The sequence below is a fragment of the Larkinella arboricola genome (assembly GCF_003259745.1).
Lineage (GTDB): Bacteria > Bacteroidota > Bacteroidia > Cytophagales > Spirosomataceae > Larkinella > Larkinella arboricola.
On the sequence record NZ_QLMC01000003.1, the window covers coordinates 402,900 to 460,570 of the forward strand.

General features: G+C 51.6%; 48 protein-coding genes and 1 tRNA gene (2 of these 49 cut by a window edge). 20 read left to right on the plus strand and 29 right to left on the minus strand.

The features are described from left to right. The 19 genes from LX87_RS13040 to LX87_RS13135 all read right to left on the minus strand — a co-directional run. On the minus strand, positions 1–278 hold the 5' end (the start) of the coding sequence (locus LX87_RS13040; protein ID WP_111628681.1) for an NADH-quinone oxidoreductase subunit G. 808 nt of this gene lie to the left of the window's left edge; the window shows 278 of its 1,086 coding nt (coding positions 1–278); the start codon lies at positions 276–278; the stop codon falls past the left edge of the window. A gap of 29 nt (positions 279–307) precedes the next feature. Beyond that, positions 308–1,648, minus strand: a complete 1,341-nt coding sequence (gene nuoF, locus LX87_RS13045; RefSeq protein WP_111628682.1) for an NADH-quinone oxidoreductase subunit NuoF — start codon at positions 1,646–1,648, stop codon at positions 308–310. A gap of 111 nt (positions 1,649–1,759) precedes the next feature. After that, on the minus strand, positions 1,760–2,257 hold the full coding sequence (nuoE, locus tag LX87_RS13050; RefSeq protein WP_111628683.1) for an NADH-quinone oxidoreductase subunit NuoE: 498 nt from the start codon (positions 2,255–2,257) through the stop codon (positions 1,760–1,762). 160 nt (positions 2,258–2,417) lie between these two features. Then, positions 2,418–3,665: an NADH dehydrogenase (quinone) subunit D gene (gene nuoD / locus LX87_RS13055; protein WP_111628684.1), complete on the minus strand. Its 1,248-nt coding sequence runs from the start codon at positions 3,663–3,665 to the stop codon at positions 2,418–2,420. A gap of 89 nt (positions 3,666–3,754) precedes the next feature. After that, the gene (locus tag LX87_RS13060; RefSeq protein ID WP_111628685.1) at positions 3,755–4,258 is read right to left on the minus strand and encodes an NADH-quinone oxidoreductase subunit C; all 504 of its coding nucleotides are present in this window, start codon (positions 4,256–4,258) and stop codon (positions 3,755–3,757) included. A gap of 113 nt (positions 4,259–4,371) precedes the next feature. Then, positions 4,372–4,917, minus strand: coding sequence for an NADH-quinone oxidoreductase subunit B (locus tag LX87_RS13065; protein ID WP_111628686.1), 546 nt, complete (start codon positions 4,915–4,917; stop codon positions 4,372–4,374). A 55-nt stretch (positions 4,918–4,972) separates the two neighbouring features. Next, positions 4,973–5,344: an NADH-quinone oxidoreductase subunit A gene (locus LX87_RS13070; protein WP_111628687.1), complete on the minus strand. Its 372-nt coding sequence runs from the start codon at positions 5,342–5,344 to the stop codon at positions 4,973–4,975. Between the two features lie 141 nt (positions 5,345–5,485). Then, positions 5,486–7,624, minus strand: a complete 2,139-nt coding sequence (locus tag LX87_RS13075) for a sialate O-acetylesterase (RefSeq protein WP_111628688.1) — start codon at positions 7,622–7,624, stop codon at positions 5,486–5,488. A gap of 195 nt (positions 7,625–7,819) precedes the next feature. Next, positions 7,820–10,471 (minus strand): T9SS type A sorting domain-containing protein, encoded by a 2,652-nt coding sequence (locus LX87_RS13080; protein ID WP_170139363.1) that lies wholly within the window; start codon positions 10,469–10,471, stop codon positions 7,820–7,822. Positions 10,472–10,586: 115 nt separating this feature from the next. Continuing rightward, the gene (gene obgE, locus LX87_RS13085; protein ID WP_111628690.1) at positions 10,587–11,588 is read right to left on the minus strand and encodes a GTPase ObgE; all 1,002 of its coding nucleotides are present in this window, start codon (positions 11,586–11,588) and stop codon (positions 10,587–10,589) included. A 45-nt stretch (positions 11,589–11,633) separates the two neighbouring features. Continuing rightward, entirely contained in the window at positions 11,634–12,206 is a 573-nt protein-coding gene (locus LX87_RS13090; RefSeq protein ID WP_111628691.1) for an adenylate kinase, read from the minus strand. A gap of 157 nt (positions 12,207–12,363) precedes the next feature. After that, the gene (locus LX87_RS13095) at positions 12,364–14,139 is read right to left on the minus strand and encodes a tetratricopeptide repeat protein (protein ID WP_111628692.1); all 1,776 of its coding nucleotides are present in this window, start codon (positions 14,137–14,139) and stop codon (positions 12,364–12,366) included. 93 nt (positions 14,140–14,232) lie between these two features. Continuing rightward, positions 14,233–15,162: a PstS family phosphate ABC transporter substrate-binding protein gene (locus LX87_RS13100; RefSeq protein ID WP_111628693.1), complete on the minus strand. Its 930-nt coding sequence runs from the start codon at positions 15,160–15,162 to the stop codon at positions 14,233–14,235. A gap of 214 nt (positions 15,163–15,376) precedes the next feature. Continuing rightward, positions 15,377–16,207 (minus strand): energy transducer TonB, encoded by an 831-nt coding sequence (locus LX87_RS13110; protein WP_111628695.1) that lies wholly within the window; start codon positions 16,205–16,207, stop codon positions 15,377–15,379. Positions 16,208–16,245: 38 nt separating this feature from the next. Then, positions 16,246–16,773 (minus strand): ExbD/TolR family protein, encoded by a 528-nt coding sequence (locus LX87_RS13115; protein ID WP_111628696.1) that lies wholly within the window; start codon positions 16,771–16,773, stop codon positions 16,246–16,248. Positions 16,774–16,825: 52 nt separating this feature from the next. Beyond that, positions 16,826–17,452 (minus strand): ExbD/TolR family protein, encoded by a 627-nt coding sequence (locus LX87_RS13120; protein WP_111628697.1) that lies wholly within the window; start codon positions 17,450–17,452, stop codon positions 16,826–16,828. Positions 17,453–17,496: 44 nt separating this feature from the next. Beyond that, entirely contained in the window at positions 17,497–18,330 is an 834-nt protein-coding gene (locus LX87_RS13125) for a MotA/TolQ/ExbB proton channel family protein (RefSeq protein ID WP_111628698.1), read from the minus strand. Positions 18,331–18,874: 544 nt separating this feature from the next. Further along, complete coding sequence (locus tag LX87_RS13130; protein WP_111628699.1) at positions 18,875–20,047, minus strand: MFS transporter; 1,173 nt, start codon at positions 20,045–20,047, stop codon at positions 18,875–18,877. A gap of 95 nt (positions 20,048–20,142) precedes the next feature. Then, positions 20,143–20,514, minus strand: a complete 372-nt coding sequence (locus tag LX87_RS13135) for a hypothetical protein (protein WP_111628700.1) — start codon at positions 20,512–20,514, stop codon at positions 20,143–20,145. Between the two features lie 290 nt (positions 20,515–20,804). On the opposite strand from LX87_RS13135, the gene LX87_RS13140 reads away from it, so the two are divergent. The 10 genes from LX87_RS13140 to LX87_RS13185 all read left to right on the plus strand — a co-directional run bounded on the left by LX87_RS13140 (position 20,805) and on the right by LX87_RS13185 (position 32,297). Continuing rightward, on the plus strand, positions 20,805–21,755 hold the full coding sequence (locus LX87_RS13140; RefSeq protein WP_111629188.1) for an RraA family protein: 951 nt from the start codon (positions 20,805–20,807) through the stop codon (positions 21,753–21,755). A 114-nt stretch (positions 21,756–21,869) separates the two neighbouring features. Beyond that, positions 21,870–23,138, plus strand: a complete 1,269-nt coding sequence (locus LX87_RS13145) for a mandelate racemase/muconate lactonizing enzyme family protein (protein ID WP_111628701.1) — start codon at positions 21,870–21,872, stop codon at positions 23,136–23,138. 3 nt (positions 23,139–23,141) lie between these two features. Further along, complete coding sequence (locus tag LX87_RS13150) at positions 23,142–24,578, plus strand: alpha/beta hydrolase family protein (RefSeq protein ID WP_111628702.1); 1,437 nt, start codon at positions 23,142–23,144, stop codon at positions 24,576–24,578. 8 nt (positions 24,579–24,586) lie between these two features. Next, complete coding sequence (gene uxuA, locus LX87_RS13155; RefSeq protein WP_111628703.1) at positions 24,587–25,825, plus strand: mannonate dehydratase; 1,239 nt, start codon at positions 24,587–24,589, stop codon at positions 25,823–25,825. 71 nt (positions 25,826–25,896) lie between these two features. Continuing rightward, on the plus strand, positions 25,897–28,002 hold the full coding sequence (locus tag LX87_RS13160) for an alpha-glucuronidase family glycosyl hydrolase (RefSeq protein ID WP_111628704.1): 2,106 nt from the start codon (positions 25,897–25,899) through the stop codon (positions 28,000–28,002). A gap of 22 nt (positions 28,003–28,024) precedes the next feature. Continuing rightward, positions 28,025–28,801 carry an SDR family NAD(P)-dependent oxidoreductase gene (locus LX87_RS13165; protein WP_211325306.1) on the plus strand — a complete coding sequence of 259 codons (777 nt, stop codon included), beginning with the start codon at positions 28,025–28,027 and terminating at the stop codon, positions 28,799–28,801. Positions 28,802–28,825: 24 nt separating this feature from the next. After that, the gene (locus LX87_RS13170; RefSeq protein ID WP_111628705.1) at positions 28,826–29,707 is read left to right on the plus strand and encodes a sugar phosphate isomerase/epimerase family protein; all 882 of its coding nucleotides are present in this window, start codon (positions 28,826–28,828) and stop codon (positions 29,705–29,707) included. A gap of 15 nt (positions 29,708–29,722) precedes the next feature. Further along, positions 29,723–31,111 carry an enolase C-terminal domain-like protein gene (locus LX87_RS13175; protein ID WP_111628706.1) on the plus strand — a complete coding sequence of 463 codons (1,389 nt, stop codon included), beginning with the start codon at positions 29,723–29,725 and terminating at the stop codon, positions 31,109–31,111. Positions 31,112–31,173: 62 nt separating this feature from the next. Beyond that, positions 31,174–31,653: a response regulator transcription factor gene (locus tag LX87_RS29330; RefSeq protein WP_111628707.1), complete on the plus strand. Its 480-nt coding sequence runs from the start codon at positions 31,174–31,176 to the stop codon at positions 31,651–31,653. A 113-nt stretch (positions 31,654–31,766) separates the two neighbouring features. Then, positions 31,767–32,297, plus strand: coding sequence for a DUF4199 domain-containing protein (locus tag LX87_RS13185; protein WP_111628708.1), 531 nt, complete (start codon positions 31,767–31,769; stop codon positions 32,295–32,297). Positions 32,298–32,411: 114 nt separating this feature from the next. Here the strand turns inward: LX87_RS13185 and LX87_RS13190 are convergent. From LX87_RS13190 to LX87_RS13200, 3 genes are all read right to left on the minus strand, one after another. Continuing rightward, positions 32,412–32,485: transfer RNA gene (locus LX87_RS13190), tRNA-Pro, on the minus strand. A gap of 101 nt (positions 32,486–32,586) precedes the next feature. Beyond that, positions 32,587–34,980, minus strand: a complete 2,394-nt coding sequence (locus LX87_RS13195; RefSeq protein ID WP_111628709.1) for a M1 family metallopeptidase — start codon at positions 34,978–34,980, stop codon at positions 32,587–32,589. A gap of 211 nt (positions 34,981–35,191) precedes the next feature. Continuing rightward, a complete protein-coding gene (locus LX87_RS13200; protein ID WP_111628710.1) occupies positions 35,192–35,800 on the minus strand; it encodes a HupE/UreJ family protein in 609 nt (202 codons plus the stop codon). A 167-nt stretch (positions 35,801–35,967) separates the two neighbouring features. Between LX87_RS13200 and LX87_RS13205 the strand changes: the two genes are divergently transcribed. From LX87_RS13205 to LX87_RS13215, 3 genes are all read left to right on the plus strand, one after another. Continuing rightward, entirely contained in the window at positions 35,968–36,939 is a 972-nt protein-coding gene (locus tag LX87_RS13205) for a zinc-dependent alcohol dehydrogenase family protein (RefSeq protein ID WP_111628711.1), read from the plus strand. A gap of 153 nt (positions 36,940–37,092) precedes the next feature. Beyond that, positions 37,093–37,797 carry a MotA/TolQ/ExbB proton channel family protein gene (locus LX87_RS13210; RefSeq protein WP_111628712.1) on the plus strand — a complete coding sequence of 235 codons (705 nt, stop codon included), beginning with the start codon at positions 37,093–37,095 and terminating at the stop codon, positions 37,795–37,797. A gap of 91 nt (positions 37,798–37,888) precedes the next feature. After that, a complete protein-coding gene (locus LX87_RS13215) occupies positions 37,889–38,281 on the plus strand; it encodes an ExbD/TolR family protein (protein ID WP_111628713.1) in 393 nt (130 codons plus the stop codon). 38 nt (positions 38,282–38,319) lie between these two features. On the opposite strand, the gene LX87_RS13220 is transcribed toward LX87_RS13215, so the two are convergent. The 3 genes from LX87_RS13220 to LX87_RS13230 form a co-directional block, all read right to left on the minus strand. Continuing rightward, positions 38,320–39,348: an FAD:protein FMN transferase gene (locus LX87_RS13220; RefSeq protein ID WP_229310650.1), complete on the minus strand. Its 1,029-nt coding sequence runs from the start codon at positions 39,346–39,348 to the stop codon at positions 38,320–38,322. An 8-nt stretch (positions 39,349–39,356) separates the two neighbouring features. Then, complete coding sequence (gene aroC / locus LX87_RS13225; protein WP_111628714.1) at positions 39,357–40,439, minus strand: chorismate synthase; 1,083 nt, start codon at positions 40,437–40,439, stop codon at positions 39,357–39,359. A gap of 96 nt (positions 40,440–40,535) precedes the next feature. Next, on the minus strand, positions 40,536–41,945 hold the full coding sequence (locus tag LX87_RS13230) for a BatD family protein (protein ID WP_111628715.1): 1,410 nt from the start codon (positions 41,943–41,945) through the stop codon (positions 40,536–40,538). A 140-nt stretch (positions 41,946–42,085) separates the two neighbouring features. Between LX87_RS13230 and LX87_RS29115 the strand changes: the two genes are divergently transcribed. Further along, positions 42,086–42,289, plus strand: a complete 204-nt coding sequence (locus LX87_RS29115; RefSeq protein ID WP_111628716.1) for a hypothetical protein — start codon at positions 42,086–42,088, stop codon at positions 42,287–42,289. Between the two features lie 47 nt (positions 42,290–42,336). On the opposite strand, the gene LX87_RS13240 is transcribed toward LX87_RS29115, so the two are convergent. From LX87_RS13240 to LX87_RS13255, 4 genes are all read right to left on the minus strand, one after another. Continuing rightward, on the minus strand, positions 42,337–43,671 hold the full coding sequence (locus LX87_RS13240; RefSeq protein ID WP_111628717.1) for a dihydroorotase: 1,335 nt from the start codon (positions 43,669–43,671) through the stop codon (positions 42,337–42,339). A 54-nt stretch (positions 43,672–43,725) separates the two neighbouring features. Beyond that, positions 43,726–44,715 carry a porphobilinogen synthase gene (gene hemB, locus LX87_RS13245; protein ID WP_111628718.1) on the minus strand — a complete coding sequence of 330 codons (990 nt, stop codon included), beginning with the start codon at positions 44,713–44,715 and terminating at the stop codon, positions 43,726–43,728. Positions 44,716–44,836: 121 nt separating this feature from the next. Continuing rightward, positions 44,837–45,532 (minus strand): response regulator transcription factor, encoded by a 696-nt coding sequence (locus tag LX87_RS13250; RefSeq protein ID WP_111628719.1) that lies wholly within the window; start codon positions 45,530–45,532, stop codon positions 44,837–44,839. 107 nt (positions 45,533–45,639) lie between these two features. Beyond that, positions 45,640–47,526 (minus strand): sensor histidine kinase, encoded by a 1,887-nt coding sequence (locus tag LX87_RS13255; RefSeq protein WP_111628720.1) that lies wholly within the window; start codon positions 47,524–47,526, stop codon positions 45,640–45,642. A 186-nt stretch (positions 47,527–47,712) separates the two neighbouring features. Here LX87_RS13255 and LX87_RS13260 point away from each other — a divergent pair, with 186 nt between their 5' ends. The 6 genes from LX87_RS13260 to LX87_RS13285 all read left to right on the plus strand — a co-directional run. Then, positions 47,713–48,561, plus strand: coding sequence for a T9SS type A sorting domain-containing protein (locus LX87_RS13260; RefSeq protein WP_111628721.1), 849 nt, complete (start codon positions 47,713–47,715; stop codon positions 48,559–48,561). 317 nt (positions 48,562–48,878) lie between these two features. Next, positions 48,879–49,106 (plus strand): hypothetical protein, encoded by a 228-nt coding sequence (locus tag LX87_RS13265; protein WP_111628722.1) that lies wholly within the window; start codon positions 48,879–48,881, stop codon positions 49,104–49,106. Positions 49,107–49,455: 349 nt separating this feature from the next. Next, positions 49,456–52,470, plus strand: a complete 3,015-nt coding sequence (locus LX87_RS13270; RefSeq protein ID WP_310587911.1) for a serine hydrolase domain-containing protein — start codon at positions 49,456–49,458, stop codon at positions 52,468–52,470. Positions 52,471–52,547: 77 nt separating this feature from the next. Further along, positions 52,548–56,861 (plus strand): Ig-like domain-containing protein, encoded by a 4,314-nt coding sequence (locus LX87_RS13275; RefSeq protein WP_111628724.1) that lies wholly within the window; start codon positions 52,548–52,550, stop codon positions 56,859–56,861. A gap of 53 nt (positions 56,862–56,914) precedes the next feature. Beyond that, on the plus strand, positions 56,915–57,349 hold the full coding sequence (locus LX87_RS13280; RefSeq protein WP_111629191.1) for a nucleoside deaminase: 435 nt from the start codon (positions 56,915–56,917) through the stop codon (positions 57,347–57,349). A gap of 65 nt (positions 57,350–57,414) precedes the next feature. After that, positions 57,415–57,671: the beginning of a superoxide dismutase gene (locus tag LX87_RS13285; RefSeq protein WP_111628725.1), read on the plus strand. Its footprint extends 352 nt past the window's final position; 257 of the gene's 609 nt are visible here — the first part of the coding sequence; its start codon is at positions 57,415–57,417; its stop codon lies beyond the right edge, outside the window.

A 57,671-nucleotide genomic window follows, 5' to 3' on the forward strand; every position in this document is an offset into this window, starting at 1 on the left:
GAGTTTTCAACGACCATACCGTCCTGAACCGGTGTGATGCAGGAAGCCACCAGCTTGGGCATCGGCCGCGGGTCTTTGGCAGAACCAGCCGCCACCCGAACCAGACAGGCCCGGCACTTTCCACCGCTGCCCTTCAGGGGTTGGTAATAACACATGGCCGGTGGAGCCATATCGCCACCAATTTTCCGGGCTGCCTGCAAAATGGTCGTTCCCGGTTCCACTTCGACTTCGATACCGTCGATGGTGACTTTGAATAATTGCGGTTGTGTATTTTCCATTTAGCTATAGCGTCCAATAAATAATTAAACTACACCAGTGCCATATCTCCTTTGAAAACCGCGCCCGGTTGGGTGGCTTCGGAAGGGTTGGTGATATGCCACTCAAATTCATCGCGGAAGTGGCGGATGGCGCTGGCTACCGGCCAGGCCGCAGCGTCGCCGAGCGGACAAATGGTGTTTCCTTCGATCTTTTTGGCCACATCGACCAGCAGATCAATATCATGTTGATTACCGTGACCGTACTCGATCCGGTGTAAAACCCGTTCCATCCAGCCGGTTCCTTCGCGGCAGGGGCTACACTGCCCGCAGGACTCGTGGTGGTAGAACCGGGCGAAATTCCAGGTATTGCGAACAATGCAGGAAGTTTCGTCAAAGACAATGAAACCGCCCGAACCCAGCATGGTTCCGGTCTGGAAACCGCCATCCGACAACGACTCGTACGTCATCAGGCGCGGGTCGCCGTTGGCCAGTTTCAGAATCAGGTTGGCGGGCAAAATGGGTACGGAAGAACCACCGGCTACCACGGCTTTCAGGTGGTGACCATCGCGAATACCGCCACACCATTCATCGGAGTAAATAAACTCTTCGACCGGAACGCCCAGCTCTATTTCGTAGACCCCCGGCTTTTTGATATGTCCCGAAGCAGAAATTAATTTGGTACCGGCACTTCGGCCAATACCGATGGCCGCATACGCTTCCCCGCCATTGTTGATGATCCAGGATGTGGTAGCAATAGACTCCACGTTATTTACTACCGTCGGACTCTGATAAAGCCCTTTCACAGCCGGGAATGGCGGTTTGTTGCGCGGATTACCCCGTTTGCCTTCGAGTGACTCCAGCAGGGCGGTTTCTTCGCCACAGATGTAAGCTCCACCACCGGGCTGCACCACCAGCTCCAGATCATAGCCCGTTCCCAGGATATTTTTCCCCAGAAAACCGGCCGCTTTGGCTTCGGCAATGGCTTTTTCAAGAATACGAACGACGTACATCAACTCACCCCGTACGTAAATAAAGGACTTGTTAGCCCCCAGCGCGTAGCTGGAGATAATCATCCCCTCGATGAGAACATGCGGGAGATTCTTCATCAGATAGTGGTCCTTGAACGTACCGGGCTCCGATTCGTCGGCGTTGCAGACCAGATAACGGGGTACGCCCTCGGGTTTAGCCAGGAAGCTCCATTTCATTCCCATCGGGAAACCTGCACCACCCCGGCCCCGTACGCCAGACTTCTTCACTTCTTCGACCACCTCATCGGGTGTCATGGTTTTGAGCGCCTTTTCAACAGCGGTATAACCACCCTGTTTCCGGTATACATCGTATGTTTCGATGCCGGGAACGTTAATATGTTCGAGCAGAATCTTTTTGCCCATAGTGAGTAGGAACTGGGTTTAAATCAAAGTGGGTTGAAGCGTAGAACGAGTTCGTCGGTCGCTTCTGCCCTTACCGGAGCTGTTTTCCTGTATTAGAAGAACCGTAAAGCATTATTTACTCAATTCTTCGATAATCTCATCGACGCGCTCCTTCGTCAGATGCATGTAATATTGTTCCCGAATCTGGAAAACGGGGCCCATACCGCAGGCTGCCAGACACTCCACTTCTTTCAGCGTAAATTTCTGATCGGGAGTTGTTTCGCCCGCCTGGATGCCCAGTTTCTGTTTCAGGTAATCGTAAACCTCTTCGCCCCCCATCAGGCAGCACGGGCCCGTCCGGCAATATTCAATTACGTGTTTACCAACGGGGTCCAGGTGGAACATAGTATAAAATGTGGCCACTTCGTAGACCTCAATGGCCTGAATGTCCAGCATCCGGGCTACGTAGTCCATCACTTCCGGGCTCAGCCAGCCCCATTGCTCCTGAGCCAGGTGTAGCAACGGTAAGAGAGCCGACTTTTGACGACCTTCCGGATAACGGGCTATAATTTCCTGTGCTTTGGTGAGCCGTTCGGGGGTAAATTCTACGGTATTTTGCGTTTCCGTCATATCGGTTTACAGCGGGTATTCTTCAAAATTTCCTGCCACGTCAACGGTGCAGGTTCAAACTTATCGTTAGCCAACAGGTCCAGATGGGCGGCTTCAAAACCTTCTCAAAATCTGCCTGTCAGTTGGAATGAATTCCTTTTTGACGTTCTCCCTCGCCGGATTATCCGTCCAGTTCGCCCGCAATTACGTTCATGCTACTCATAATGACAATGGCATCCGAAAGGGTCAGCCCTTTGCACATTTCAGGGTAAGCCTGGTAATAGATGAAACAGGGCCGCCGGAAATGCAGCCGGTAGGGCGTCCGGCCACCGTCGCTAATGAGGTAAAAGCCCAGCTCTCCGTTTCCGCCTTCAACGGCATGATACACCTCGCCCACCGGAGCATCGATCTCGCCCATCACAATCTTGAAGTGATAAATCAGGGCTTCCATGTTCCGGTATACTTCTTTTTTCGGCGGCAGGTAATATTCCGGCGCATCGGCAAAGTAGGGGCCTTCCGGCAGGTTTTCAAGGGCTTGCTCGATAATCCGCAGACTCTGCCAGATTTCTTCGTTCCGCACCATAAACCGGTCGTAGGTATCGCCACTTTTGCCCACCGGAATTTCAAATTCGAAATCCTGGTAGGACGAATACGGATTCATCACCCGTACATCGTAATCGACACCGGCAGCCCGCAGGTTCGGGCCGGTAAAACCGTAATTCAGAGCCCGTTCTGCCGTAATACCGCCTACGTCAATGATGCGGTCCATGAAGATCCGGTTGCGGTTGAACAGCTTCTCAAACTCGCGCATAATGGGCGGAAAACGCTTGAGAAACGCCCGAATTTTCCGAATGGCTTCTGGTGACAAATCGCGCTCCATGCCACCAATGCGGCCCATGTTGGTAGTCAGACGCGCTCCGCAGACTTCCTCGTAAATTTCATAGATGTTCTCCCGTTCCTCGAACAGGTAGAGGAAGCCCGTAAAGGCGCCCGTATCCACCCCAAGAATACCGTTACAAATCAGGTGGTCGGCAATCCGGGCCAGCTCCATCATGATGACACGGATGTATTCCGCCCGCTTCGGTACCTTGATATCCAGCAGCTTTTCGACCGTCATGTGCCAGCCAAAATTGTTGATCGGCGACGAACAATAGTTCATCCGGTCGGTCAGCGTGGTAATCTGGTAAAAGGGACGCTGTTCGGCAATTTTCTCGAAAGCCCGGTGAATGTAGCCAATGGTCTGTTCACCCGAAACGATTTTCTCCCCATCCATTTGCAGAATGTTCTGGAAAATACCGTGCGTAGCCGGGTGCGTGGGACCAAGGTTGAGGGTCGTTAACTCATTAACGTACTGAACCGATTCTTCAGACTTTGCCGGCAAATCGCTGCCGGGAATATTTTTATTCGATATATCGAGTACGGTATTCATGTAGCTTGAAAGTAATAAGGGTTCGATGGTTAAACAGTATCATGCGTTAAACAGCCATTCTGCCATTTAACCATCCAGCCATCCAAACCCTATCGGCCAAATAATGCGTCAATTTTATCTTCCCGCGTCGGGTCTTCAAGCGGATACTGTTTCCGCATCGGGAAGTAGTCCATGTCCTCCATGTTCAGGATCCGGATCAGTTTTGGATGGCCGTCGAAGATAATACCGAAAAAATCGTAGGTTTCGCGCTCCATCCAGTTCGCACTCTGGTAGATATTCGTCAAGGTTGGCATGTGCAGATCGTTTTCTGCCAGAAAAACCTTGATGCGAATCCGAAAATTATTAACCAGACTATGAAGTTGATAAACAACGCAGAATTTTCGGGCCGGCTCCGGATCGTCGGGATAATGAATACCGCAGAGCGTTGTCAGAAAATTGATCTGGTATAGAGGATGATCTCTCAAATATTCAATCATCGAAATGATTTGTTCCCTCCGGGTTGACAGGGTCAGCATGCCGTACGGTTCGTCAAAATCGTAGACATTTTCACCAAACTGGCGGATCAAATCTTTAGCAACTTCTTCGTTGGTCATGAAAAGAGTTCGAATTGCTGGATAATGTAATGGTTAGATGGTCAAATTCGTCAACGGCGGTCTGTGTATCAAAGCCATTTACTAGTCGGCCATCCAACCATTTCCCAATCCAATTATTGAATATTATACGATTCCAGCAGATGCTGATATTCGGGTGAATTCCGACGGCGCAGGGATTCGTTTATAGCCAGTTCCTGAACCTGCATCAGGCCGTCCAGAATCTGCTCCGGACGCGGTGGACAACCCGGTACGTACACATCGACCGGGATGATGCGGTCGATGCCTTGCAGAACGCTGTAGGTATCAAAAATACCGCCACTCGATGCACAGGCACCAATGGCAATTACCCAACGCGGTTCGGCCATTTGCAGATAGACCTGTTTAACAACCGGGGCCATTTTCTTGGCGATCGTTCCGGCTACGAGCAGGACATCGGCCTGACGGGGTGAAAAGCTCGGACGCTCGGCACCAAAACGGGCGATGTCATACCGGGATGCCATAGTCGACATGAACTCGATGCCGCAGCAGGACGTTGCAAAAGGAAGCGGCCACAGCGAGTTCGCCCGGGCCAATCCAATGATTTTATCGAATGAAGTCGCCTGAAAGCCGGCCCCGCTATAGTTATCGGGTGCCTCGACAATTTTAATATCACTTGCCATAGTGTTCGGTTATTTGTTGATGACAACAGATAAACATTTAATCCTGAGTTTCAGTTTACTCCCACTTCAAAACTCCCTTTTTCAGGATGTAATAAAATCCGGACAGCAGCAAGCCCATGAACAACACCATTTGCAGGAATCCCTCCATGCCCAGACTTTTGAAGTTCACGGCCCAGGGATACATGAAAATTACTTCAACATCGAACAGAACAAAGAGAATGGCAATCAAAAAGTATTTGATTGAAATCGGTGCCCGGGCGTCACCCTGTACCGGAATACCGCACTCAAACGGGTCATCTTTCTTTATGCTGTTTCGTTTCGGTCCAATATTGTGCGTGACAATCATCGTTGTCACAATAAATCCCAGCGCCAATCCCAATTGGATGAGAATAGGCAGATAATCAGAAGGCAAATAGGTTGTGTTCATACTAGGTCGCAGAAAGCACGCAAGTTAATGATATTTTAAACACAAATATATTGTTCAAATTTACCAAATAACCCTGGATTTATCAACATAAAAGGGGCTTGCCAATCCATTGGCAAGCCCCTTTTATTACCTATTTGGCCCTTACTTTATCCAAACCCGCCGGGTAGCCTCATAACCGTCGGCCTTAATCCGGATAACGTAGTTGCCTACGGAGAGGGCGGACAGGTTGATGGCCACCTGATTATCAAAAACCGGCACCAACGTCTTGTAAACGACCTGACCGCTTAAGGTTGAGACGGTTATGTCCGCATTTTTAATGTTTTCTTTAATTTCAAGCCGTACAATACCGTCGGCGGAAGGGTTCGGAAAAGCAATGATTTCGTTTCCGGCCTTTTCATTACCGATGTACGGAACCTCCTTCGAATACGGCGAGTAACAAACGATGGACGTATTACCCAGCGTAAATGTTGTTTTGGAGCGAGCCGAATAGAATCCGTTCTGGGTTACCTTAATTACGTCCGCATTTCCGCCAACCCGTTTTCCGTCCGTCTGCCAGTCGTATTGCCGTTTGGCGGCTGGTGCGCCAGCGGGCGGAAGGGCCTGCAAAGAGAAAGGTCCACGTTGTTCGATAGTGGGAGCCGCCTGCCGGGGCTGGATAACCAGGCTGGCCGGAGCCGAAACCGCCGAAGTACAACCGTACAGATTGACCGCCCGCGCGGTATACGTACCCGCTGTTCCGACGGTAAGCTGCCGGGACGTGGCATTCGTGCTCCAGATAATATTATTGGCTACCGGTGCATCGGTGGTAAACGTAAAGGTCGAATCGGCACAAGCCTGCTGCTGCCCCGACTGCGTGATCTTTGGCGTCACCGGAACCAGCGGAGCCGCTATCGTAACCGACGGTGAAATAAACGTTGTGCCGGTCGCATCTTTTGCAATGGCGTAGTAGGTACCGGGCGTCGTAACATTCAGGGTACTGCCTTTCTGGCCGTTGCTCCACGTAATGTTGGTGAACTGAAAGGCCGTATTGTCCCGGTCCCGCACTTCCGTCTGCAAACTCAGACTGACGCTCTGGTTGGTCGTTGCACAGGCAACCGACAAAGCCGGTGTTGGCAAAGGCAGCAGTGGAACAGCTCCGCTAAAAAACCGTTCATTCATGCTGGCAAACCAGGCTTCGGCGTACTGCCGCAGGCCGTCGCCCCCGAAGTGGGTTCCACCGTCGTTGTTTTCGGCGTCGTAACGCGGTATCTGAATGTTGTCGGTTTCGGGTCCGGCAAAGACGTTGTTGTTAAATGTACCGATTACCTGATTCTGAGCCGCGATAATACCGGGATCAAAGCGCCCCAGGTTGTAGGAAGAGCGGGCCAGCATCCAGGACGGATACCGACGCGTATCGGCCCGGGTTTTGTTAATCAGCAGTTGCATGGAGTTACGGTATTGCTCCTGCGGAAGCCGTAAGTGATTATCGGTTTCGCCCTGCTGCCATAATACCGCCCGCAAGCCCTGAAGTGAACTAAAATACCGCAACGAAACCAGCAGGTTCCCATAGGGCATTCCGGCTGGCAAATTTTGTTCAATAAAAACGTTTTTGGTCGTTCCGCCGTCGAAGCTTTCTATCCAGTTATGAATGGCGGTTCCGGCCCAGGCGGTATTGATAAACAAAACCGGAACGTTATACCGGCGGGTAATCATGTCGCCCAATAACCCCCAGCACCAGGCGCTCTGGCCCCGCGGCCCCACGAGCGCATCGGCCCCGAGTTGCCGGAAACTGAGCGAAGGCGGATTTTCGAGCGAATTAGCCACGGTATTATCGTAGGTGATGCAATTAACCCGATCGTCGGTAGCTCCCTCGGCTCCGCGCTGCTGAAAGCCCTGGGCATTTGATTGGCCGGTGATAATAAAAACTTCGCCAATCCCGATTCGAGGCACGTTATCCTGCCCAACGAGGGTGTTGCCCTGCCAGGCCCGCGCTTCCAGCCGGTACCAGCCGCCCCTGCCCTGGATAGCCCCCTGAAACAGCCCGCCCTTCGGTTCTGTTTGGATGGTCTGCCAACCCGTCTCAATGCCCTGTCCTTCATTCATGGGCACCAGACGAGCTTCAACTTTCGTAATGGGCTGCGTGTAAGAACCGGAAATGAATAAGGTGCTGTTGTCGCTTTGATCCCGTTGGAAAACAGCTCGGCTGGAAGGATACGTTATTTTTAACTGTGCAAGGGTAGGATACCCAAAAAGAAAAAAGCCCGCTATGCAAAGCATCCGGGTAAATGCATTCAAGTTCATTCGTTAACACGTAATCGTTCTTAGTACAATCTTTTCTATTTATAAATGACCTGATTCTATTATGTGCAGATAGGCAAGGAGAAAGCCTTTACCGGCCTTCTCCTTGTGAAATTACTCAACAAATATTCGTATTTTTTTTGGGAAAACAAAGTAGTTTCCGGAAAGCATGGAAAGAAGACGCCTACCCATAACACTCTATAAACCAATTAATAACCTTTTTGAAACATTAAATGTCGCCGATCGGACGTTCAGAATGTAGTGGCCCGCCGGAACTGTTGACAAATTCCAGGTCTTCCGCTCATTAAAGTTTTCAACCGTCGTTTTCCACAGGACCTGCCCGCTCAAGGTCATCAGGGTTAGCGTGGCATCGGTAAGATCGTCCAGAGTTTCCAGGGTAAATTCTTTATCCGGGCTGGGATTTGGATAAATACTTAGTCCCTCATTATCGATAATAAGCGTAAAAGCAATAGGAGCCGAGAAATCGGATGCGCAGACCAGATTGCTGCCGTAGGCCAGATAAGCCCGCGTTCGGTAGGATCCGGTTTGATTGGCTTTGATAATGGGCTCACGAGGTTCAATGGCCACATTATCCCTCTCCCACGCATAATAGTCGCCCTGTCGGGTTCCGGCTGCTTCCAACGTATAGGTTCCGATCTGCTTAATAGTCGGCACCGACGGTACAGGCTTTACGTCAACAACAACACCGGCCGATGGCGGAGAAAAGCAGCCGTTTGCATCCCGTACACGAGCCGTATAGGTATTCGCCCGGGTTGCAACAATACTTTGCGTTGAATCGCCCACATTCCAGAATGCTCTCAGCGGACTGCTGGCGGTCAATGTCACCCGTTCCCCGTCGCAGAAAGTAGTGGAGCCGCTCACGGTCACGGTCGGCGGGGTTGGCAATGGATTAACCTGAATGGATATCGTATTGGAAGGATCCGAAAGACAGTTGTAAATGTTCCGGGTTCTGACCAGGTAGTTACCGGGCTGATTAGTCGTTACGCTCCGCGATGTCTGCCCGCTTTCCCAGACGTAATTCGCTTCAGCCGTCGAGGTCAGGGTAACGGTCTGATCGGCGCAGAACGTGGTCGGACCGCCAGCACTGATTGTCGGGCGGTTGGGCAATGGATCCACAATAATGGCAACCTGATTAGACGGTTTGGAAGTACAGCCGTTCTGATCGGTAACCGTCAACGAATAGGTACCGCCCCTGCGCACTTCGATCTGCTTTGTTTTTTCGCCGGTGCTCCAATTATACGTCAGTGCATCCGTTGCTTCCAGTGTGGTAGCATTCCGATCGCAAAAACGAGCCTGACCCAGATTGCGGACGGTCGGTGAGGTGGGCAGTGGATTTACGTTAACGGTAATTTCGTTGGACGTAAATTCGCAATTACCCGCATCTCGGTAAACGGCCCGATACGTACCAGCCGCCGATACGGCTACATTTTTTCCCGTCGCATTGTTGCTCCAGAACGTGTTGTCGTAGGTAGAAGTCAGCGTCACGTTCGCCCCCTCACAAAAGGTAGTCGGTCCGTTCGCCGTAATCGTTGGCCGTTCGGGAACCTGATAAGGTGCCGTAAAAACCGTGTTGCCCAGCGCATCTTTTACAGTGGCCATGTAGCGCCCCGTTCCAACATTAATCGTTTGGGAATTTCCGCCCCCGTCCCAGTTAAACGAGGTATAATTTCCGTCTACTTTAAGCGATAACGTATTGCTGCCCGCACAGCTTACCGAAAGGGTTGCTCCGGGTGCTGGTGCCTGAGGTCTGGAATTTTGGAAGAAACCATCATTCAGGCTGTTATTCCACGCATCGGCGAGTTGTACCAAACCGTTATCATGAAAATGCACCCGGTCGGAATCGTAAGGGCCAGCGCGGGGAATTTGAATCCGATCGGTTTCGGGTCCGGCAAAAACATTGCTAACCGTTTGAATCACTCTGTTCTGTCCCGCAATAACATTATCGTCAGTCCCATCTGGATCGGAATAGGACGCCCGGCTCACCACCCAGGAAATGTCCTTTGCGCTATGCTCCCGGCTTCGGGTAATCACGCGCGACAAGTTGCCAGCGTAATCATCAATGGAGCGGTTGAAAAAGTTGTCGGCTTCTCCCTGATGCCACAAAATAGCCCGGATACCCAGCATCTGAACGTAATAATTCAAGGCTGTTTTCAGGTTTCCATACGGCTGTCCAACCGGATATTTTTCGGTATTGGTATATTCCTCTGTTGTCTGAATACCGTCGGCGCTTTCCCGCCAGTTTTTAGAAGAAGACCCCTGCCAGGCCGCATTAAAAAACAGGACCGGCACACCCAGGCGTTCAACGAGCCTGTCGCCCAGTACACCCCAGCACCAGGCACTCTTTCCGCGTGGAAAAATCTGTCTACCGGCATCCAGATGCGAAAATTCAAGCGTATTCGGATCGAACGGAGAGCTCTCGCTACCTATTCCAAAATTAACACAGCTAACCCGATCACTACTAGCGCCCCGCTCACCAAAATTAAGGAAGCCCTGCGCGTTGGATTGACCGGCAATTACAAAAACTTCCCCCACACCAATTCGTTCTACTCCTCCGCCTTCAATGTACTGTTCGCCCTGCAGGCCCCGAATTCTCAGGCGGTACCAGCCGCCCTTTACCGTAACCGAACCAGCAAAAGCCCCCCCTTTCGGGTTTTCCTGAAGAGTTGTCCAATCCAGCAGCGTGCCGCCCTCCATTGGTTCGGCCCGGACCTGAATGCGGGAAAACGGTAACGAATAATAGCCGCCAATCCAAAGACGAGCTTCGTTGCCATTATTCCGTTGGAAAACCATTCTGGACCGGGGAAACGTAACCTGAAGTTGCTGCGCCATGACAAACGCAGGAAGCAAAAAAAATAAGAAGTAGAATAACGTTGTAGAAATTCGATTAATCTTCATAATGTCCGATTGAGTCAATCACGGTAGGTGCTCGCCGGATTGGGTACTGTTAGTCTTCCGTACGGGTTAAGGCTTTCCATATCAAGTCTTTAAGTTCCATTAATCCCTGTTGGCGAATCGCGGAAATAAATACCGTCGGTATGCCAGCGGGTAAACGATCAATAACCGTGCTATAGTCTATTTCCTCGATTAAATCTATCTTAGAAATAGCCAGCAGACGCTCTTTATCCAGCAATTCAGGATTGTACTGGCGTAGTTCGTTCAACAATGTTTCATATTCGGCAGCCCAGTCTTCGCTGGTGGCTGGCACCACAAACAGCAAAATGGAATTCCGCTCGATATGCCGCAAAAAGCGCAGACCCAGCCCTTTACCCTGTGAGGCCCCTTCGATAATTCCCGGAATGTCGGCCATCACAAACGACTTATAATCCCGATATGCCACAACACCCAATTGGGGAACCAAGGTTGTAAACGGGTAGTCGGCAATCTCGGGCTTTGCCGCCGAGACGACCGACAACAGAGTTGATTTACCGGCGTTCGGAAAACCTACCAGACCAACATCGGCCAATAGTTTCAATTCCAGAATAATCCACGCTTCCTGTCCGGGTTCGCCCGGTTGCGCGTAGTCGGGTGTCTGGCGGGTCGACGATTTATAATGATCATTCCCCAACCCGCCCCGACCACCGTGGAGCAAAATAATCTCCTGGCCATCTTCCGTGATTTCGGCCATTCTTTCACCGGTTTCCGCATGACGCGCCACGGTGCCCAGGGGTACTTCAATAACCACATCGTCTCCTTCCGCACCCGTCCGGCGGCCTCCTTCGCCGGCCCTACCCGGCTTGGCTTTGATGTGTTTCTGATACTTTAAATGCAGTAATGTCCAGAGCTGGGCGCTTCCTTTCAGAATGATATGTCCTCCCCGGCCACCATCTCCTCCATCTGGCCCACCCTTATCGACGTGTTTTTCCCGCCGAAAGTGCATGGAACCCGCTCCTCCCGCTCCGGACCGAACATTAATTTTTACGTAATCTATAAAGTTTGATGAAGCCATGCTCTTTGTTTAACCCTACTGCTGTGCCTGACGCGTACGAAGCGTTTAGGCGGTTTCTATCTTCTCACAAATGGCCTGGAAAATCTCTTCGATGCTTCCAATGCCGCTGATGGCTTTAAACTTACCCTGCGACTCGTAATAGCCAGCCACAGGCGCAGTTTTATCGTTGTATTCTTTAACCCGTCGCCGGATCAGGTCTTCGTTCTGGTCATCAGGGCGCCCCGACGACAAACCCCGGATCAGCAACCGTTTGGTCAGTTCTTCTTCATCCACCACCAGAGCAACCATTACCGTAATCCCGGTATTGTATTGCGCCAGCAGCTGATCGAGCGCTTCGGCCTGCGGAACCGTCCGCGGAAACCCGTCAAAAATAAAACCGGCTGCCGACTGATTCTCTTTCAGCTTGTTCTCAATCATTCCAATTACCACCTCATCGGGTACCAGGATTCCCTGATCCATGAGCATTTTGGCACGTAGTCCCAGTTCGGTTCCTTCCCGTATTTCGGAGCGTAGCAGGTCACCTGTAGACAAATGCACCAAGCGATACTTGGCAATTAATTTTTCACTTTGTGTGCCTTTCCCGGCACCCGGTGGGCCAAATAGTACAAGATTGAGCATAGAGGTTTGTAAGATACACGCAAGTTTGCGTACAAAAATACAATTCTTGTTAGGAAAATATCATTTTTCCACCTAAGTATTTATCAATAGGGCCCTTAAAACAAAAGAGGAACCCCTCAACAGAGTTCCTCTTTTGCACTTTACCCAAGGTTAAGGGTTATTTCGTAGCCTTACCAGCTGGTTTTTTCGCAGCAGGTTTGCTAGCGGGCTTCGTAGCAGCGGGCTGCTGAGCCGGCGGATTCAGGGCGTTCTGCACATCCTTATCGTTCGGATCCAGTTCGGCTGCTTTCGACAGGTATTCCCGCGACTTCTCCGCATCGTTTTTATTCGCATAGTACGATGACAAGAATTTATAGGCCGTCATCATATACCGTTTGTTCGCTTCTTTCTTGGCTGCATCTGCCGCGATTTCCTTATCAGCTACTTCGAGGTATTTCTCGTACAGCGGTACAGGCTCACCCGTATTCATGGCACCTTTCGTATCACTGAAGTAGTTGGCCGAAGCACGGAAGTAGTAACCCGGTGACCAATCCGGCGTGATCTGATTTACTTTCAGGAACGCAGAGTCAGCAGCGGTGTAGTAATTTTCTTTTGCCTGACGAATCGCAGCCGTGTCACCATTCATCATCAGCGTGCTATCCCGACCAATCCGGCTTGCCTGCAGGTAGTTAGACATCCCCAACTGGAAATAATCGTTGGTCGTAGCTTTGCTCGTATCCATCAGAATGGCTTTCTTCCAGGCACCGATCGCTTGATCATATTTTTTACCACTATACAAAAGCTTACCAATTTCCCGGTACACGTTTTCTGTGCTGTCCATCGGAGCCGCTTTCTCTAGATTCACAATGGCCAGCGAGTCACCTTCGGGCGTACCCAGTTGCGCATACGCACGACCCAGGTATTTATAATCGTCAGGAATAACACGGTCCGGGGCAGTTTGAATGAAGTTATTCAAAGCCTCAATGGATTCGTTGTATTTACCGGCACCTGAATATGCCCAGCCGTAAATCCGTTGAATAACCGGCGTGTTTACTTTACCTTTCAATTGGTCCAGCTTCTGAATGGCTCTCTCGTTATCACCCGCCAGGAAGTCGAACTGAGCCGAACGCAGCAGTTTGTCCACGTTGGTAGTCTGGCTTTTCTGGATGTACAAATCCATGTTTTTAGAAGCGTTCTTGTAAGCACGTGAGCCAAAGAAGGCTTCGGCCAAGTCTTCATACGTAGGAGCGAAATCCGGATCAGCGGCAATGGCTTCTTCGTAAAACTTCTGCGCCTGCGGATAGTTTTTAGCACGCAGGAACGTGTTACCGATCTTGTATTTAGCTTCGGCATTGTTCGGACGGATGGCCAGTGCGTTTTCGTATTTCGTTACCGCATTACCACCGTCGTTTTTCAGCGTGTAGGCATCACCCAACGCCATTTCAATTTCGGCGTTCTCATTTTTCTTATCGCGTTCGTCGGCAATAGTTAAAATCCGGATGGCTTCAGCCGGATCATTGATGCCTTCCTCCGGTTTTCTAAACATGGTGTACGCTTCGCCTGCACGCAGCAATACGTCCATATTTTTATTCTTTGTTTCTTTTAAGGCATTATTGATGATGGTTTTCGCCGTTGCCCCATCTTTCTTAGCCAAAGCGACAGCACCCAATCCAACGTTGTTAAGTTGGTTTTTAGGATCAGCAGCCACACCTTTTTCAAACGCTTGTTTTGCAGCATCCGGATCGCCAGCTTTCAACTGGGCATATCCCAAGTAAAAATAGTTATCGGCCGAAGGGGCACTGGTTGCCAAACCTTGAAATGTTTGGATAGCCTTGTTGTAACGGCCTGCTTCCAGATCCTTCACCCCCGATTGTGCATCTTGGGCAACCGCTTGTAATGTGCCGAGCATACCGGCGGCCACCACTGTCAACAGAGCTTTCTTTTGAAACTTCATGCCTTTTTCAGGTTGAGAATGGATAAAAAATAAATTACTATTTAATAATAACAAAATACAAAACCATAAGATTACCCGAACGCAGAAAAAATTTCACCTTTTTTCCAGGTATACCTCCCGGTTATACGGCTCAGCGGGCCAGATTCCACTCTTTTCAATCAAAAGGCCGCCTACATCCCGTGCAATATACGTCATCAAACCACCGCCAAGCCCTGAATGGGCCTCACGGCTAAGGATGTAGATTTTCCGGCGCAATGGATATAATTCCAGCCCGAGGTTCCGTTGAAACGGTTGGTAATATTCTTCTACGGATGTAGGGTTAGGCTTTTCCGAAACCCCCAATACGCGTAAATCTTTGGATAGTTCAGCAGTCAACGGTACGTCACCATCGCTGATCCAGTTTACGCCAATAAAGCCCAGTGCCACCGGATTCTTACGAACGTAATCAATGACCTGTTTATTTGAGTTAACCGTAAAAATTTTCAGTTTACTCACATCGGTTACATTGAACCGTTTCAGCATATAGGTCAGATTACTGGAATTATTGTTATCGAAAACCAGGATAATCGGTCCGGTCAACGAAGCTCCCTGTAACTGTTCCCACCGCGTAATTTTTCCCTTGAAAATATCGCCTAGTTCAGCCATTGTAACCAGGCTATCTTTATGCGTCTGGCTAACAATCAGAGCGATACCGTCTGTGGCGATAAATTGCGTCTGAACTTTGATTTTTTCCTGATTTAGAGCAGCTACTTCCCGCTCATTCAGTTGACGGGTCGAAAACACCAGCCGTGCGCTATCCCGTAGCATCATGCTGATCGCTTCCTGTTCTGGTTTGTAAACCGTATTAAAATTCGTATTTGGGTTGACTCCTTCATAGGCACTGGTCAGCATATCAACGACCGGCTGTAAGGATTCATCCGCTGTAATTGTAATCTCGCCACGGCTCGGGGTATCGCTCGGTTTGGAACATGCACCCAGCAGTACCAGCCCGACCCATATCGCCTTTCTTACAAAAACATTCATAAATCCCTGAAACGTTGAAATCCCCGCAGCATGCGGAAGGCTCCGTAAATTAATAAGATAGCTGCAAAGATATACCGCAGTGCGCCCGAAGGAAGCATTCCAAAAGACTGAGAGGAGGCAATCAAAAAGATGCCTCCTCCCATATAAGCCAGCCCCATAAAAATATTAAGATACCGACTTAGCAGGCCTGAAGTGGGTTGTCTCATATCGACAATTACTCCAACTGGAAGTTGATTGGCAAGTTGTATTTAACCCGCACCGGACGACCCGACTGTTTACCCGGTCTCCATTTGGGCATGGCTTTTACAACGCGCATGGCTTCTTCATCCGTACCGAAGCCCAGTCCTTTCAGAACCGTTACGTCCTGAATACTGCCATCGGTATTTACAACGAAGCTAACAAATACCCGGCCGGACACGTTAGCCCGTGAAGCTGCGGGTGGGTAACGAATGTTCTTGCTAAGGAATTGGCCCAGCGCCGACATCCCACCCGGGAATTCCGGATTTTGTTCAACTACGGTAAAGATTTGCTCTTCTTTCGGAGCCGCTTCCACTGCCGCTTCCACTTTCGTCGGGCCAGCAGTTTCTTCGGGTGCCACAATTACTTCTTCAGCGTTGGGGTCACCTTCCTGGGTTTTTTCGGCGGCTACGGCCTCCTTCAGTTCTTCAACTGTCGGCGGAGGTGTTTCTTCCGGTACTTCTTCATCCGGTTTTACTTCCGGCGGAAGGAATTTTACCGTGTTCACCTTCGGCATTTCAACCGGCGGTGGTGGCGGTGGCGGTGGTTCATTCGGATCGATTGGCGGTGGTGGTATCTTCATCAGGTCCACTTCAACCATTGCCTGCTCCTGTTCTTCAGGAGTTAAGACGTTAATGATGGTCGGGGTAGCCATTGCCACAAGAAACAACGCCGAGCCGATAATCAGCGAGCGGTAGATTGTCTTGGAATAGCCCTTCCGTAATGAATACGCACCATATGCCTTATTGCGTTCTGCGAACACAATATCGTCAAGCGTTGGCGCAGATGCTGCCGTTACTTCTGCCATGGTGATTTAAATTAGTTAAATAGCCTTTACAAGCTTGATTACTTCAGTTTGTCGGCAATCAGTTTCTCCTCATCCGGAGTAAGCTGATCAACCAGTGCATAACGCTTTGACTTTGTTATTGCCATTTCATCCAGAATATCTACCATATTTCTATACGTAGATTTTGGAGTTGGCTTGATAACGACAACAAAATCGGCCCCAATTTTGGCTCTGGCATCCAGGATTGCCTGCCGCAGTTGCTGCCCATAACGAACAGTTTCCAGCTTCGGATCCTCATTGGCTGCCTTTCCGGCAATGTAGTGCACTTCGTTATTCTGTCCCAGGAACAGCGTCATTACTTTCGAAGCCTTAATAGGCTCCGTCTCGACTTTTTCGGTCTTGTCCGGCACGTTAAGCGTCATCGAAGACGGCTTGTTCAAGGTGGTAGCAAGAATAAAAAAGGTAATTAGCAGAAAGCCCAAATCTACCATCGGGGTCATATCGACCCGCGTAGACATTTTTTTACCGCGGACTTTACCACCACCTTTATGCTTACCACCACCCCCACCGGTGTCGATATTTGCCATCTTTTACAAGTTTAAGGCGATGAATCGCGTGAGTTATGGTTCTAATACTCTATTAATCGTTCGTCCAACCGGCTGGTGGAGCTTCGGTACCTGTAATCAGGTTGAACTTGTTGATGTTCTGCGATTGCAGGGAACTCAACACGTTTTTGAAGCTAGGAAATTTAGCCAGGTTATCGCCTTTCACAGCAATCCGCAGTTTGCTGTTTGCTTTACGAGCGTTGAATACCCATTGAGCCAACTGGTTAGTCTGTAGATTAGCCGTTGAGTCAACCGGAATTCCTGGTTGCTTAATTTGCTTTTGTTGTTCAGGTCTTAAAGCCAGATAAGATTTTAACTGGTTAACCGGCATTCCAAAGTTTGGAAGCAGACCGAACGATTTCTTTTCCCGATCCGAGAAAGAAATACCGTAGACTTCTCCGATGTTTTCGAGCATGGCCCGACGGTGCTCCTGGTTATCAATCCCGAAGAATACCTGACCATTTTTGTCTAAGCTGATGGTCATGATATCTGTATCCGGGACTTTGATACCGGAGATAGACGTTGGCGTTTCAATGGCGGCTGCTTCGTTTTGTCTGAACTGAGCCGTCATGATAAAGAAGCTCAGAAGCATGAACGCCATGTCACACATTGCCGTCATATCCGTCGTCGGTGCCGAACGTTTTGGCTTTACTATTGGCATATCTAATTACGTTTTATATATAAACGTTAAGCCACTCAGAAAAATTAGTTGTGAGCAGCAAAGTTTTGCTGGATGCTCAAACCGATTTCGTCGATGTTGTAGGTTAATTCGTCAATACGGCTGGTGAAGTAGCTATACATGATGGTGGCAACAGCCGCCGTACCGATACCGATAGCGGTATTTACAAGGGCCTCAGAGATACCTGTTGAAAGAGCCGCCGTATCCGGTTGACCAGACGTACCCATGGCGCTAAAGGCACGGATCATACCCAATACCGTTCCCAACAGAGCGATAAGCGTTGATACAGAAGCCAGCGTGGCAATGATGGTCAGGTTTTTCTCCAGCATTGGCAGTTCAAGCGTCGTTGCTTCTTCTACTTCTTTTTGCAGAGCAACCAATTTCTGTTCTTTTGTCAGTTCGGCATCCGATCTCAGTTGTTGGTATTTCAGCAGGGCCGTTTTCACAACGTTTCCAACTGAACCTTTTTGACGGTCGCACTCTTTGATAGCGCCTTCTACATCGTTACGGTCGAGCATGCCTTTTACTTTCCGAACAAATTCATCAATCGAACCTGAACCATTGGCACGGCCGATCGTAATAAAACGTTCAATTGAGAAAACCAGCACAATTAAGAAACAGGTAAAAAGAAGAGGTACAATAGGCCCGCCTTTGTAAACAACGCCGAAGTAATCACCTTCCAGGGGCAGGTTTTCGTTGCTACCACCTACAAAGTGACTTCCATCGCCGAATATGAACATGTACACGGCTACGGCAATCGCAAACAAAATAGGAATGACAAACACCGGATTCAGACCGCTCGACTTTTTCTTGGGAGCTGCTGCTTTAGCTGGTGCTGGAGTTGGAGATTGTGTTTTCATTAGACTAACTGTAGGGTTAAATTGAAACTGGTTTTTTGTGTAAAGAAAACGAAAATTTCAAATTGAAACGTTTTAGTAGAATAAAATTTCGGACGACTTTTCTTGAAGCCTATTACAAAAGTATCAATTTTCTATCTGAATTTATACAAGCGGTCAGGTCATTTTTTTGTTAAAACGAGAAAATATGCTACGTTTTTTATATTTTTCTAAGGTAAACGGCCATAAAACAAGTTTATAAAAATTTTATAACTATTTCTTTTACACGCTATTATGCAGAATAATATTTGTTGCTATAAAAATTAGTTTTTGCACAGATATCTAAGAAAATTTTATATAAATAGTAACACGAAAAGCTTAAAAAGCCGTCTTTTTTTTGTTTTACGGATGATGAACGGTTACTGAAATTTTAGGAAAATAAATTTGCAAACCGGCAACCGGAAGCGCCGTTTCGCGGAGCCTGGTTTCATGGAGTGGTTTAGCGCCCCGCCAGACGATTCTCATGCCTATGGAGGAGGTATAAACTACCGGCAAACTGAACGCTGTTTTATTTCCTCCAGCTACTCAGCAGAAACAGAAAAGAGAGCGTTGAGAAAGCCGCGATAATGACAAAGGCCAGCGAAAACCGATCACTTTGGTTGTTGTATACAGACGCCGACAAATAAGCACCCAGCCCGATACCGGCCTCTAGCGCAATGTACATGGTTGCCAGAGCCCGCCCCCGATTGCCAGAATCACTCAAGTCAACCGTCCAGGCCTGGGCCGTTGGCGAATACATGCCGGATGCAATTCCAAAGACCACTCCAGCCAGCAAAAAAGAAAGCGTGGACGTGCTGAACGCCAGCAGAAGCATGGCAACTGTGATAATCAGCGACGCAATCCGCAATACCGGGCGACGACCGTGCTGATCAGAAACCTTTCCGGCCAGAAAGCGAATTGCCAGTGACGAAACGGTGAAAACCGTAAAAAATAATCCCTTATTCCCCACATGCAGCGCTTCGCTGTAATCAGGCGCCAGCGTAATGACGGCCCCAAAGCTAAAGGAGTTAAGGAACGTTACCAGCGACGGCGCAAACACCGCCGGTTCGAACACATCCCGGCGCGAAATGCGCAATAAACTCCACCGAAACGGCACCCGCTCGGCCAGCGTTTCTTTCATGTTCAGCAAAATCATAATCGATAGCAGGGCCAGCGTGGAAGAGGTATAAAATAACGGATTTAAGCCGAACGTCGAAGTGAGCCAGCTTCCCAGCGCCGGGCCAAAAGCCATTCCGACGCTACCGCTTAATCCGAGTACGCCCATCGCTTCGCCCCGGCGTTCATCGGGTACAATGTCGGCTACGTAAGCCGATGTGCCGGTTGGTTTAAAGCCGGTCGAAAAGCCGTGTACCAACCGCAGTAACAACAAAGCCGCAATACCGTTAAGCCCGGCCCACCCGACCATAGGGTATAAAAAACCGCAGACAAAGCACACCAGCGAACCCAACGCCATAACCGGCACCCGGCCAATGGTGTCCGTCAGCCGGCCGCTGAACGGTCTGGACAAACCGGCTGTCAACGTAAATAAGCTGATAATATACCCTTTATATTCGGCGCCACCCAGGCTGGTTAAATACCCCGGCAGTTCCGGAATCAGCATGTTAAAGCTGGCGAAGAAGAGAAACGAACTTAAACAAAGAAGAAAAAAAGCAGTGGTATAAATCGTACGCGGCTGTTCCATCCGCAAAAATAAAATAAAAAAGCTACCTCCGAATCAGAAGTAGCTTTCCTGCGCTTTCTTAACCTAAACTAATCCTACAGATCGTAAAAATCTTTCTATTTCATTGAAATCAGACGGGTTGGCTCCTGCACCGGCGTACCGATGTTAATCCGTTTTTTAACGCTGCCCTCCGACGAAATAAATTCCAGTTCATACTGGCCATCCGCTAATGCGCTAACGTCCAGTTTTGTGACAAACTTGCTCTGGCTCTTTCCGATAAACTTATTAAAGTATACGTCACCTTGCTTGCGAAGGACTACTGTTACCGATGAAGAAGTGGATTTTTCAACGGCCACCCAGATTTTATTTTCACGGGTTACAAACGTGTTTGTCTCAAACGAGCGGGATTTGGGCGTATTCGGGGTGGCCGTTGCGATGTTGGCGCTCAGTAACGTAGTGAAGAGTAGAGTTCCCAATAAGAATTTCATGGATGTTCGTATTTGTTGTTTGTTGTTCTTTCTGTTGTTGCTGTTCTGCTTATTAGCTGCCAATTGCTGTGCCAATAAATTAAACAATTGATAATCAGTAATTAACTTTTATACCTCTTTCCAAAAGTGTACGAACCCGGACAACTTCTGTCCGTAAGCGAACAATAAGGACACCGTTTTGGATCTTCTGGAACTGCTAAATTGAATCCCCCGGCAAACGGGTAGAAGTCTCCAATTATTTCCTTCTTCCGTCTAAATTCTAAACCATCTCTTGGTTCCTGAATACTATGATGAAACAAGTCTTTTTACCAGCCGTTGCGGTGGCATTGCTCAGTCTGGCGACAGTGTCGTTCGGGCAGCAGATTTCCCGCGAAGAATTGATCTTTCTGACGCCCGAATGGAAAGGCGAACGCTTCCCCGACGGACGCCCTAAAGTACCGGATGCCCTACTAAAACGCATGAAACTGGTGACCCACGAAGAAGCCTGGGCCACCATGAAAGGGTCGAACTACAAGTACCAGTATGCCGAAGGCTGGCAAACCATCAACCCCGACAGCGTACTGGTGGGCCGGGCACTCACGGCCACGTTCATGCCCGGGCGGCCCGACGTTCACCGCGTGACCGATAAGAAAGGCCACGAAAAAGATGGACGCGTGAAATCACAAAACGCCTGGCCCATTGATATGCTGGTGAAAGGCGATGTGTACGTGGTCGACCAGTTTGGTATGCACGAAGACGGTCCCACCATTGGCGACAACCTCGGCAACTCAATTTACGCCAAAACCGGCAACGGCATTGTCTACGAAGGCGCTATCCGCGACATTGCGGGTCTGAAAGAAATTGGCGGTTTTACATCCTACTTCCGCAGCTACCACCCCTCCCACCACCTCAACAACCCCGACGGCGAACTGAACACCACGCTGGTCGGCATCAACCGCCCGACGCGCATCGGCAAAGTGATGGTGATGCCCGGCGATGTGGTGCTGGGCCGCGACGGGGCCGTTACCTTCATTCCTCCACACCTGGTTGAGAAGGTTGTGAAAACCTCCGAAATCGTGCGGCTGCGAGATATGTTCGGCCACCAGCGGCTGCGCGAGCAGAAATACACCCCCGGCCAGATCGACAACCGCTGGTCGCCCGAGATCGAAAAAGACTTCTCGCAGTGGCTCAACGCGCACATTAGTGAGTTACCCGTTCCGAAAGAACAGATTCAGGATTATCTGAAAACCCGCACTTGGTAATGAGTTAGTACACAGGGTTAATCAGAGAACATCAGAGGTAATCAGGGACTCCTCCGATAAACTCTGATATCCTCTGATTAACCCTGTGTCATAACCTCACAAACTTCCAATCTCATGACCTCACGAAGATCTTTTCTCACTAAAAGCGCCATCGCCAGCGTCTTTGCCGCCACCTCCAGTTTCGGTGCCCCCTTAGAAACCGCCGTCGAACGAGCACCCCTCTCCTCCGCACCGTCCGACCTAAAAATCACCGACATCAAGTGCGGCTACATTCGCAACGGGCACAGCCTTTTCGTCAAGATTCATACCAACCAGGGTATCTGGGGCTGCGGGGAAGCCGTGGATGCCACGCCCGGCACCTACCACCTGGTGAAGATGATGGCCCAGCGCATCAAAGGCAAAAGCCCGCTGAACGTCAACCGCTTATTCGAAGACATTCGGCGCTCCGGTTTTTTTGAAGGCGCGCAGGCCGGCATGTATATCGCCGTGCTGTCCGCCGTTGAAACCGGTTTGTGGGATCTGGTCGGTAAAGCCCTCGGTTTGCCGGTTTATCAGTTGCTGGGTGGCAAATACCGCGACCGAATCCGGGTCTACTGCGACACGGGCACCTACCGCGATACCGACAAAAGCACGAACAATTTTGCCCAAAGCGCGAAGGAAGCCGTTCAGATGGGTTTTACGGCGGTGAAGTACGACATCGACGAATGGAACGATCCGGCCAAGTATGACCGCTACAACTGGACGGCCAGCCCCGGCGAACTGGAGCGGATGTACAACCAGATTGCCGCCGTGCGGAAAGCCGTGGGTCCCAAAATTGATATTTGCGTCGATATGCACGGACGGTATGACATGACAACGGGCAAACGGGTGGCCAAGATGATGGAACCGCTGAACCTGATGTTCCTGGAAGAACCCATTCCGGCCGAAAACGTGGAAGCATACAAGATCATTTCTGAATCGACCAGCACGCCCATCTGCGCGGGTGAAAACCATTACCTGGCCTACGGTTTTCGACGGATGCTGGAAATCGGTGCGGTGGACATCATTATGCCGGATTTGCAGAAAGCCGGTGGTCTGGGCGAAGGACAACGCATTGCCAACCTCGCTAACCTCTATTACGTGCCGTTTGCTCCGCACATGGTGGCGTCGTACCTGGGCGCAATGGCGTCCAGCCACGTCTGCGCGTCGGTCCCGAACTTCATGATTCTGGAGTGGCAGATTTATTTCCACGAAGACCCGATGTTCAAGGAAATCGTCACCTTCGACGGCCCGATGGTCAAAGATGGCTTTATTCCGCTCTCCGAAAAACCGGGGATTGGCGTCGAGATCAACGAAGAAGGCATGAAAAAATATGCCCCCAAAGACGTTCCCTTCTTTGTGTAGACCATGAAAAAAAATCTCTATGTAGGCCCCTTCGGATCGGTATTAGCGGTTTTGCTGTTGACGGTTTTGTCACTTCAAACCGTAAGGGCTCAAAGTCCGGATTTTTCGAAAATGAGCCCGGAAGAGCGCCGGGCGTACATGGACAAAATGCGCGCGGCTGCCCAGGAAGACTGGCAAAAAACGATGGACCAACTCCAGTTGAAACTGCCCGCCAACCTGCCCCCGCCCACCGACGATCCGAAGCGACCGCAGCACGTCAAGCAGCGGGAAGGCTCCAGTAACTGGTACGACGAAGCGGGGAACACCCATGTGCGCTCGGGCTGGGGCAACTGGACCAATTATGAAGAAAGTCAGGCGAATGCTTATACCCTGCCGAATCCGTTGATGCTGAAAAACGGGAAACCGGTCAAAACCGCAGCCATGTGGTGGAAGCAGCGTCGCCCGGAAATTCTGAACGACTACGAAACCGAGATTTACGGCAAAATCCCGAAGAACACGCCCAAAGTCACCTTTGAAGTAACCGGTCAGGACACGGCGGTCGGCGGCAAAGCCAACAAAAAGCTCATCATCGGCCGCATCGATAATTCGAAATACCCCAGCGCCACACCCCGAATCGAGCTGACGATGTACACCCCCGCCAACGCTTCCGGCCCGGTGCCTTTGATGGTGATCGTCTGGGGTGCTTTTCCGACGCCACTAGCCACCATCCGCAAAATCATCGAAACCGGCTGGGCCGTCGCGCTCTTCAACACCGGTCTGGTTCAGATGGACAGCGGGGCCGGTTTGCACAGCGGCATCATCGGTCTGGTGAACGAAGGCAAAGACCGCCAGCCCGACGACTGGGGCGTTTTGTCGGCCTGGAGCTGGGGCCTCAGCCGCGCCCTCGATTACCTGGAAACCGATAAAGCGATCAACCCGAAGCAGATCGGGATTCAGGGACACTCGCGCTGGGGCAAAACCGCCCTGCTGGCGGCTGCGCTGGATTCACGCTGGGCCATCGCCTTTCCGAGTTGCTCGGGTTCGTTGGGCGCTTCGCTCGAAAAACGGAATTTCGGCGAAACCATTGATAATGTAGCGGGATCAGGCGAGTATCATTGGATGGCGGGCAACTTTGTCAAGTATGGCAGAAACTGGCAGGCCATGCCCGTCGATGCCCACGAACTGATTGCCCTCGTCGCCCCGCGTCCGGTCTTTGTTACCGGCGGCACGAAAGACCAGTGGGCCGATCCGCACGGGATGTTTCTGGCCTGCGCGGCTGCCAGTCCGGTATATGAATTATTAGGTAAAAAAGGCATTGGAACGACGCAGATGCCCGCGCCGGATGTAGCCCTGATTACCGGGGAAGTCGCTTTTCGAAACCACGAAGGCGGGCACGTCGACTCGCTGGACTGGCCGGTTTTTCTGGAATTTGCCAAAAAATATTTTAACGACAAGAAATAGAGCTTTTAATGGGAATGCTACAAACGATGCGCTGGTTTGGGCCGCACGATCCGGTTTCGCTGATGGATATTCGTCAGGCGGGGTGTACCGGGGTGGTGACGGCTTTGCACCAGATTCCGGTCGGCGACGTCTGGACGATTGCGGAAATTGAGAAACGAAAACAATTGATCGAAGCCGATAACGAACGGTATGTCCCGTTGCATTGGGCGGTGGTCGAGAGCCTGCCGGTTCACGAAGACATCAAGAAAGGCCGTCCGACGCGCGATCAGTACATTGAAAATTACCGGCAGTCGCTGCGAAATCTGGCGGCTTGCGGCATCACCACGGTTTGCTACAATTTCATGCCGGTGCTCGACTGGTCGCGAACCAACCTGAGCTACGAAATGCCCGACGGTTCGCTGGCGCTGCGGTTTGTATGGGAAGATTTTGCGGTTTTCGATCTCTGCATTCTGAAACGCCCCGGCGCCGAAGCGGATTATGAACCGGCAGTGATCGAAGCCGCCCGGAGCAAATTTAGCCAGATGACGCCCGAACGAATCACCGAACTGAGCAACATTGTCCTGCTCGGTTTACCCGGTTCCGAAGAAGCGTTCACATTATCAACGTTTCAGGGTTTGTTGGACGAATACGCTACCATCAACGACCGGACGTTGCGGGACAATCTCTATCATTTCATCCGCGAAGTAGCGCCGGTGGCCGAATCTGTGGGCATCAACCTCTGCATTCACCCCGACGATCCGCCGAGGCCGCTGCTGGGTTTGCCGCGTATCGTCAGCACCGAAGCCGATCTGGCCGAACTGATGGCAGCTTGTGACACGACGGCCAACGGGATCACCTTCTGCACCGGTTCGCTGGGCATCCGGCCCGACAACGATCTGCCCGGCATCGTCCGGCGGTTTGGCAGCCGGATTCATTTTATTCACCTGCGAACGACGAAACGGGAACGGTCCGACGATTCGGGCAACCCGCTTAATTTCCACGAAGCCGACCATTTGGCGGGCGATGTGGATATGTATGCGGTCATCAAGGAAATTGTGTTGGAACAAAACCGGCGGGCCCAAACCGGCGTGGGCGTTACGTCCATCCCGATGCGCCCCGACCACGGCCACCAGATGCTCGACGACCTGCACAAAAAAACCTATCCGGGCTACTCGGCCATTGGCCGTCTGCGCGGACTAGCGGAATTGCGCGGGCTTGAGTTAGGAATTACGCGGGCATTGGAAGATCAAATTATTTCGCAGAGTTAAGCGGAGTTAAAAGGAGTTTATCAGAGGCTCCGCTTAACTCTGATGTCCTCCGCGAAACAACTTTTAAAAGCATGAAGTATACGCTTTTATTCTTCGTATTGCTCACCTCACTCTGCCACGCCGGAGCGCCGGACCGTGACGACGGTTACCGCTTGTGGCTGAAATACGACCTGATCAACGACGCCAGCCGCCGAGCCGCCTACGCCCGTTCGGCCCCGTTCATCGTGCTCAATAGCAATTCCCCGGTGTTGAAAACAGCTGCCGAAGAGTTGCAAACCGGTTTGCGGGGCTTACTCGGAAAAACCGTCCCGATCGTCGCCAGCGCGGGCGGCAAAACCGGTGGCATTATCCTGAAAACCGATACCAGTCTGCCACAACTGAACGACGAAGGGTATCAAATCCGTAGCCAACCAAACATTACCATTTCCGGAAAAACCGACGCCGGGGTGCTGTACGGCGCGTTTGCGTTCCTGCGCCACCTGCAAACCGGGCAACCCATCGGCAACCTTGCGCTGACCAGCAATCCGAAAATTCGGGTGCGGATGCTGAACCACTGGGACAATACCGACGGCAGCATCGAACGGGGTTACGCCGGTTCGTCGCTCTGGAAATGGTACGAACTGCCCGAACGCATCGACCCGCGCTACCGGGATTACGCCCGCGCCAATGCCTCCATCGGTATCAACGGAACCGTCGTCAACAACGTCAACGCCAGTTCCCGGTTTCTGACCGCCGAGTATTTGGAGAAAGTAGCCGCCCTGGCGAATGTGTTCCGGCCCTACGGCATCAAAATCTATTTATCCGTTTACTTTCCGGCACCGAAAACGATTGGTGGTTTAAAAACCGCCGACCCGCTCGATCCGGAAGTCAATAAATGGTGGGCTGACAAGGCCAACGAGATCTACAAGCTCATTCCGGATTTTGGCGGTTTTCTGGTCAAGGCCAATTCGGAAGGGCAGCCCGGTCCGCAGGACTACAACCGCACCCACGCCGACGGCGCCAACATGCTTGCCAAAGCGCTGGCTCCCCACAAAGGCATTGTCATCTGGCGGGCATTCGTCTACAAAGCCGATGGAAAAGCCGACCGTTTCAAAGCGGCTTACGATGAATTCAAACCGCTGGACGGGCAGTTTGAGAAAAACGTCATTGTCCAGGTCAAAAACGGCCCGATTGATTTTCAGCCCCGGGAACCGTTTTCGCCCATCTTCGGCATGATGCCCCAAACGCCACTGGGCCTGGAATTTCAGATCACCCAGGAATACCTCGGTTTTGCAACGCACCTCGTTTATGAAGCGCCTATTTTCAAGGAATGCCTCGATTCGGATACGTATGTAAAAGGCAAGGGGTCAACCGTGGCGAAAGTCATCGACGGCAGTCTACACAATTACCCACTGACCGCCATTGCGGGCGTCGCCAACACCGGCTCCGACCGCAACTGGACCGGCCACCCGCTCGCGCAGGCCAACTGGTATGCCTTCGGACGGCTGGCCTGGGATCATACGCTGTCGTCGGAAGCCATCGCCCGTGAATGGACCCAAATGACCCTGACGACGGAACCGCCATCGGTCAAAACCGTCACGGAGATGCTGCTGAAGTCGCGGGAGATTTATGTCAATTACAACACGCCACTGGGCCTTTCGCGTCCGTGGACGGGCGCGCATTTTGCGCCGGAACCCTGGCAAAACCGCAGTTCGCGCCCGGATTGGACCGCCGTTTATTATCACCGCGCCGACTCCACGGGTCTGGGCTTCGACCGCACGACCAGCGGCAGCAACGCCCTGGCGCAATACCGCCCGGAAGTACAGCAGCAATGGAATAATCCGGAAACCTGCCCGCTGCCCTATTTGCTCTGGTTCCACCATGTTCCGTGGGCGAAAAAACTGAGTTCGGGCCGGACGCTCTGGGATGAGCTTTGTACGCGATTTTATACCGGTGCCGATTCGGTCGGCTGGCTGCAAAAACAGTGGGCGCAGGTCAAAAAAGACGTAGATCCCGAAACCTTCGATAATGTAGCCGGGCGATTGGCGACGCAGCAGAAAGAAGCCATCTGGTGGCGCGACGCCTGGGTGTTGTACCTCCAGGAATTTGCCCGGCAACCCATTCCCAAACCGTTCAAAAAACCGGATCGAACCCTAAAAGAAGTCAAGGAATCAGTACAGGTTTATCTGGTCCGATAAGCCGCCTTTAAACCCCAACAACGTGCAATCAATAGAAAATCAACCGAATGTATTTTCATTAACCGGCAAACTGGCCCTGATTACTGGCGGAGGAACCGGTATAGGCTTTGACATTGCCCGCTGCATGGTGCAGGCCGGAGCCACCGTCGTGATTACCGGACGCCGGGAAGAGCCGCTCCGTGAAGCCGTTAGCCAACTGGGCGAAAACGCGCACTATTTTGTCAATGATGTCGCGAATCTGGAAGGGCTGGAAGGACTGGTGGAGCAAATTGAAACGACGCTCGGGCCGATCGACATTCTGGTAAACAATGCCGGAATCAATCTGAAAAAACCGGCCCTGGAAGTCACCGACGAAGAATTCAGCCGCATCATTCAGACCAACCTAACGGCGGTTTTTGCGCTAACGCGGGCCTGCGCCCGGCGGATGGTGCCCCGGCGGAGCGGCTCTATCCTGATGATTTCGTCGATGGCGGCCTATTACGGTATTGATCGCGTGGCCGCTTATGCAGCCTCGAAATCGGGCGTGGAGGGCATGGTGAAAGTGCTGGCGTCAGAGTTTTCGCCCCACAACGTCCGGGTCAACGCCATTGCTCCGGGATTTATCGAAACTGCCATGAGCAAGATTGCGATGGGTGGCGATCCCGACCGGCGCGACCGCGCCATGCGCCGGACGCCGATGGGCCATTTTGGCAAACCGGAAGACATTGGCTATGCCGCCGTTTTCCTGTCGTCGGAAGCCGCCCGCTATATTACCGGTGCCTCGTTGCCCGTCGATGGCGGTAATTCCATCGGATTTTAAACCAAGCGTAACTATTCCTTAGCCATGAATAAAATAACCCGAAAAACCTTCCTTGAAGAAGTATCGCTGCTGACTGGAGCTTCCTTACTGGCCGGTTCATCTATCGCTGCGGTTCCCAATTTCAAAAAATCGCAGATGAAGCTGGGACTGGTGACCTACTTGTGGGGCAAAGACTGGGATGTTCCGACCCTGATTAAAAACTGTACCACCGCCGGAATTGGGGGCGTGGAACTGCGGGTCGAGCATGCCCACGGTGTGATGCCTGAGCTGCCCGCGGCCCAACGCCAGGAAGTGAAAAAGCGATTTGCCGATAGCCCGGTGAAAGTGGTCGGTCTGGGAACCAATGAGCAGTACGATTCCCCGGACCCGGAACGACTGCGAAAATCCATTGAACGCACGAAGGAATTCATTCGGCTCAGCGCCGACGTGGGCGGTTCGGGCGTCAAGGTGAAGCCCAACCAGTTTCACAAGGACGTACCCCGGGAAAAAACGCTGGAACAGATAGGTCGCTCGCTGGATGAACTGGCAAAGTACGCGGCTGATTTCGGGCAGCAGATTCGCCTGGAAGTGCACGGCAACGAAACGCAGGAACTGCCGAACATCAAAACCATCATGGACCACGCGCCAAACAAAAATGCGACGGTTTGCTGGAATTGTAACCCGGAAGATCTGAACGGAAAAGGGCTGGAATACAACTTCAATCTGGTCAAAAACCGCTTTGGCGACATCTGCCACGTCCGCGAGTTGAATGACACCAGCTATCCGTATCAGCAATTGATGAATCTGTTCGTGAAGAACAATTACAAAGGCTGGATTCTGCTCGAATGCCGCACCAACCCAACCGACAAAGTAGCGGCCCTGATCGAACAGCGCCAGCTTTTTGAGAAAATGACTTCCCAGGCTTAAAAATTGGCAGAACGTATGAACCGCCGGGAATTTCTTGGATACACAGGTGCCTTAACCGCCGTTGGCCTGAACGGTTTTTCGCCGGAATCGCAGGCGATGAGCAAACCGAAAAAACCGTTGGCGAACATCAAAATCCGCAACGTTAGCTCCAATTTTGAGCGCGAACCACTGAATCCATACCGGTTTAAAGGCAGCGCGATTACTGATAGCTGGCAGGCCATTGCGCTGCTCGAATCGGAATCGGGCATCCGAAAAATCGGGCTGGGAACGCAGGGCGTTTTGTGGTCAGACTCCAGCGTATTTGCCGCCCATTCCGAAAGTGCCGGAAACGCGCTGATGTATGCCATGAGCGAACGGGCGTTGCAACTCATCAAAGGCACCTCGTTTACCACGCCGGTCGAGTTGCTGGATACAGTGTTGCCGGAAGTGCTGGCCTACGGCAAAAAAATTACCGGGAATCCGAATTTGCGGAAAACGTTCGCGCTGAATGCGCTGGTCTGCGTCGATAATGCCGCCTGGCTGCTCTACGCGCAGGAAAATAAGCTAACTCGCTTCGACGACATGATTCCGGCGGCTTACCGACCGGGCCTGTCGTATCGGCATAAAGCCGTGGCCAGCATTCCGTCGTTCAGCGTGGGCACCACCGCCGAACGCATCAAAACTGCGGCTGACGAAGGCTATTTTATCATGAAGCTGAAAACCGGTTCGGCTGGAACGCAGGCCGAGATGATCGAGAAGGACATTGCCTTTCTGACGGCGGTCCACAAAGCCATCGGGCATTACGAAACGCCGTACACGAAAACCGGTAAAATACCGTATTACTTCGATGCTAACGGGCGCTACGAGAAGAAAGAAACCTTGCTGCGGTTTCTGGACCACGCCAAAAAAATCGGTGCGTTCGACCAGATTGCGGTGATTGAAGAACCGTTTGAGGAAAACAACGAGGTGTTTGTGGGTGATCTGGGCGTACGGGTGGCTGCCGACGAAAGTGCGCATACCGTCGAGGATGCCGCCCGCCGGATTGAGCAGGGCTATTCGGCCATTGCCGTGAAAGCGATTGCTAAAACGCTCAGCATGACAATGAAAATTACGCAACTGGCGTACGAAAAGAAAATCCCCTGTTTCTGCGCCGACCTGACGGTTAATCCGATTCTGGTGGATTGGAACAAAGCCGTAGCGGCCCGGTTGTCGCCGTTTCCGGGCATGACGGTCGGTTTGCAGGAAACCAACGGGCATCAGTATTACAAAAACTGGGATAAACTCATGTCGTATCATCCCAAAGCCGGGGCAGCCTGGACGAAAACCGTTAAAGGCGTTTACCCGACCGACCAGTCTTTCTACGACCAGAGTGGCGGTATTCTGGAACCGTCGGCGCATTACGAAGCGCTTTTTGCGGATAAATAGGCTCGGAAATACCGTTCCAAACCGTTACTTTTCTGTTTCCAGCCAACACCCTGTCAATAGAAATGCACGGACTCGTTCGTTTTCTGATCCGAAACAAGATCGCCATCCTCTACGGTATTTCGCTGGCGTTGCTGTTGTTTCTGTTGAAATGGCTGGAACTCCGGTTTTTGATCGTCAACCACGCCATCGAAATTTATGTTGGTGCCATTGCCCTGCTCTTTACGGGTTTAGGCATCTGGCTAGCGCAAAAGCTGACCCGCCCCAAAGTAGAAACCGTTGTTGTCGAAAAAGCCGTTTATCAACCCACCCCGCCGGTTTTCAGCCTGAACGAAGAAGCACTCGACAAAACCGGTTTGAGCAAACGGGAGCTGGAAGTGCTACAACTGATCGCCGAAGGATTGAGCAATCAGGAAATCGCAGCCCGTCTGTTCGTATCGCTCAATACCGTCAAAACGCATTCGTCGAATGTGCTGGAAAAACTGGATGTAAAACGTCGGACGCAGGCCGTCGAAAAAGCCAGACGGCTCCGTCTGATTCCCTGATGGCAATCCTTCTTAAGTAGGATTTTCAGGCCAGACTGGCTAAATCACCCGAAAGAATGAGCGCCAAATCAGCCTGACGACCCACTTTTGCCCCGATATCAACTTCCTTCCTCATGAAAAAAATCATTCTGATTTGCGGACTCATCGCCGGTTTTATCCTCACCGCGACGATGATCATTTCGACGGCCCTATGCTACGCTAACGAAAATTTCGAAAGCAACATGGCGCTGGGCTACGCGTCGATGGTGCTGGCGTTTTCACTGATTTTTGTAGGCATTAAAAACTACCGGGACAACTACAACCACCGCGTGATTTCGTTCGGAAAAGCGTTTAAAATCGGTTTGTCTATCACCCTGATTGCCTCCACAATGTATGTGCTCGTCTGGCTGATTGATTATTACGTATTTATGCCGGATTTCATGGATAAATACACAGCGCATGTTCTGAAAGAAGCCAAAACCGCCGGGGCCAGTGCGGCAGAACTTGCGACAAAAGCCGACGAAATGAAAAGTTATCAGGAAATGTATAAAAACCCGTTGCTGGTGGTTTTGCTAACCTATTCCGAAGTGCTACCGATTGGTTTGGTTATCTCACTGATTTGTGCATTCCTCCTTAAAAAGAACAACCAGACGCAGCCGGCTTAAAGGGCCATGAAGAACCCTGGCGGTTTTTGGCGAAACCTGCGGCATCTGGTTCAGCTTCATCAGGTATAAAACAAAAAAGGCGAAACAGAAATTTCTGTTTCGCCTGTAGGCCAGTCGGGATGGCGGGATTCGAACCCACGACCCCTTGCACCCCATGCAAGTACACTACCTGGCTGTGCTACATCCCGAATCGGGTGCAAATATACAAAAGTTACGCACACTGCATAGTACCTGCGCACGAAAGTTGGCGAAGGAGTAGTTTTTCACCAACTTTCGTGCGCAGATCCGTTTAATTTTTGTTAGCTCCCCCCTGACGAGCCGGTGGCTGTGTGGCCGGGCGCTGCTCCTGCATCGGGTTGGTGGGACGTCGGCTCTGCTGCTTGAACAACTGGAAACGCGTCGGCTTCGACACCCGTGGGAATGAATTATTGTCGGTATCGATGTCGGCAATTTCCTGGAAGGGGTCCAGCGTCCACTGCACCACCCGCTTTGAGGTGGCAATCACCTTCTGAATCTGCGCATCATTGAACCGCCAGATCTCGGCCGGAAAACGAGCCACCGAATCCGTACCGTCTTCAAACTCCATGCGGATAATCACCGGCATCGGTAAGCCGCCTTTGTTCTTCAGCGTCAGCGTGTAAAAATTATTTTTTGATTCCAGTGTCTTGCGCTCTTCATCTGACAAGCTCGCCAGGTATGCCTGATACCGCTGCTTATCGGCTTCCGTCACCGCAAACGGGTCGTAGCTGTTGTAAAAATCCTTCATCGTCGAATCCTGAGCAACCACGGTTTGATCTTTGGTAGCCGCATCGCGGATCTTACTCATGGTCTTGGCTTTAGCCTCGGCTTCAGCACGGGCCAAGGCTTTTTCGACTTCGGGGTTCTGGGTGTTGACCGTAAACCAGTCCACTTCGACCAAATCCTGATCGACGGGCTCGACGCCGTAGAACCAGCCTTTCCAGAACCAGTCCAGATCAACGCCCGAGGCATCTTCCATCGTGCGGAAGAAGTCGGCGGGGGTGGGGTTCTTAAACTTCCAGCGGTTGGCATATTCTTTAAAAGCGTAGTCGAACAGCTCGCGACCCATGACGGTTTCCCGCAGAATGTTTAGGGCCGTAGCCGGTTTTGCGTAGGCGTTCGGCCCCAGACTAATCACGTTCTCGGATGAGGTCATTATCGGGGACAAAACCGACTTGTCAGATTTCATGTAGTCGACAATCTGGTTGGGCTCACCGCGACGGGTCGGAAATTTGTAATCCCACTCTTTTTCGGCCAGGTACTGACAGAATGTATTCAGCCCTTCGTCCATCCAGGCCCATTGCCGCTCGTCGGAATTGACGATCATCGGGAAAAAGTTGTGGCCCACTTCGTGAATAATCACTCCGATCATGCCAGCTTTTACCGCTTCCGAATAGGTGCCATCCGGTTCGGGTCGACCGCCGTTGAAGCTGATCATCGGATATTCCATGCCACCGCCCGGCGTACCGTGGCACGAAATGGCCACTGGATACGGGTATTTGAAGGTGCGGTTTCCGTACGATTTCAGCGTATGCTCAACGGCCCGCGTCGAATACTGCTCCCACAATGGGTTACCTTCTTTGGGGTAGAACGACATACTCCAGATTTTCTTGCCGTCGCCGTAGACATCGGTTTGCATGGCATCCCAGATGAATTTGCGCGAGGAGGCAAAAGCAAAATCCCGCACGTTATCGGCTTTGTAAATCCAGGTTTTCTTGCCCGTCGGTTTGCCTTTTTCGGCGGCCTCGGCTTCGGCCTGTGTTACAATCACAACGGGGGTTTTGGCGTTAGCGGCTTTCTGCATCCGTTGTTGCTGCGTGGGCGTCAGTACCTGTTTGTAGTTCTGACACTCGCCCGATGCCGCTACGATATGGTCGTTGGGCACGGTGATGGCTACTTTGTAGTTACCGAAAATGAGCGTAAACTCGCCCTGACCCAGAAACTGCTTGTGCTGCCAGCCGTTCACATCGTCGTAAGCCGCCAGACGCGGAAACCAGTGCGCGATGAAGTAGTTGTAGTTGCCGTCTTTCGGAAAGTATTCATACCCGCTGCGGCCGTAATACTCCGTAATCAGGTAGTTCCAGTCAACGCCAAATGAGAAGTTCTGCCCCGTTTTCAACGGTGTGGGCAGGTCGATGCGCATCATGGTTCCGTTGATGGTGTACTTCAACGGTTTTCCGGCTTTGTCTTTCACCGCCGTGATCTTATAACCGTATTCCCGATCCGGACCGCTGTTTCGGCCTGCCCGGCCGCCGGTGGCCGTCAGCGCACTCAAAGAAGCCGCTGACATCCCGTTTTCATTTACACTTCCGGTCCGGGTAACTCCGCCGATGGAGCCTTTTTCGAACAGGTTCTGCTCCAGTTGCAGCCAGATATATTTCAGTTCATCGGGCGAGCTATTAAAGTAAGTGATCGTTTCTGATCCGATAATTTTCTGGTTGGCGTCGTCGAGTTCAACCTTGATATCGTAGTCGGCGCGGTTCTGGAAAAAATCCCGGCCCGGTGAGCCCGAAGCCGTGCGAAACGTATTGGGCGTCGGCAACAACGGTCCCATCTGTTCAAAGCGGTCGTTGGCCTTGTAATTGGGCGATGGCTGCAATTGGGCCTTAGCACCAAATACAATTGCGGTCAATCCCGCAACCAATACATGAAATCTAAATTTCATAGTTAGGTGTCAAAATAAAATTTGTGATGAATGTAGCAATGAAATTACGAAAAAGCCTTTAACTATAGGTATCCGATAAACGTCCGGAAAGCCATAGCTATTAAAGATTCTATTTATACTTTTTATTTTCCTAGTCCACAAGTCCCTGAACCTAAGAATAAACGCAAATCCGTGTTTGATTTGCCGCTATTCGTTCAATGAACTGCGTGCATCAGAAAAGCCCGGCGAGGTATTCGTTGCCGATAATTAACGAAAGCGCCATTCCAACCACAATACCGGAAACAACCAGATTCCAGTCGTGCCGACGAACCCGCATTAGTTCGATCAGGAAAAAGGCGGCTACAAGCACGGCGATCACAATAAAAATCTGTCCTAGTTCCAGACCCAGATTGAAGGCAAACAACGGTTTAATAATGCCGGACTCCTGCCCCAGCAGACTCCGCAGGTAATTGGAAAAACCCATCCCGTGAATCAGGCCGAACACCAAAGCCAGCACATACCGCCCCGGCGCCTGTTTGGGATGTTCAGTAAACAGGCTTTTGGGAACTTTGTAAAACAAGTTTGTAACGGCCGTAATCAGGATGGTTACCGGAATAAGCAGTTCGATCAAATCCGTGCTGTAATTGATGACCTGCAAGGTGGCCAGCGCCAGCGTAAGCGAGTGACCGATCGTGAAAGCCGTCACCAGAATCAGGACCTGTTTCCACTGGTTAATCGTATAAATGGCGCACAGCGCGATAACAAATAAAATGTGGTCGTAGCCACCCGGATCGGTAATGTGCGAGAAGCCCAGTTGGAGGTAAGCCCAGAATTCACTCATACGGCAGATTGATGCTATTTAATGGAGTTGGGGATAGAATAGTTCGGTGGAATTCCGCAAAAATAGAAAGTTTGTCTATTCAGACCTACTTTACAATCGGTAACTACAGATTGCCTTGTACTTTTGCGGAATATACGTTTGTTCGCCCAACAACATTCCTCTTACCCATGCAAACCGTTACCTTCTCGTCCATTGGCAAACCGACCGACGTTCTCCGGGTTATTGAAGCCCCGTTACCCGAACCAGGACCCGGTGAGGTCCGGATCAAAGTCATCGCCAGTCCGATCAATCCGTCGGATCTGTTGTTTGTCCAGAATATGTACGGCACCCAGCCCGAATTGCCTTCCGGAACGGGTTTTGAAGGCGTCGGCATTGTCGACAAACTGGGCGAAGGCGTTACCATGCGCACGGGCATCCGAGTGAGCTTTACAGCCATCGGAGCCTGGTCGGAATACGTGCTGGCCAACCAGCGCAGTCTGATTCCGGTGCCCGATGCACTGTCCGACGAGGTAGCCGCCCAATTGTTTGTCAACCCGTTCTCGGCCTACGCCATGGTGGAAGAGTCGGGCCTTCAGCCGGGGCAGTGGGTGCTGCTGACAGCCGCCGGATCGTCGTTCAGCAAACTGGTGATCCAGTTGTGCAAAATGAAAGGAATTCAGACCATCGGTACGGTCCGGCACAACGACCTTGATCACGAACTGAAAGCCCTCGGATTAACCGAAATTATCAATACCGAAAAGGAAAAACTCACAACCCGCGTCAAAGCCATTACGCAGGGGCGGGGCGTTTCGTGTGTGCTGGAAGCCGTGGGCGGCAACACCACATCCGACGCGCTGAAATGCCTGGCCAAAGGCGGTACGATGCTGCTCTACGGGGTGCTGAGTCTGCAAAACCCGTCGCTCAATGCGGGGCTGATTATTTTCCGGGAACTCACCATCAAAGGATTCTGGCTGACCGACTGGATGCGCCGGGTCGACAGCCAGAAGCGGCAGAGTGTGGCCCGCAATGTGCTTACGCTGCTCGTAAGCGGCCAGATTCAGTTACCGGTCGAAGCAACGTATCCGCTTACCGACCTGAAAAAAGCCATTGAACACAGCGAACGGGCCGGACGACGCGGAAAGATTCTGTTAAAAGCCTAAATACTAAGTTTTCTAACCATTTCTCTGTATTGTTTCGTTATATTTGGACACGTATCATTTACAATAAATCCGGCCAGAAAGGCGTTGACAAACCAAGGCTTCTGCACCGGTTTAGTGGCAACGATAAAACCGATTATCTGATTTACAGCGCACATGATTCTATTACAAGTTCCGACGACGGGTACCTCAGCCGTCGATTCTACGGCAGCCGCAGCTCCGGCCCAAAGTATGCAACTCTTCGATCTGGTCGCCAAAGGCGGTTGGGTCATGGTCCCGATCTCCATCCTGTTTTTTCTGACGTTGTACCTCATTATCGAGCGCTGGCTGTTTATTCGCAGCAATACCCGCGTCGACGATAATTTCATCGACAACGTGAAGGATATGGTGATGCAGGGCAATATTAAATCCGCCGAATCCTTCTGTAAAAACCAGCGGAATTCCATTGGCCGGATTTTTGAAAAAGCCGTGGGACGCATCGGTTCACCCATTAAGGACATTGAAGGAACGCTGGAAACCGTCGGACAGATTGAGTTGTCGCGGCTGGAACGGAACCTGGGTTATCTGGGGATAATTGCCGGTATTGCGCCGATGCTCGGTTTTATCGGTACCATTTCGGGGATTATCCGGATTTTCTACGACATTTCGCTGTCGGACAACATCAGCGTCGGAATTATCGCCGGTGGTCTTTATGAAAAAATGATCACGTCCGGTGCCGGTCTGATTGTGGGGGTTATTGCCTACACCGGCTACCACCTGCTTAACATGCTCATTGAGAAGTTCACGCTGAAGCTGGAAGTCAACTCGTTCGAGTTTATGGAAGTGTTGCAGAAACCAACCGAAGCCGCGCGGGTTCGATAAATTTTAAGTTAGACAAGAGAAGATAGACCGGAGATAAAAGACCGTTTATAACCCTCTTTTGTCTCTTGTCTTTATTCTATCCTCTCCTTCTATGAAATTCAGAAGAAAAAATAAATTTGTCGCCGAGGTGGCCACCTCTTCCCTGAACGACATCATGTTCTTCCTGCTGTTGTTCTTTTTGATTATCTCGACGGTAGCCAACCCGAACGTTATCAAACTGATGCTGCCGAAAGCGTCGTCTTCGCAGCAATTGAGCAAAAAACAGGTGACCCTTTCCGTTGACGCCGAGAAACGGTATTTTATCGATAAAACCCCGGTATCGCCCGAAAACCTGGAAATGGAGCTACAGGCGGTGATGAAAGACGTAGCCGAACCGACAATTGTAGTGCGGGTGGATAAAACCTTGGCCGTTCAGGATCTGGTTGACATTCTGCAAACGGGTGCCAAGCTGAACATTAGAATGGTGATGGCCACCTCAAAATAATTCAGACCATCAGCAATACAGAGACCGGCGAGCCCTGCTTACCGGTCTTTTTCTTTTGATGTCCAACGGGTCAGTTTACCGCTTCGGTTTTCGGCGACCCAGACCGTTACACCCGGAAATCGTTTTATCAGGCGCCTGCTTTTCCGGATTCCAGCCACACTGAATACTTTGGTCAGGGCGTCGGCCTGCGTACCGTCGGGGGCCAGAACCGTCGTCTGAACATGGTGGAGCAACCCCAAACCCGTCCGCGGATTCATCAGATGCGAATACCGTTTGCCCTGGTGTTCGAGATACCGGTAGGTAGCGCCGGAAGCCGTAATACCGATGTTTTTCAGCAGCAAGGTGGTGGTATCTGCGCCAAAACCCGTCAGTACCCGCCAGCCCGATTCGCCCGGTGGCGGTTCGCTCACCCGAATATCCCCGCCAATATCCAGCAGGGCCGATTGGATGCCCATTTGCTGAAGCACCTTCATGCCTTCGTCGTTGGCAAATCCCTGACCAATTCCGCCCACGTCCAGCCGCATTCCCGCTTTTTTCAGGCTAATTTTCCGGCCCACCGAATCAAACCGGATATACCGGTAATTGACCAGCCGGTGTGCTTTTCTCAATTCCGCTTTGGAGGGAAAGATTTTCCGCCGAACGGCCCGGCGCCAGAGCTGCGACAAGGGTCCAATGGTGGGGTCATACAAACCGTCTGACTTGCGGGCCATCAGGACGGCTTTCAGAAGAACGTCGTACAAATACGGCGAAACACTGACCCACTGCCCCGAACCCGCCGTGGCCGAAAGCCGGTTGATCTCGCTACCGTCCAGGTAATCACTCATGACCCCATTCAGGGAATCCATCCGGGCGTCCACCGCCCGACGAACCCGTTGGGCCGTGCTATCGTCCGGGGCGTAAAAAACTTTACGGTATTCGGTTCCGAACAGGCCCCGATCAAACGTATACCGTTTCAACGACTGGGCCTGCGTTTGCCAGCCAAGGAGCGTGAAGCAAAACAACAGGCAAGCCGTAATCCGCCCCGGGCCGAAAACCGTTTGTCGTTGATGGATTGCAGGATTGACCAAAACCGTTGCTACACTTTTGCTGCTTTGTTCCGCAGGTAAAAATCGGCCAGCACGAGCGCGGCCATGGCTTCTACAATCGGAACGGCGCGCGGAACCACACAGGGGTCGTGCCGTCCTTTACCCGACACGACCACCGGATTGCCGTTTACATCCACGCTGTCCTGATCCTGCATAATGGTGGCTACGGGTTTAAACGCCACCCGGAAATAAATGTCCTCGCCGTTGGAAATGCCGCCCTGAATCCCGCCGGAATGGTTCGTCGTTGTCCGAACACGGCCCGTTCCTTCGTCGACGTAAAACTGGTCGTTGTGTTCCGAACCGTGGAGTTCGGTTCCCGCAAAACCGCTGCCGTATTCAAAGCCTTTTACGGCATTGATACTCAGCATGGACTTACCGAGTTCGGCGTGGAGTTTATCAAAAACCGGCTCACCCCAGCCCGCCGGAACACCCGTTACGACGCACGATACTACGCCCCCCACCGAATCGCCCTGCTTACGGGTTTCGTCGATGTAGTCGAACATCTGCTGCGCCAGTTCCGGATCGGGACACCGTACGGCATTTTCTTCGGCTTTGGCCAGTTCCAGTTGTTGATACGGTGTTTCGAGTTTCAGCCTACCCACCTGCGACACATACGCCTGAACCGTAACGCCCTGTTGCTTCAATAGTAGTTTAGCTAACGCTCCGGCGGCCACCCGGGCAGCTGTTTCGCGGGCCGAACTGCGTCCACCGCCCCGGTAATCGCGCACCCCGTACTTCTGCTGGTAGGTGTAATCAGCGTGTGAAGGGCGGAACTGCTGGGCGATGTGCGAGTAGTCTTTGCTGCGCTGGTCTTCGTTCCAGATCACCAGACTGATGGGCGTTCCTTCGGTTTTTCCTTCAAAGATGCCGGACAGAACCTGAAATTCGTCTTTCTCGCGCCGTTGGGTCGTGATGCGCGACTGGCCGGGTTTCCGGCGGTCCAGCTCCGATTGAATAAAGGCGGTATCGACTTCCAGCCCCGCCGGGCACCCGTCAATGATGACGCCGATGGCCGCGCCGTGCGATTCGCCGAACGTAGATATTTTAAAAAGCGTGCCGTATGTACTGCTCATTGTTTACTTAGAAGTGAGCGGATAGACAAGAGAAGAGAGAACATCCGTCTTTATTCTTTTATCTCTTGTCTTTTGTCTATCCGCTCCTGTCTCCACTTATTTTTTCCAAAATAAATACATCATTCCCAGAATCATGCCTACCAGCAGGATATTTACCCCGAATCGCACCAGTTCCTGAAAATTAATGGGCTGTCGCGAACTATCCGTCTGCTCAATGCCGGTATAAATAGACCCCGGTAAACTAATTTGTACGGTATCCCCTTCCGACAAAGCCGTTCCACCTACCCGCAGGGTAATGGCCGAGCGCAGGGTGTCATACCGTTGCTGTTTCAGGTTAAAATAAATCCACTGAAAATAGGAGGCCAAGGGAAACTTGCCGTTTCGCCGGGGGATCAGGGCGTACGAAAAGTTTTTATACCCCGAAACCCTGCCACCAGACCGGTTAATGGACTCTTTGGCACTCGGCGGGAAAATGTCAAACGTCGTTGAATCAGAGAGGGTCGGGGCTGAAAGGGACGCAATATTGCCTTCGCCCGTAATCCGGAAATTATACTGTACACTCTGCCCCACGGCGGGATTCTTCCGCAGGATGTTTTCGAGAAGCCGGTATTGCCCTACCGCTACCTGATCGCGCAGGGGGTGGGGCGGCAACGGCGTCACCGTGATGGCCAGCGGGCTGGTTGCGAAGGATACGATTTCTTTTTTGCGTTCACCGCCCGGTTTGGCTGCGACCCCATATTGGAGTAGTTTCAGACTAACCGCCGGAATCCGGATAGATTGTTTATTGAGCGGAAAAAAGGTAGCGCGATAAATCCGGTACTCCATGAAACGCTTTCCGTTGAGTAACACCGGATGCCGTGTCAGGTCGGTAATCCCTTCGTTTTCCTCCCAGCAATTGGCCGGACGCAATGTTTTCAGAAGTTGTTGCAGCTGTTGATCAAGTTCATAAAATGTTAATTCAAGCGGGTAGGATTCGGCCACGAAAAAAGACAATTTTAGCGAAAACCCTTCGCCAGTATACACGGTATGCTTGGAAGTGCTCAGGGAAAGGAAAGCATCGTTTTTGCCGATGGCAGCCGGAGTAACTACCTCGGTTGCCAGGGTGTCTTTCGAAGTAAGCGGGGGCCGGACGGTAATAATCACTTCCTCGGACTGAATGGTCGTTTCGCCCACTACCAGTTCAAAAGGCGGTAAACGATACTGGCCCGGGCCAACTGCGGAATACGATTGAGTAATAAGCTGGGAAACAACGGTTTTGCCGTTTATTTCGGCGGGCGTTACACTGGTGGTCGTTCCTTTTTTAATGAAGCCTTTGATCGCGGGAAAGTTGATAATGGGCCGGGAATCGCTGTTTTTGATGATCACCGAAATGGTAAAGGGCCGTTCAATCGAAATATCGGTTTCGCCTATTTCAATAGCCACTGAGCGCTCCTGAGCTAACCCTTTCAGGTTCAGCGGGCCGTAAAAAAATAATGCAACTAATAATTGGAATTTTGAAAATTTCATGTCTAAATTTGAACAACAAAAATAAGGACAACGCGTTACAATTTTGAGATAGCGACGGACTGACTTTCTCGATGTTGGCTATCTTTTAGACTAGTGGAGTAGATCCTCAAAACTCTAACCAAAAAACCGTAGTATGTAGTATGGCAACAATGCTGGAGTACATCAAGACAATCCTTCAAAAAGTAAGCTTTGACAAGCAGCTGTTTGAGAAGGAATTGAAAAAAGCGATTGGCCTTCTCGTACCGGAGGAGGTAAAACAATTAAAATCCTGGTGCTACGAGAAATTTAGTAATCTATACTTAACCGTTCTTAATCGATGTTTTTACAGGCGAAAGCTTGCTTAGGCAAGCTATAAACAAAAAAGGGTCGGCTTCCAGCCGACCCTTTTTTGTTACCGGACAAACCGTAAGCGTTTACCCGGTGTTGATTCGTCAAACCGTCCGTTGGCATAGGCCACATGGCCCGATACAATGGTATGTGTTACGGCGGCTCCGAACGTGGTCCCTTCCAACGGCGACCAACCGCACTGGTATTGAATACTGCCTTTATCAACTGGCGTTTTCTGATTCGGATCAACCAGTACCAGATCGGCCCAGTATCCTTCCCGAACATACCCGCGCCGGTCGATCTGGAAGCAGTCAGCGGGGGCGTGACACATTTTTTCTACCACTTTCTCCAGCGGCAGTTTTCCCTGGCTGGCGGCTTCCAGCATGAGCAGCAACGGATGCTGCACCAGCGGTAAACCCGACGGTGCCTGCCAGTACGGCTGTTGCTTTTCGTCCCACGTATGGGGCGCGTGGTCGGTGGCAATGATGTCCAGCCGGTTGTCGAGCAGCGCCTGCCAGAGTTGCGGCTTGTGGTGCGGAGCTTTGATCGCCGGGTTGCATTTGATCAGGTTCCCCAACCGCGCATAATCGTCGGCATCGAACCAGAGGTGGTGGACACATACCTCGGCCGTAATCCGTTTTTCCTTCAACGGAACGGTGTTGTCAAACAGCGGCAACTCGTCAGCCGTTGAAATATGCAGAATGTGCAGCCGGGTGTTGTGCTTCCGGGCCAGTTCAACGGCCATTGAAGATGATTTCAGGCAGGCTTCTTCGTTGCGGATAAGCGGATGAAGAGCCGCCGTGGCCGAATCGCCATAGACTTCCCGGTAATGGGCGGTATTCGCCCGGATCGTGGCTTCGTCCTCGCAGTGCGTCGCAATCAGCATCGGGCTTTGCCGAAATACCTCTTCCAGCACTTTCGTGTTATCAACCAGCATATTGCCGGTTGACGAACCCATAAAAATTTTTATGCCGCAGACGGTTTCCGGATCCGTTTTCAGTACCTCGTCCAGATTATCGTTCGAGCCACCCATAAAAAACGAATAGTTGGCGAGCGATGTCCGGGCGGCAATGTCGTACTTCTGAGCCAGCAATTCCTGCGTCAGCACGTTCGGAACGGTGTTGGGCATTTCCATGAAGCTCGTAACGCCCCCGGCTACAGCCGCACGCGCTTCGGACCGGATGGTGGCTTTGTGGGTCAGACCGGGTTCCCGAAAATGGACCTGATCGTCAATTACACCGGGTAACAAGTAGTTTCCTTTCGCGTCAATAACGGTATCAGCCGACTGACGCAGACCGGACCCGATCTGTTCAATAAAACCATCCTTGCAAAAAACGTCGGTTTCGCGAATTGTGCCCTCGTTGATCAACCGGGCGTTACGGATCAATAGACTGCTCATGCTGCAAAGGTAGAACGGGAAGCCGAAACCTCCCGCTACCGGCTTTGTAAAGTCTTAGGATTTCCGGAGTTGGGCCACTTCCTTGGCGAAATACGTCAGGATAATCTTGGCTCCGGCCCGTTTCATGGCCATCAGAATTTCAAGCATAGCCCGTTCGCCGTCAATCCAGCCATTGGCCGCTGCGGCTTTCACCATTGCGTATTCTCCGCTGACGTTGTAGGCGGCAATCGGCAGATCGAAATTGTCGTTCAGCAGTTTGATAATGTCCAGATACGCCATTGCCGGTTTTACCATCAGGAAGTCGGCTCCTTCGGCATAATCCAGTTCGGCTTCAATCAGGGCTTCACGGCTGTTGGCCGGATTCATCTGGTAAGTTTTCTTGTCGCCAAACCGCGGGGCCGAATCCAGCGCATCGCGGAACGGACCGTAGAACGCACCGGCATATTTGGCGGTATACGCCATAATGGAAACGTTCGTGAATCCTTCGACATCCAGCGCTTCACGGATGTACGCGATACGACCATCCATCATGTCCGACGGCCCGATGATATCGGCTCCGGCGCGGGCCTGCGCCACGGCCATTTTAGCCAACACGACCAGTGATTCATCATTAACAATTTCAAAACCGTCCGGTCTTTCCTGCACAATACCGTCGTGACCATCGGAACTATACGGGTCCATCGCCACATCGGTCATCAGGGCAATATCGGGAAACCGGGTTTTGATGGCTTTGACGGCTTGCAGGTACAATCCTTCGGGGTTGTGGCTTTCCGTTGCGTATTTATCTTTTTTGCTTTCGGGCAGGTTGGGAAACAGGGCGAAGGTGCGCAAGCCCAGATCAACGCATTCCTGCATCTCTTCCAGCAGCAAATCCAGCGAGAACCGGGCCACCCCCGGCATGGAAGCAATTTCGGAGCGGACGCCCTCTCCTTCCATGACAAACATGGGGTAGATCAGATCGGAAAGGGAAAGCGAGTTTTCCTGAACTAAATCCCGGATAACGGGCGATTTTCTATTTCTGCGGGGTCTTCTTAACATATCAATAGTCCTAAATTCAATCGCAAAGGTTGTACTTTTTATCCATACAAAACGCAGCGGAGAATCCCGGCGTCCTGGTAGAAGAACGTTAAAGATTCCCCGCTGCGTTCGAAAAATACCAAGAAAATCAGGCCATCAGCTTAAATCCTTCTCCGTGCAGGTTAACAATCTGCACGGATTCATCCTCTTTCAGGTATTTGCGGAGTTTGGTAATGTACACATCCATGCTACGGGCGTTGAAATACGAATCATCTCCCCAGATGAGTTTCAGGGCAAAACTGCGGCTTAGCGGCTGGTTTTTATTCTCGGCAAAAAGTTTCAGTAAAGCCGCTTCCTTACTGGTCAGTTTGATGGCCTGCGGCTCGCCGTTGGTGCCGTTGCGGATCAGGGTCTGATGGGCAAAATCAAACGAAAACGAACCGATCTGGTACGTCGTTGGCTGCGGAACATCATTGGTTTTGTGGTACCGCCGAAGAATGGCCTGAATCCGTAGCAGCAACTCTTCCATGCTAAACGGCTTGGTCATATAATCATCGGCCCCAATCCGAAACCCCTGGATGGTGTCTTCTTTCATGGATTTGGCCGTCAGGAAAATAATCGGAATATCGCGCCCCGACATCCGGACTTCCTTCGCCAGCGAAAAACCGTCTTTTTTGGGCAGCATCACGTCGAACAGGCACAGATCGTAGACATTATCCACAAACCGCTGCCAACCCTGATTACCGTCGGTAGCCAGATCGGTCTTGTAGCCTTTCGAGTTCAGGTATTCCTGCAACAACAAACCCAGGTTTGGGTCATCTTCAACCAGTAGGAGCTTAGGCATATGGCTTTCCCTCTGATTTTCTCTTCTATTCTCTGATCAACTCTGTGTAATAACTCAATAACCGGTTACACAGAGTTGATCAGAGAACATCAGAGGTTATCAGGGTTTTATGATTGATGGTATGGCAAAATTAATTCAAACGAACTTCCTTTTCCTAACTGGCTTGTCACCTGAATGGAGCCGTGGTGTTCTTCGACCATTTTCTTGACGTAACTCAGACCCAGACCAAACCCTTTGACATCGTGCAGGTTTCCCGTCGGCACGCGGTAAAACTTCTCAAAAATCCGGCTCAACTGATCTTTGGTCATCCCGATGCCCTGGTCGGCCACGGTAATGCTGACGCCGTTTTCCACGTTGCGCGTCTGGATGCTGATGGCCGGGTGCTCGGGTGAATATTTAATGGCATTGTCCAGCAGGTTATACAGAATGTTGCTCAGGTGCACTTCATCGGCTTCCACGATTTCTTCGGAAGCTTCAAAATCCAGGTGGACTTCGCCCTGTTTCTGTTCGATCTGCAAACCGATGGTGTTCAGTACGTTGCCAATCGTATCGTGAATATTAACCGACGAAAGTTTGAGTTTAACACCGCCCTTACCCGCCGTATCCCGGTCAAGCAACGCCATTTGCAGCACTTTTTCGACGTGGGTGCCCAACCGACGGGTTTCGTCACGGATGATGCCCATGTAACGGGTCAGGCGCGTGGTAGGCTCTTCGGGCTTTTCAATACCGCCCCGGAGTTGTTCCTGCGCCATTTCAACCGCCAGCGAAATGGTTGAAATGGGCGTCTTGAACTCATGGGTCATGTTGTTGATAAAGTCGTTCTTGATGTCGGCCAGCTTTTTCTGCCGAACGATCGTACTGATGGCGACGTAAAAGCACGCTATGATCACGAGCACCAGCACCGCCGACCCGGCCAGAATGACGGTCATTTTTCGCAGGATAAACTGCTGCTGGTCCGGAAAATAAACATACACGTAATTTCCCCGCTCCAGAAAGTTATTGGGAAACAGGGTGGCTTTGTAAATCTTCTTTTTACCCAGTAACTGGTTTTCAGAATGTGATGCAAATAACAGATGCGGCTTGGCAACCCCCATGCCCGAACTGGTCCGCACACCATACTCAAACGGAATGGTAATACCACGCTCTTCCATAGTTTGCTTCAGCAGCGAATCGAGCACGGCCCGGTTCACCCGGCTTTCGATGGGGCGGTTGGCAAACAGCAGATCGCGCACCACTCCTTTGACCATTTCCGATTGCTGTTCTACTTTCTGCAAACCCACTTTGGCCGTTGGGGCCACTACAACGGTTGACGATACCGGCGATTTTCGTTTCGGACGTAGCTTACGGGCCAGTTGCGTTCGCTTCACGGGACTTTTTATAATGGCCACGCTATCCAGAACGGGCTGACCGTACAACAACCGCAACTGACGTTCAAAAACCTGATCGACCAGGTGGTTAAAATGCCGCTGTTGCTGCTGCTGCAACTCCCAGAATTCGTCTGGCCCCAGGGCGTCCTGCTGCCGCACCAGGTCTTCAAAATGTTTCTGCTGAACGTCCGACAACTTCTGAACGTCTACCTGAAAAGCATCGGAGGGCGACACCTGCGTTTGCTGCCAGCTAATAACCGGCACCGACGGGTTTACATTTTCGGGTTCAGACATTACCGGTTTCGGTTGCCGGGCCATCAGCGGTTCGGGCGGATCAACGGGCGCTTTTTTAACGGTTTTTTCCGGCTGCTGGCTGACGGTGGGCCGTGAGATGGCCATCAATTGCCGTTTTTGTTCCTGCTGATTCATGCGCTGCCGGGCCAGATACAGAATCTCCTGGCGCTCAAGCGTCCGCACCACTTCCTGCAAACCGTCGGTTACGCGCGAATCAAACTGCTCTTTCTGTAACGACAGCGCATTGTCGATCCAGTAGAGTTGCAGCGAAATCAGCCCCAGCAGCCCGACTGTCATCAACGCGGCAATCCAGCGTATGCGTTGTTTTGTCATTTTTTATTTCTCCTGTGCAACATTTCGGTTGCAATCTCCATCTATTGGCTAGTTAACACACCTAAAATTACGAAAACCACGGCCTATGGGCTAAAGCCTATACCTCCATTTAACATACTTTAACAACGAAACAATCTGAATTACCCTAGGTTTGCCCTGTTTTCTGACCATCAAACGACAAATAAAATGAGTACTCAATCTGGAATCCGCTACCGCCTGATCCTGGCTGCTTTTGTAATGAGTGGCTGGTCGGCGACGGCGCTGGCTCAGTCCGAGAAGAGGACGGATGCTGATAAAAACACCGTCAATGTGAAGATTATTGAGCGCACCAACGACGGGGAAGTTCGCGAACTGGAGCGGAGTTACCGGCTGAACGGGATGGGGGATGACGAACGGGATGCACTGGTGAACCGACTGGTGGATTCGATCCGGACCAAACGGGGCGACAAGAAAGGCCAGATCACGATTACAATTGATGAGAACGACAGCCATTATACTTACCGTCGGGACGACCGGCCCAATCGCCTGAACCGCCCCTCCGATCGGCCCCTGAAGCATGGAGACATTACCGCCCGCCGGCCCAACCGTCCGTCAGGCCCGAGCGAGTTCCGGTACTATAGAGATGGAAAATTGCAGAACCGTTACCGCTTTGATACCGACTCGCTGGTTGATCGGTTAAAACGGTTTGAGTTTAGCTGGCCGGAAAATTTCGGCCAGCGCATGGAAGACTCTTTCCGAAGCTGGAACCGGTCACTGGACGAAGGCTCGAAAGCCTCAACCATCCGGAGCCTGCAAGTCTATCCAAATAACCCGGAAACCAACCAGTTAAACATTCGTTTCACGGCACCCGCGAAGGGCGATATCCGTATCCGGGTGACAACGCCCGACGGGAAGGAGGTTGCGAAGAAAGACGTAAAAGACTTCTCCGGAAGCTATGCCGGGCAGATTGATATTGACCGCAAAGCCAAAGGCGTTTACTTCGTTAACGTCACCCAAAACGACGATGGCGCAGTAAAACGGGTTGTTATCCCTTAAATTTCATCCCGTGAAGGCAACGGATCAACCCCTACCGGGCGGATTTCATCCTTCCATTTTGGTCGTCTATCTGCCTATTTAGCTACTTCACTTACTTTTACTGGATAGCTGTAGAAAAGTTGCCGTACCTTTAAGTTACCTTTTACGATTGGCCGCGTCTTAAAAATAAGTGAAAGGTGAAGAGGTCAATACCATTCATCAGGATATAGTGCCGCTTAAAAAGTTTTTTTCAAAAACAAGGTACTATGTATTGCAAGGTACGATCTAAAACCTATATCTTTGTAAAGAACTTAACAAGGGGCTCCCCCGTGAAGAGTATGAAAAAGTTAGTAATCATTTTTCTGTTGCTTGGTGCCAGCCTGAAAGCTTCGGCGATCGGCCACCCGCATAATCTGTTTTCAGCTCACCGTAAAGCAAAACAGTATAAGTCGGTAATGGCCTGCAAAACGACGGTTACTGAAAAACGTACCTTCACATCGTATGCAAAGGTGGCGACGCCCTCTCTGATCCGCACGTGGGTTACAGTTCGGAAGAAACTTCTGTAAAACCGGCTATATACTTCTCTCTGCTTGGCGGTGCCACAACCTGTGTTGTGGCACCGCTTATTTTTTACGGCACAGAAATTGCAGTTTTTCTGCTAACTACCCTTCAATCAAACGGCATTTTTTACCGGATCCTCCTATTACTTCAGGAAAAATACTCAAGTTTGCTGGCTAATTTTATCAACAAATATGGCATTTTATGGAGGCTTTTGTTAGGCATGTTTTCGTTAATTAATTAACTTTATCTTTTGAATGGATTAGTCTGTACAACCTGACGTAACCGTACTTCTTAACCAAAATGCGTACTAAAGTTGTCTTGGGAGTAATATTGGCTGGATTAACGGCCGTTTTTTTGACAGCTTTTGGATGGGACCGTTCCGGATTGACCCGGCCCATATGGCGTCAAACTCTTTTATCGACCAATTTCCTGTCTTCTTCTTCGAAGGAAACACCGGCTGTACGCACAGCCGGTCTGGAGGTATGGCGTCATAAATTGGCGGCTCATCCGGTGGAAGTATTGGGGTCAGCTCCGCAACAGCAACGATGGGTCGACAGCGTGTTCCAGACCATGACCCGCGAGCAGAAGATCGGGCAGTTTTTCATGGTCGCAACCTTTTCCAATCGGGACGAAGCCCATTACCAATACATCGAAACCCTGGTCCGTCATTACAACATCGGCGGGCTGATTTTCTTTCAGGGTGGCCCAAACCGTCAGGCCGTGCTGACCAACCGCTATCAGGCAGCCGCCAACATTCCCCTTCTCATCGGGATTGATGGCGAATGGGGGCTCGGTATGCGGCTCGACAGCACGATGGATTTTCCCAAACAGATGACGCTCGGTGCCCTTCGTGATACGGCGATTGTCTACCGCATGGGGGCTGAAATTGGCCGTCAATGCAAGCGTCTGGGCATTCACATCAACTTTGCGCCCGTTTCTGACATCAACAGCAACCCGTCCAATCCGGTGATTGGCAACCGCTCGTTTGGCGAATCAAAGGAAAATGTTGCCCTGAAAGCCGTAGCCTACATGAAAGGGTTGCAGCACAACCACGTCATTGCAACAGCCAAGCACTTTCCCGGCCACGGTGATGCCAGCACCGACTCGCACCTGGCACTGCCGACCATCAGCCGGTCCGTTACGCAGTTAAATGACATTGATCTGTATCCGTTCCGCAAACTGATTGCCGATAGTTTAATGGGAGTGGTTACGGGTCATTTGCACGTACCGGTGGTTGATAACACTCCCCGTCTGGCCGCTACCCTATCCGAAAAAGTAGTTACCGAACTGCTCAAGAAAGAGTTAGGTTTCCGCGGTCTGGTATTTACCGACGCCCTCAATATGGGCGGTATTGGCAAATTACCCGCTGAAGAAGTCAATTTGCGGGCCCTGATGGCCGGAAATGACATCCTCCTGTATCCGGAAAATGTGCCCGATGCCGTTCATAAGATTGGCAGCGCCATTGATGAAGGAAAAATTTCGCAGGAATTGATTGACGAGAAAGTCAAGAAAATCCTGCGCGCCAAATATTGGGCGGATTTGCACAAATACAAACCCATTCAGCTCGAAAATCTCAACCGCGATCTGAATTCGTCGGAAGCCCAGTTGCTCAAGCAGGAACTGTGCGAGCAGGCCGTTACACTGGTTAAAAACACCAACAACCTGCTGCCAATCGGTCCACTGGACACGCTGCGACTGGCTTCGGTGTCGATCGGAACCGACTACGGCAATGCGTTCCAGAAAATGTTGGGACGGTATGCACCGTTCAAACAGCTTACCTACGGCGAAAAACCGTCCAACGATCATAGCGTAGACGAAATGATTAGCCAGATCGGTGATGCCAACGTGGTGGTCGTTAGTTTTCACCGGATGAGTCCGTCGGCCCGGTGGAACTACGGTGTTACGAGTGCATCGCTGAACCTGATTAACCGCCTGAAACAAAAAGGTGTGCGGGTGGTGGTCTGTGCTTTCGGACCTGCTTACGCCCTTCGACCGTTTGTTGGCACGCAAGCCGATGCGGTGTTGTGCGCCTATGAAGACGGCGAGGAAATGCAGCGCGTCGTTCCGCAGATTGTCTTCGGAGCGGTTCCGGCTAAAGGCGTCATGCCGGTTACCATTGGTGACTGGAAAATCGGCAACGGTTTACTGACGGCCCCCAACCAGCGGCTGGCTTATAGTCTGCCCGAAAGCGTCGGAATGCGGTCCGGCCAGTTGCGGCACATTGAAACCGTCATTCAGAAAGCCATCCGCGACCGCGCTTTCCCCGGCTGCCAGGTGCTGGTAGCGCGCAAAGGCAAAGTTGTTTATGATAAAAGTTTCGGTACGCTGACCTACAACAGCTTCGAGCGCGTAACGGACGAAACGCTCTATGATCTGGCTTCGCTCACGAAAGTGCTGGGTACGCTTCAGGCCGTTATGATCTTGAACGAGCGCGGAGCCATTGACCTGAACCAGAAAGTCGCTTATTACCTGACCGAGTTTCAAAACGGCAACAAACGGAACATGACCGTTAGCGATGTGCTGCTGCACCAGACCGGCTTACCAGCGGGTTTGTCGCGGGCTATTGAGCGGGCAAAATCGTCCGGTGTAGCCGACTACCGTTCTGTTCGTGATAGTTTGCACACCCTACAGGTTGGCCCTAATTTATACGCGTCTGCGGCCCTCCGCGATTCAATCTGGCAATGGATTGTGCGGACTCCGCTGACCGCCCGGGTGGACGAAGACGGGCGTTACAACTTTGTGTACAGCGATCTGAGTTTCGTAATCCTGCAAAAACTGGTCGAACGCGTCTCCAAACAACCGCTGGACACTTTCCTGAACGAGAATTTATACAAATCGCTGGGCGTTTCGTCCCTTTGTTTCAACCCGCTACAGTGCCAGCCGGGTATGAAGATTGCACCTACCGAACAGGACACGTATTTCCGCAACTCCCTGCTGCAAGGCACGGTTCATGATCAGCTGGCGGCTTTGCAGGGCGGTATTTCGGGCCATGCCGGGCTGTTTGGCGATGCGACAGATATTGCCAAAATCCTGCAAATGAATCTCCAGCGGGGCAATTACGGTGGTCATCGGTTCCTGATGCCGGGCACGGTACCCTTGTTTGTTCGTACCCAAAGCGACCGCAGCCACCGCGTGCTGGGCTGGGATAAACCGGAAGTGGACGGCAACAGCGTTTACCATGCTGCGCAGGTGTCACCCCGCTCGTTTGGCCACACGGGTTTTACCGGCAATGTGGTCTGGGTAGACCCCGATTATGATCTTGTCTTCATCTTTCTGTCAAACCGCGTACACCCCAGCGCGGGAAATACGTTAATTAATACGCAAAAAATTCGTCGGCAGCTCCACGAGATTATTTATCAGTCCATGTAATTTGTACTTTTGCGGAATAATTCTGAAGAATACAAAGTTTAGCCGCCCCGCCATTTATTAATCAATCCGATTTCTGTATGAATCAATCTTTACGTCTGTATTGTCTTTTGCTGTTTGTGTGTTTGGGATGTGTTGGAGTTGTATCAGCCCAGACGATTACGACGGGTACCTCATCAGCGACCTCGGTCTGTGCGGGCGGCACGATTACCGTTCCGTTTTCCACCTCAGGCAGCTTCGGGTCTAAAAACCAGTTTAAACTACAGCTTGCCCCGGCTTCAGGAGCATTTGTAGACATCGGCACAGGTACCAGCAGCCCCATAACGGCTACACTTCCAGCTAGCGCCATTGGTTCTGACTACCAGATTCGTGTGGTATCAACCAGCCCCGCCGTAAATGGCAGCATCAGCACAACGACGTTAACAATCAACGAAATTCCGGATGCTCCTACCGTGGTTTCGCCCGTCACATACTGCCAGGGCGCTACAGTCGCTGATTTATCCGCAACCCCCAGTAACGGCGGCACATTGCAATGGTACACCAGTGCAACCGGCGGAACCGCTTCCGCGACGGCCCCAACACCCGGAACAGCCGTAGGTTCAACGACCTATTATGTCAGTCAGGTTGCTGGAGGCTGTGAAAGCCCCCGCGCGGCTATAACCGTCACGATTACCGCCAAACCAGACGCTCCCGGTACGTCCGCGATAACTTACTGCCAGGATGCACCCGCTACCCCACTTACGGCGGCACCTGCGGATGGTGGCACCCTGAACTGGTATGGAACCAGCGCCACGGGCGGAACGGCTTCCGCGACGGCGCCAACGCCCCCGACAAGCACAACCGGAACCACCACCTACTATGTCAGCCAAACCATCAACGGTTGTGAAAGCCCCCGCGCGGCTCTCGTCGTAACGGTCAGGGCACAACCAGCAGCGCCAACGGCCGTAACAAGTTTCTCCTACTGCCAGAATCAGCCTGCAACCCCCTTAACGGCAATAGGACAAAATTTAAAATGGTATGACGCAGCCAACGGTGGCAACGAGGTTGCAAACGTGCCAAATACCCAAACAGCCGGAACCTTCGATTATTACGTCAGTCAGACGGTCGGTGGTTGTGAAAGCCCCCGAACCCGGATTACTGTTGAGGTAAAAGCCGTTCCTCCCGCACCGACGGTTGGACCGGTTAGCTATTGTGCCGGGAGTACGGCCTCCCCCCTGTCGGCCGTTGCGACCAGCGGAGGAACACTAAGGTGGTACGGTTTAAACGGTGCGGTATTGGCCGGTCCGCCTACGCCACTGACCAACGCAACGGGTGTTACGAGTTATTCCGTTAGCCAGACGGTAGGCGCGAGCTGCGAAAGCCCGAAAGCGGTTATTCAGGTAACGGTTAATGCCATCCCGTCGGCTCCGGTCGCCAGCAGTGCCGTTGCTTTCTGCCAGAATGAAACGGCGAAACCGTTAACCGCAACGGGCGAAAACCTGAAATGGTATACTACGCCAACGGGCGGAGCAGGAGAGAATTCAATTACGCCCAATACGGCTACGGCGGGCACGAAAACCTATTACGTTAGCCAGACCGTCAATGGCTGTGAAGGCCCACGAACGGGCGTTACGGTTACGGTCAGAGCACTGCCAGCCGCTCCGACGGTTGGCAATACAGCCTTATCCTACTGTGTGGGTGAATCCATTCCATCCCTGACCGCTACGGCCGCTACCGGTGCCACGCTGGTTTGGACAGGCCCCGGTGTTACAAATTCTGCCACTGCCCCGAAACCCAGTTCAACAACCTCCGGTGTGTTTACCTATACCGTCAGCCAGAAGGTAGGAGACTGTGTAAGCGAAAGTGTGGAGATTACGGTTACAATCAAGGAAAAACCAGCCGCTCCAGTGACCCAAAATGTGGCTGCCTGTGTTGGAACACCGGTGTTAGATCTTGAAAAAAATGTTACTGTGCCAACCAGCGCAACCCTCACGTGGTATACAGCCGCAACGGGTGGAACGGCCCTATCGGGTACCCCAACACCCGTTGTTAGTACCGCCGGAACAACCCGCTATTTCGTTACCCAAACCGTGAACGGCTGCACCAGCGACCGCGCACAATTGAATGTTGTCGTAAACCCATTACCGGCCAAACCAACCATTACTAAAGCTGGCCCGTATTGCGAACAAGCGTCGGCATCAACGCTGAATGCTCAGGGAACCGGCACAATTAAATGGTACGGCCCCAACAGTAGAACGCCCCTGGAAGCAGCCCCCAAGCCATCGACCACGAAAGCGGGAAGCCTGTATTACTTAGCGACCCAAACCGTCAATGGCTGTGAGAGCCTCGTAGACTCCATTGTTATTGTTGTCAAACCCAAACCGGCCAAACCGATTACGGCGGATTCGACACTCGAATTTTGCCAGAATACCAAAGCCCCTGTTCTGGCAGCAACGCCCGTAACTGGTGCAAAACTGAACTGGTTTACATTCACCAACGATTCCACCGCTACGGTTCCTGTAATTCCGAACCGAGAGGCAAAAACCTACACCTATACCGTCAGCCAGACGCTCAATGGCTGTACCAGCGACAAGACCGAAATCAACGTAACGGTTAACCCTACCCCAGTAGCACCGCAGATTACCATTGAACGCCCGGTGGTTTGCCAGAAAGAAGCACCCATTGCGCTAACAGCCAGCGGGCAAAGTCTGAAATGGTATGCGAAGGATTCAATAACCGTCGTACCCAATACCGTTCAGAATACCGACAATGCGGGTACGTTCGTGTACTTCGTCAGCCAGACGCTGAAAGCCTGCGAGAGTCCCAAAACGCGGACGGAGCTACGGGTGAAACCACTGCCGGGCGCTCCACAAATTTCTACCCCTGCCGAAGTCTGTCAGGATGCTCCGGCGCAAATGCTGCAGGCCAGGGGAGAGAATGTAAAATGGTTTGATCGCAACGATGACCTGTTGGGTGGCGCACCCACGCCGGGAACCAACGTTGATCAGGAAATCACCTACACGTACAAGACCACTCAAACCGTCGATGGCTGCGAAAGTGATAAGTTAACGGTTAACTACAAGGTCGTGGTGACGCCCAAACCTAACGTGACCACGCCGGTGGCTTATTGCCAGAACGCCCCGGCCAAACCGCTGGAAGCAACGGGTCAGAACCTGAAATGGATTAACCCGTACGGGGGTGAGTCAGCGACGGCGCCAACGCCACCGACCACAAATATTTCGACCAGACCCGAAGGTGACTCGTATTACGTAACCCAAAAGGTAGGCAGTTGCGAAAGCCGCCGGGCCGAAATCAGGCTGATCGTTAATGCACCCCCTACGGCAAAAATCGAAGGAGCTGCGACGGTCAATCTGGGCAAAACGGTTCCCGTTACCATTTCGTTTACCAGCGTACCGCCTTTCAGTTACACCCTGTCGGATGGTACCAGTGGCACGGCAACGACTACGCAAAAGGAAATTGAACTGCTGCCAACCAAGAAAACCACCATTTACCGGGTGACAAACGTTACCAACTCCTGCGGGGCCGGAACGCCCGTGGGTACGTTTACCGTCAATGCCGTCATCCCGACCGTCACAACCAACCCGTTATCGGTTACGACGGTTTGCGTCGGGACCGCTGTTCAGATTCCTTTCGCAACGGCTGGCCAGTTTATGGAGGGAAACCGGTTCAATGTAGAAATGGCACTCGCTTCGGATACGGCTTTCACCAATAAGATTGCGATTGCCGCGGATGCCATGCAAAGCCCGATTACGGCCCGCATTCCGACGACGCTGGCGCAGGGACTGTACATCATCCGGGTCGTGGCGACGAACCCCAGGGTTCCGGTTCCCGGCAGCAAAAGCCCAACCATCCTGAATATCCGTGCGCTCCCAACGGCTACGCTGACGGGCACCAAAGACATCTACGACAACGAAAGCACGCCCCTCTCTTTCGCGCTGACGGGCGACGCACCGTGGACGCTGGAATATACTGACAATACGAAAACAACCAAAGTAACGACCAGTACCAACCCGCACGTCATTACCGTAACACCGGTTCAATCGACAACTTACACTGTTACCGCTGTGTCGAATACCTGCGGAACGGGTAAGGCTACCGGAACCGCTACGATTCGGGTGCTGCCGGTGCTGGGTCTGGAGCCGGACCCGCTTACGACTGCGGTTAAGGTTTTCCCGGTTCCGACGGAACATATACTGACGGTTGATATTGATCTGCCATTGCAGAAAAACCCGGCCCGCCTGCAACTGACCGACGAAAACGGCCGCGTCATGCACCAGCTTACAACCCGCCAGCGGCAAACCCGGTTTGATCTAAGCCACCGGTCGCCGGGCTATTATTTTCTGCGCATTCAGATTGGCGACCGCAAGACGGTTCGAAAAATTATGAAACGATAATTTTCTGGGCGTCTGATTGCTCAATCAGACGCCCAAATACCGTCTTTTGCATGATGAACGATGATTACTTTATGGAATTGGCACTTCACGAAGCCGAGCAGGCTTTTGAGGAAGGTGAAATCCCGGTTGGAGCAATCATAGTTTGCCGGAATCGGATCATCGCCAAAGGGTATAACCAGACCGAGCGGCTGACCGACGTAACCGCCCACGCCGAGCTTCTGGCCGTGACAGCCGCCGAACAATTCCTGGGTTCGAAATACCTGACCGACTGCACCTTGTATGTTACGCTGGAGCCTTGTGTGATGTGTGCGGGGGCATTGGCCTGGGCGCAGATTGGCCGGATTGTGATCGGAGCCCCGGACCCCAAGCGCGGTTTCTCAACCGTAAAACCGTCTGTTCTTCACCCCAAAACCCAGCTAACCACCGGCATTCTGGCCAACGAAAGCCTTCATCTGCTCCGCAACTTTTTTCGGGGGTTACGAACATAAATCAAAAAGTCGCTGTTATCGCGTTTGACAACTTTACTGTATGTCTCACCTTAACACATCACAAAATGGCTTTTGAATTAGCTCCCCTTCCTTATCCGAGCAATGCGCTGGAACCCCACATCGATCAGCAGACGATGGAAATTCACCACGGTAAGCACCACAACACGTATGTGACCAACCTCAACAACGCGGTAAAAGGAACCGAGCTGGAGGGCAAGTCAATCGAAGAACTGGTGGCTAACGTCATCAACTCTCCGGTAGCGGTTCGGAACAATGGCGGAGGACACTGGAATCATACATTTTTCTGGAACATCCTGTCGCC

What these genes read in the sequence shown, in the direction of transcription:
- nuoF (WP_111628682.1), bottom strand. Translation starts at nt 1,648, where the DNA reads ATGGGCAAAAAGATTCTGCTCGAACATATTAACGTTCCCGGCATCGAA.
- nuoE (WP_111628683.1), bottom strand. Translation starts at nt 2,257, where the DNA reads ATGACGGAAACGCAAAATACCGTAGAATTTACCCCCGAACGGCTCACC.
- nuoD (WP_111628684.1), bottom strand. Translation starts at nt 3,665, where the DNA reads ATGAATACCGTACTCGATATATCGAATAAAAATATTCCCGGCAGCGAT.
- LX87_RS13060 (WP_111628685.1), bottom strand. Translation starts at nt 4,258, where the DNA reads ATGACCAACGAAGAAGTTGCTAAAGATTTGATCCGCCAGTTTGGTGAA.
- LX87_RS13065 (WP_111628686.1), bottom strand. Translation starts at nt 4,917, where the DNA reads ATGGCAAGTGATATTAAAATTGTCGAGGCACCCGATAACTATAGCGGG.
- LX87_RS13070 (WP_111628687.1), bottom strand. Translation starts at nt 5,344, where the DNA reads ATGAACACAACCTATTTGCCTTCTGATTATCTGCCTATTCTCATCCAA.
- LX87_RS13075 (WP_111628688.1), bottom strand. Translation starts at nt 7,624, where the DNA reads ATGAACTTGAATGCATTTACCCGGATGCTTTGCATAGCGGGCTTTTTT.
- LX87_RS13080 (WP_170139363.1), bottom strand. Translation starts at nt 10,471, where the DNA reads ATGGCGCAGCAACTTCAGGTTACGTTTCCCCGGTCCAGAATGGTTTTC.
- obgE (WP_111628690.1), bottom strand. Translation starts at nt 11,588, where the DNA reads ATGGCTTCATCAAACTTTATAGATTACGTAAAAATTAATGTTCGGTCC.
- LX87_RS13090 (WP_111628691.1), bottom strand. Translation starts at nt 12,206, where the DNA reads ATGCTCAATCTTGTACTATTTGGCCCACCGGGTGCCGGGAAAGGCACA.
- LX87_RS13095 (WP_111628692.1), bottom strand. Translation starts at nt 14,139, where the DNA reads ATGAAGTTTCAAAAGAAAGCTCTGTTGACAGTGGTGGCCGCCGGTATG.
- LX87_RS13100 (WP_111628693.1), bottom strand. Translation starts at nt 15,162, where the DNA reads ATGAATGTTTTTGTAAGAAAGGCGATATGGGTCGGGCTGGTACTGCTG.
- LX87_RS13110 (WP_111628695.1), bottom strand. Translation starts at nt 16,207, where the DNA reads ATGGCAGAAGTAACGGCAGCATCTGCGCCAACGCTTGACGATATTGTG.
- LX87_RS13115 (WP_111628696.1), bottom strand. Translation starts at nt 16,773, where the DNA reads ATGGCAAATATCGACACCGGTGGGGGTGGTGGTAAGCATAAAGGTGGT.
- LX87_RS13120 (WP_111628697.1), bottom strand. Translation starts at nt 17,452, where the DNA reads ATGCCAATAGTAAAGCCAAAACGTTCGGCACCGACGACGGATATGACG.
- LX87_RS13125 (WP_111628698.1), bottom strand. Translation starts at nt 18,330, where the DNA reads ATGAAAACACAATCTCCAACTCCAGCACCAGCTAAAGCAGCAGCTCCC.
- LX87_RS13130 (WP_111628699.1), bottom strand. Translation starts at nt 20,047, where the DNA reads ATGGAACAGCCGCGTACGATTTATACCACTGCTTTTTTTCTTCTTTGT.
- LX87_RS13135 (WP_111628700.1), bottom strand. Translation starts at nt 20,514, where the DNA reads ATGAAATTCTTATTGGGAACTCTACTCTTCACTACGTTACTGAGCGCC.
- LX87_RS13140 (WP_111629188.1), top strand. Translation starts at nt 20,805, where the DNA reads ATGAAACAAGTCTTTTTACCAGCCGTTGCGGTGGCATTGCTCAGTCTG.
- LX87_RS13145 (WP_111628701.1), top strand. Translation starts at nt 21,870, where the DNA reads ATGACCTCACGAAGATCTTTTCTCACTAAAAGCGCCATCGCCAGCGTC.
- LX87_RS13150 (WP_111628702.1), top strand. Translation starts at nt 23,142, where the DNA reads ATGAAAAAAAATCTCTATGTAGGCCCCTTCGGATCGGTATTAGCGGTT.
- uxuA (WP_111628703.1), top strand. Translation starts at nt 24,587, where the DNA reads ATGGGAATGCTACAAACGATGCGCTGGTTTGGGCCGCACGATCCGGTT.
- LX87_RS13160 (WP_111628704.1), top strand. Translation starts at nt 25,897, where the DNA reads ATGAAGTATACGCTTTTATTCTTCGTATTGCTCACCTCACTCTGCCAC.
- LX87_RS13170 (WP_111628705.1), top strand. Translation starts at nt 28,826, where the DNA reads ATGAATAAAATAACCCGAAAAACCTTCCTTGAAGAAGTATCGCTGCTG.
- LX87_RS13175 (WP_111628706.1), top strand. Translation starts at nt 29,723, where the DNA reads ATGAACCGCCGGGAATTTCTTGGATACACAGGTGCCTTAACCGCCGTT.
- LX87_RS29330 (WP_111628707.1), top strand. Translation starts at nt 31,174, where the DNA reads ATGCACGGACTCGTTCGTTTTCTGATCCGAAACAAGATCGCCATCCTC.
- LX87_RS13185 (WP_111628708.1), top strand. Translation starts at nt 31,767, where the DNA reads ATGAAAAAAATCATTCTGATTTGCGGACTCATCGCCGGTTTTATCCTC.
- LX87_RS13195 (WP_111628709.1), bottom strand. Translation starts at nt 34,980, where the DNA reads ATGAAATTTAGATTTCATGTATTGGTTGCGGGATTGACCGCAATTGTA.
- LX87_RS13200 (WP_111628710.1), bottom strand. Translation starts at nt 35,800, where the DNA reads ATGAGTGAATTCTGGGCTTACCTCCAACTGGGCTTCTCGCACATTACC.
- LX87_RS13205 (WP_111628711.1), top strand. Translation starts at nt 35,968, where the DNA reads ATGCAAACCGTTACCTTCTCGTCCATTGGCAAACCGACCGACGTTCTC.
- LX87_RS13210 (WP_111628712.1), top strand. Translation starts at nt 37,093, where the DNA reads ATGATTCTATTACAAGTTCCGACGACGGGTACCTCAGCCGTCGATTCT.
- LX87_RS13215 (WP_111628713.1), top strand. Translation starts at nt 37,889, where the DNA reads ATGAAATTCAGAAGAAAAAATAAATTTGTCGCCGAGGTGGCCACCTCT.
- aroC (WP_111628714.1), bottom strand. Translation starts at nt 40,439, where the DNA reads ATGAGCAGTACATACGGCACGCTTTTTAAAATATCTACGTTCGGCGAA.
- LX87_RS13230 (WP_111628715.1), bottom strand. Translation starts at nt 41,945, where the DNA reads ATGAAATTTTCAAAATTCCAATTATTAGTTGCATTATTTTTTTACGGC.
- LX87_RS29115 (WP_111628716.1), top strand. Translation starts at nt 42,086, where the DNA reads ATGGCAACAATGCTGGAGTACATCAAGACAATCCTTCAAAAAGTAAGC.
- LX87_RS13240 (WP_111628717.1), bottom strand. Translation starts at nt 43,671, where the DNA reads ATGAGCAGTCTATTGATCCGTAACGCCCGGTTGATCAACGAGGGCACA.
- LX87_RS13250 (WP_111628719.1), bottom strand. Translation starts at nt 45,532, where the DNA reads ATGCCTAAGCTCCTACTGGTTGAAGATGACCCAAACCTGGGTTTGTTG.
- LX87_RS13255 (WP_111628720.1), bottom strand. Translation starts at nt 47,526, where the DNA reads ATGACAAAACAACGCATACGCTGGATTGCCGCGTTGATGACAGTCGGG.
- LX87_RS13260 (WP_111628721.1), top strand. Translation starts at nt 47,713, where the DNA reads ATGAGTACTCAATCTGGAATCCGCTACCGCCTGATCCTGGCTGCTTTT.
- LX87_RS13265 (WP_111628722.1), top strand. Translation starts at nt 48,879, where the DNA reads ATGAAAAAGTTAGTAATCATTTTTCTGTTGCTTGGTGCCAGCCTGAAA.
- LX87_RS13275 (WP_111628724.1), top strand. Translation starts at nt 52,548, where the DNA reads ATGAATCAATCTTTACGTCTGTATTGTCTTTTGCTGTTTGTGTGTTTG.
- LX87_RS13280 (WP_111629191.1), top strand. Translation starts at nt 56,915, where the DNA reads ATGAACGATGATTACTTTATGGAATTGGCACTTCACGAAGCCGAGCAG.